This is a genomic window from Dissulfurispira sp. (assembly GCF_036745535.1).
Taxonomy (GTDB): domain Bacteria; phylum Nitrospirota; class Thermodesulfovibrionia; order Thermodesulfovibrionales; family Dissulfurispiraceae; genus Dissulfurispira.
Genome location: NZ_DAIOFX010000006.1, coordinates 1 through 53,354 on the forward strand (window position 1 = coordinate 1; position 53,354 = coordinate 53,354).

Here is a 53,354-nt window from a genome sequence, read left to right on the forward strand (position 1 = left end):
AGCCTTATTTTACAAGGATTGATTTTGTGATTTCAGATTATTTTGGACAGCAGTGGCTGTCGATATAAACGAAGACTGCAACAACTGCTTTGCTTGCATAGGCATGTGTCCTACAGGCGCGTTAAAAATAGAAACCGCAGGCGATAGCAGGGAATTGTCTTTCAATACTTCTTTATGCAGCGGATGCGGATTGTGCGAGGGGTTTTGTATGAATAGTGCAATTTTAATTAAAAGGGGTTTTAGAGGGCATAATCCTTTTGAATTTGCTTAGCTCTCCCTCGTGGATGGGGCACTCCCCCCTGTTCCCCAGCCCCATCCACATTTTTATTGGCGGCTGAATAAATTTAATATTAAATTTACAATTAGATTGGTTATTATTAACAATAAACGCAGGAGGTGGGTGAAATAAATATACTCATAATAGACGATGAGCCCCTGATTATAACGTCATTACTGGAGTATCTGTCTGAAAAGGGATATGACGTGGTTGGTACAAATTTGCCCAATGCCGCTGTTTCTCTGATAAACTTCGATAAATTTGACGTCGTGATTACGGATCTGAAAATGAAGCCCTTTAGCGGGGTTGATATAATCAGGAGACTCAGGAGCGCAGGGTTTGCCGGCAGGATCATTATGGTATCGGCTTTTTATAAGGAGAATCAAGAGGAAATGAAGGCATTGAAAATCGATGCCTGTTTTGAAAAACCGTTTTCATTGAAGGATATCTGCAATAAAATAGAAGAATGGGCAGCTCAAAATTAATCGATTCGGATTTCGAAAAACTCCTCGCAGAATCGGTAAAGATTCACGGGCACCTTTGTCCCGGACAGGTTCTTGGCGTAAAAATGTCTATTTTAGGGTTATCGAAAATTGGAATAGAGGACCCTAAAGGCAAAGACAGGAAGAGCCTGATCGTCTTTGTAGAGATGGACAGATGCGCTACAGATGCGGTTCAATCGGTAACAGGGTGCAGCCTCGGCCACAGGACAATGAAGTTCATGGATTATGGCAAGATGGCAGCTACATTTGTGAATCTAAAGACAGGAAGGGCTGTAAGGGTTATTGCAAAAGAAGAGGCAAGGGATAAGGCAAAGGAGTACTTCCCGGAGATTGAGGATAAATATAAAGCGCAGTTAGAGGCATACAAAATAATGTCTGACAACGATCTCTTTGACATGATGAATGTGAAAGTGGACATAAAGCCCGAGGATATGCCGGGAAGACCGTTAAAGAGGATTCGGTGCGATAGTTGCAGGGAATATGTTCAGGACATGAGAGAGGTTTACAGGGATGGAAGGATTTTGTGCAAACCATGTGCAGATGGAGGATATTACACCCTTGAAGACGAGTCTTATGGTAAATGATTATGTAGTCCCTCTGAACGATTTTATGCAGGATTATATCGCCAATATCTTATGTGCGATAGCGAACTCATTCGGCATGTCTCCGAATAGTGTGACAGTATGCGTGGACTCCGAAGATTTTCACGTTTATACCGAAAAAAGGAGAAATAGATATTTCAAAAAAAGATTTTGCGAGGCAGTCGATAGAAAGCACGGTTAAGGGCATGCTATCGCCGTTAAAGGGGATATTCTGGCTACAGAAGATTACGATTAGTGCAAACACCATGGAATGATTTTTTATTATGAACGTTATGCAAAAAAGTCATAGCGATATGGAGATTAAATCAAAGCTCTGGATAGAAGTTGACGGAGAGCCTGTTTTCGGCAGAGGGAGGAGATTTCTGCTTCAGGCTATAGATAAATACGGCTCTATTAATCAGGCTGCAAAGGAGATAAACATTTCGTACAGAAGGGCATAGAGCTATATAAAAGCAATGGAGGAAAGGCTCGGCATAAAACTGGTTGAGCGGCAGGCGGGAGGCAGAAACGGAGGCTGGGTTAATCTTACTAAGGATGCAAGAAAGTTTTTAAGGCGGTACGAACTCATGGAAGAAGGGATAAAAGAAATTGTAGATAAGAAATTTAAAACCATATTCGGCAAGTAAGTGAAATTTTAGGAGGATGGTATGTGTGACATTCAGGGTTCGGATACGAGGAGCAGGGTCGGTGTTAAAACAATCCCGGTAGAAGATGCTGTGGGTATGGTTCTGGCCCATGATATTACCGAGATAAAGCAGGATGATTTTAAAGGCAGGGCATTTAAAAAAGGGCATATTGTCAGGGAAGAAGACATAAGCCATCTCCAGAGACTCGGAAAAGAAAATCTGTTTGTTTTAAATATTGCAGATGACGAGATGCACGAAGACGACGCCGCATATGCACTTGCCAATGCCTTAATGGGTGAAGGCGTGAAGATGGAAGGAGAACCGAAGGAGGGCAAGATAAATATAATTGCTGATAGGGATGGGCTTTTGAAAATTAATAAACACTCCCTTACTCAATTCAATATGCTCGGTGATGTAATGTGCGCAACACTGCACGATAATACCGTAGTAAAAAAAGGACAGATTGTTGCAGGCACAAGGGCAATTCCGCTGGTAGTGAAGCGTGAAATAGCACAGAAGGCTGTTGGAATTGGAGAAGAAGCGCGGAAGAACGGAGGTGCAGAAGATCGTAAGGGTGGAATAATCGAAGTTAAAGAATTGAGAAAACCGAAGGCCGGAGTGGTCATCACAGGCAATGAGGTTTATTATGGAAGGATAAAGGATGCATTTGCGCCTATAATCAGGAAGAAGATTGAGACATTTGATGGAGAGGTTGTTGGTATATACTATGCACCTGATAATGAAGAATTCATAGAGGCAAGGCTCAGAGAGCTCATAGACGCCGGTGCAGATTTGCTTATTACAACAGGAGGCATGTCTGTCGACCCTGACGATGTCACGAGGTTTGCCATTAGAAAGCTCGGTGCTGCCGACATCACATACGGCTCGGCAGTACTACCCGGTGCAATGTTTCTGGTGGCATACATTAGTGCGACAGTGCGGCAAAGCGACAGTGCGACAGCCACTTCACCCATTCCTGTTTTAGGTATTCCTGCATGCGGCATGTATCATAAGACAACCATATTTGATTTAGTCCTTCCGAGGGTGCTTGCAGGAGAAAAAATCGGCAGACATGAGCTTGCAGAACTTGGACATGGCGGACTTTGCCTTAATTGCAAGGAATGCAGATACCCTGTATGCCCATTTGGGAAATAAGGCAATGGAGTGATGGTGTTTTGGAGTATTGTTATTTGACAGAAAGAGGCGTTTTTGCTATTCTCATCTAAATGAAAAATCAGAAGTCTCAGAAAACGGAGTATTGGAGCATCGCTCTATTGCTCCTATGTTTAATGCTACTTTCCACTTCTGCCCATGCCTTTGATGTAAGGGGTTTGCAACCCCTCCCTCCTTATGGAGTATTTTCCACATTCAGCGCAGAGAGCCTGAAACAAAATAAGGTAGGGTTTGGATTAAGCGTTGAAAAATCCTATGACCCTAATTTCTACCGCACTGTTTTTAATCTCGCATATGGCATCCATGACAAATTTGAAATGAACATAACACTTCCATATGTAGCAGAGTGGGAAAACAGAGTTGATGGTTTTGAAGATGTGAGCTTTGGTATTAAGCACAGGGTAATGGATGAAGGTAAATATGAACCTGCAATTGCTTATGTATTAACAGTATCACCTCCATCCGGCAAGGATGAGTTCACCACCGAAGGCAGGGTTGGAGGAGGCTTGTTGCTGACAAAAAAAGTTGGACCTTTTAAGGGTCATTTTAACGCCCTTTATTCAAAACCTGACAAATACGGACTGAAAGATGAGTACTCTGTTAACCTCGGCGCAGAACTGGCTGTAACACACGACTCAAAGGTGCTTGCCGAGGTCGTTGGAAGAAAAAACTATTTTAAAAATAAGATAGACATGCTGGAATGGAGACTCGGATACAGAATTGCAACCACCGAATATTTATATACTACTATCGGAGTTGGTTTCGATATAAAAAACAGAACCCCCGACTACAGGCTAATGTTTTCTGTAAGTGTAATCCTGCCTCCGGAAAAGAAAAGAATCCAGAGAATATACGAAGAGTAGTTTATGCTATAATAAAATGTCATGTTTGATTTAGGCATACAGGAACTTATAGTAATTTTCACTGTTGCCCTTCTTGTCTTTGGCCCCAAGAAATTGCCGGAACTTGGCAGAACCCTCGGAAAGGGGATTGCCGAGCTCAAAAGGGCAATGCATGGCGTTAAGGAACAGATGGATGCAGAGCTTCACGATATAAAACAGTCTATATCGTTAGAGGCAGATGTTTATAAGTCAGAACAAAAAACAGAAAATGAAAAAACAGATGCGGCAGGAACCGAGAAAAAGGCTGAAGGGGTAGGGTAAATGGAAGATGAAAAAATGCCCCTCACAGAACACCTCGGCGAACTCAGAAAAAGAATTACCATTTCTTTAGTGGCCCTCCTTGCTACTTTTATGGTGGCTTTCAACTATTCCGAAGAGATTTTTAAATTTATAATGTTTCCCCTGAGATACAATCTGGACTTCTCGGTGAAGAATATGTATGTACACTTTGTCCCACAGGACAAGCTCCAGAACACAAAGCTCGTATTCCTCGCGCCTGCCGAGGCATTCTGGATGAACCTCAAGGTCTCCTTTGTTGCGGGCCTGATGTTATCCCTGCCTGTAATGTTTCACCAGTTGTGGAAATTTATTTCTCCAGGGCTCCTTCCCAAGGAGAGAAGATATGTGATTCCATTTATCTTTTCAGCAACAGGTCTTTTTCTCTTTGGAGCTGCATTCTGCTTTTTTATAGTTCTTCCCTTTGCCATGGGATTCCTTCTCACTTACAAGGTCGGTGATTTTTTAATGCCCATGCTTTCTGTGGGGCAGTATGTGGATTTCTGCCTCAGGTTCATTCTTGCATTCGGTGCGGTATTCGAACTTCCCATAATTATTATCTTTCTTACAAAGATGGGAATTGTTACTCCCAAGACCCTTGCTAAAAACAGGAAATACGCAGTACTAATAGCCTTTATCCTTGCAGCTTTCCTGACGCCTACGCCTGATGCCTTCAACCAGACATTGATGGCATTGCCCATTATATTGCTCTATGAGATAGGCATATGGATCTCGCCGTTGTTTGTGAAAAAAGAGGCAAAAACAGAAGGCGATTGATTCGGATACAGGCAAATGGCAGAGCAGACTAAAAGGAATTTCAGGGCCATAGTTTCGGATATATCAGAGGGGTTTGTTGCTGTAAATCCCATTTATTTGAAACCCTTTGATGAAGATGCTCTTAAAACCCTCTGCAGGGCCATAGAGCGCAAACAGATCGAGATCAGGTCAGAGCCTTTCCCTTATGACGATATCTGTTTAATAAGGAAAAGGAACATAAGACTCCAGAGGCTTTATTCAGCCTTGATGATAATAAAAAACTTTGCACGCGAAAAAAGGTTTAAATTAATTTATTAGCCAACAACTATCTCACGGAGGATATGTGAAATTAGCCATCATCGGACTTTCCAATTCAGGCAAAACCACTGTCTTTAATGCCCTTACAGGACAGAACCTCGAAACTACAGTTTATCCCACAGTGAGCGGAGAGCCTAACTACGGCGTCGTAAAGGTTCCGGACTGCAGGATCGATAAACTTGCTGAAATATATAAACCCAAAAAGATTACTTATGCAACAGTTGAATACATAGATTACATAGGGCTTACGAAGGGGGACGTTGCTCAGAACAGAAAGGTTTTCGATCTCATAAAGGATGCCGATGCCATCGTCCATGTAGTAAGGGCATTTGAGGACGATGCGGTCTCGCATCCCATGAATGAGATTAATCCGCTGAGGGATATCGAGACATTGGAGCTTGAGCTGATATTTGGAGATATAGAGCTTGTCGAAAAAAGACTTGCGAGAATGGAGGAGGGCGAAAAGAAAGGGAAAAAACCCAATGAGGCAGAGAAAAAGCTGCTCCTTAAATGTAAGGATGCCCTTGAAAAAGAAGTTCCTCTCAGGAACGTAAGTTTCGACGATGAGGAGCAGAAGGCCATGAAGCACCTCCAGTTTGTCTCCACAAAGCCTGAAGTGGTTGTTCTGAATATAGGAGAAGGAGACTTAAATACCGATAAGGCATTAAATCTCCAGAAAGATGCCGAAAAATACTTTGCAGACAAAGGCATTTCGGAAACAACAAAGGTCGTAACACTTTGCGGCAAAATAGAGATGGAAATCGCACAATTAAATCCCGATGAGGCGAGGGCCTTTCTCGACGACCTTAGTATACAGGAGCCTGCCCTTAACAAATTGATACATGTGAGTTATGACCTCCTCGGTTTTATTTCCTTTCTCACCTGTGGAGAAGACGAGGTAAGGGCATGGACAATTAAAAGAGGCATAAACGCACAGCAAGCCGCAGGAAAGATACACTCCGATATAGAGAGAGGGTTTATCAGGGCAGAAGTTGTGGGCTATAATGAATTCATTTCATCGGGAAGCATGTCTGCTGCAAGGGATAAGGGGCTATTGAGGCTTGAAGGAAAGACTTACGTAGTAAAAGACGGCGATATAATCAATTTCAGGTTTAATGTGTGAGAAGAATCGTTACCCATCTGCCGTCATAAAATTTCTCTAATACATGGAGTCCTTCGTTTTCCATTGCTGCAATGACATCATTTTCCTGTCCCACAATTATTCCTGAAAGAAGGGCGGTTCCTGATTTATTCAGGCGTGATGCTATTTCATGGGCATTCTGGATCAGTATTTCCGACATCAAATTGGCGGCTATAAAATCGAATTTTCCATCCACCAGAGAGATGCTGCCTTCTTTTATCTCGATATTCTCAAGTTTGTTGAGTTCCGCATTTCTGTGTGCTGCATCGATTGCGAGCGGGTCTATATCTACGCAGACCGCATGTTTAAAACCGAGCTTCAATGCCGCAATGGAAAGTATTCCGGTGCCTGTGCCGAAATCGAGAAACCTGTTCTTTTCGGTTTTTTCTTTAGATAATTTTTCTATGAGCATCAGGCATGTCTTTGTTGTCTCGTGATGCCCGGTGCCAAAAGCCATGCCCGGGTCTATTATCAGACTTATCCTGCCATTACTATTTTCTTCCCATGGCGGAAGTATGGTGAGGTTTTCTCCGACATCGATGGGCTTGAATTTCTTTTTCCATGACTCATTCCAATCCCTCTCGCCGATGAAGACATGGTCAAAGGACATTTCATCATTAAGGCCTGAATTTCCGAGTAAATGCCTTGCTGATTGCATGGAATCGGTTATTTTATCAATGCCGATAATGTCCTGGAAATAAGCGGTAATATTGCCATTGCCTTCGATGATTCCGAGACATCCCTTGCCGGATAGATACTCGATTAATGCATCTTTTGATTCATCGGATATCTTTATGTTGAACTCATAGTATCCCACGGTGTTTTAATATAACATATGGAATTGAAAATACTGCTCATTAATCCCTGTATTTGCGATTTTGCTCACGGCCTCCGGGGTTCTCCTTAATTTACATTTCCGTATTTATTGTTTTACAATAAAACAAAAAATAGTTCCAGCCTTTTGTTAAGAACAAAACCATAGGGGATGAAGAAACGGGGGCCTGCCTTTTGCAGCGAATGTCTTCCGTATTTGATTGATAGCGATTAGTACACATTTGTGAAAACTTGCTACGAGCAATGAAAGACGAACATAAAACAAAACAACAACTTATTGACGAACTATCAGGACTTCGGCAACGAATTGACAGATTGAAGACCTCAGAGGCCCAGTTCATGCGGGCAGAAGAGGAGATGCGGAAGAGCTACGATACCCAGAGGGCACTGAATTTCCTTTTGAGTCTTTCACTGGAAGGGACATCTCTTGAAGAATTCCTGAAGCGAGCGCTTCGACTGATCCTTTCAATCCCATGGCTTGCCTTTGAATCAAAGGGCTGCATATTCCTCAGAGCCGGCGTTGGATGGAGAAAGGGGCTTGCAGGAAAGGCAATTGTTCCGGCAGATTCAGACTCACAGGCCGGGTATACGCTCCTGTCTTCCGGACCGGTCATAGTGGATGACCTCAGCACAGAGACCCGATTTAAAGGGCCGCAGCTTCTCATAGACCATGACGTGGCCAGCGGTATAAGCGTCATTATCCATGACAAGGACAGGCATTATGGGGTAATGGGCGCCCATACAAGGAAAAAGAGGAAATTCTCAGAAGATGACATAAACTTCCTCCAGTCTGTTGCAAATATAATGACAAACGTAATTGAGAGGAGAAAGGCGGAAGGATCGGCTATCTGCACAAGTGGTGGCCGGGAGGAACGACTGCAGAGCAGCGAGAAAAAATTACGGGAAATTACATCGGCACTGGGAGAAGGCGTTTATGTTGTCAACGAACATGGCCGTCTCATCTTCATGAACCCGGAGGCAGAGCGTCTGTTAGGATGGAAGGAAGCAGAACTGCTTGATAAAAATGTACACGAAATAATCCACTATTGCAGACCCAATGAAACACCGCTATCCGCCGAGCATTGCCCTGTGCTTAAAGTTATCAGGACAGGGGAAAAATATATTACCGAAGACGATATGTTCATCCGGAAGGACGGAACAATGTTCCCTGTTGCTTACATTTCTACTCCGATGATAGAGGATGGAAGGATTGTCGGTTCCATTACTGCGTTCAGAAACATTACGCTTCGTAAAAAGATGGAAGACGAGCTGATCAATGTAAAAAAAAACTGGAATCGATTGCCTTTCTTGCCGGCGGCATTGCCCATGACTCCAATAATCTCCTTACAGGCATTTTAGGAAATATTTCCCTCGCCAAGATGTCTATAAGCCCCGATGATAAGAATTTCGGACTCTTGACCAGAGCAGAAAAAGCATCCTTCAGGGCAAAGGACCTTACCTATCAATTACTGACCTTTGCAAAGTGTGGAGAGCCTGTAAAAGGGTTGTATATATTAAAAGATTGATAGAGGATACCGTGACTTTCTCGCTCAGCGGTTCCAATGTAAAATGCGACTTCTCAATTCAGGAAGACCTCTATCCCGTTGAAGTCGACGAAGGGCAATTGAGGCAGGTAATCCACAACCTTTGTATTAATGCCAGGGGGCCATGCCGGAGGGCGGTACTCTTGAAGTTCTGGCTGAAAATGTTACAGTCGGTTCTGAAGATGGCCTTCCTGTAAAAGAAGGCAGATATGTAAAAATATCTGTAAAAGACCAAGGCATTGGCATCCTGAAGGAACACCTGAAAAGGATATTCGACCCATACTTTACAACAAAAAAGATGGACAGCAGAAAGGGAACAAGACTGGGGCTTGCAATCTGTTATTCCATAATCAAAAAACATGATAGATATATTACTGCAGAATCAAGGGCTGGAATTGGAACAACTTTTTATATCTATATCCCGGCTTCCGAAAAGGAGATTCAGGCAAAAGAGCCAAAAGGGGAGGTATTTGCAGGCAGTGGAAAGATTCTTGTAATGGATGACGAAGAATTGATAAGGGAAGTTACCTGCGACATGCTGCGCAGCATGGGGTATGAGGTTGAGTCTGCTGGAGACGGCCAAGAGGCAATTGAGCTATACAAAAAAGCCAGAGAATCGGGGCAGCCCTTTGGTGCTGTAGTAATGGATCTGACCGTGCGAGGAGGTATGGGGCAGAGAAGCCATCAAGAGGTTGTTTGAGATCGACCCCAATGTTAAAGCGATTGTATCCAGCGGCTATCCGGATGATCCAATCATGTCTGACTTTAAAAAATACGGCTTTAGGAGCGTAGTTGCCAAACCGTATAAGATTCAGGAGCTGAGCGAGATATTGCGTAAGGTGCTGGCTGGAGAAATATTTTGATTGCCTTACTTTTTATGATTATGTTATTTTTTAAATAATTTAAAAGGCGATGGGGTTCGCCATAACCGCTTTCGGTTCCGAAGCTGATAACTCCTACTCTCGGTTAAAAAATTTAAGAGGGTAGGAGTTTTTTAATGCAATCAATGATAAACTATCTGATAATAGGCATTGGAGGTTTTATCGGTGCAATCGCCAGATACGCCATTGGTCTCTGGATTGACCAGAAGTGGGGGAGGAGCTTTCCCCTTGGAACTTTCGTTATCAATGTTAGCGGAAGCTTTTTTATAGGACTCCTTATGTCTTTATTTACGGAAAGATTTATGGTAAATCCTCAATGGAGGCTTTTGTTGGTAGTAGGCTTTCTCGGCGCATACACGACGTTTTCGACATTTGAATACGAAACCGGCAGATTGGTAAAAGACGGTGAGTGGATTATTGCATCGATGAATGTGTTTTTTAGCGTTTTTGCTGGTTTTATAGCATTAAAGTTAGGAGAATTAATTGCAAAAGGCATATAGGAGAAAATTATGGTAAAACAAGGGCCTGCAAAAAAACTCACAATTTACATCGATGAGACGGACAAATTCGGCGGAAAGCCTGTTTATGAAGTGCTGATGGACATCTTTTACAAAAAGAAGATTGCAGGTGTCAGTGTGTTCAGGGGTGTAGCAGGTTACGGAACCGATGGCGTGTTTCACACATCAAAGATGCTTGAACTATCCACAAGTATGCCAATGAAGATTGAGGTTGTGGATTCAGAGGAGATGATCAATAAGGTTTTGCCGGATGTTTATCATGTTGTGGAAAAGGGGCTTGTGGAGATTACTGAAACAAATGTTATTAAATGCTGTCCAAAGGCTCTCGAAAAAAAAGAGGAGGTGGAAAAGAGGATGAAACTTGAAGGCAAGGCAAAGATGCTCAGGGTTATAGTGAGCGAGGACGATAAATGGGAAGGAGAGCCTCTTTACGAAGCAATCATAAAGAGATTCATCATGATGGACATTGCAGGTGCAACTGTTTATAAGGCAATCGCAGGCTATGGCCCTCACAGGAGGTTTCATAAAAAGAAGACACTTACAAGCACCGGAGAAATGCCGATACTTATTACTGTTATCGATACCGAGGAAAATATAAATAAAGTCCTGCCGATCCTCGATGATATGGTAAAAGAAGGCATTGTTATACTTTCGGATGTAAACGTGATAAAATATGTTCACAGGGATGTTAATCCCGAAATGTTGTAAAACAAAAGGGAATTATGCTTGCAGTCAAAGAAAAGAAACAGACTATCAAGGATTATAAGCTCCTTCCCGAAGGTGCTCCATATCAACTTATTGAAGGAGAACTCATCATGACACCAGCGCCAAATCCAAGACATCAACTTATATCTGCAAATTTATTTAAGAGTGTTGTTAGGTATGTGGATGAAAAACGATTGGGCGTTTTATTTTATTCTCCCATTGATATTTATCTCTCAGAGGAGAATGCATTTCAGCCAGACATAGTATTCATTTCCAGTGAAAGGCGGCATATTATCAAAGACGACGGAATATATGGAGCACCGGAACTTGTGATCGAAATCCTTTCTCCTTCAACTGCTTACTACGATATAAAAAAGAAGTTCAGAGTTTATGAAAAAAGCGGTGTGCGGGAATACTGGATAGTTGACCCTGAAATGAATACAGTCGAAATTTATTTCAACGAAGGTGGACATTTTTCTTTAAAAGCAAAGTTGGAGAACGAGGGCGAGATAGAATCTTTTATTTTAAAAGGTTTAAGGTTGACTTTAGAGGAGATTTTTTCTATTCTGTAAATACTGGCGATGGAGTTCGCCGTTAACCGTTCCGATTTTTATCAGGAACTGATAACTCCTACTCTCAAGTTTACGAGGGTAGGAGTTTTTTTATGCCTGCTCAAAAGGAGGCGGACTATGTATGAAGTATGGGGAATGGCTGCATTATGGCTCGGCCTTGCCTTGATAGCAACGCTGCTTTCCATCTGGCTGCGCATTGCCACCGCACTTTCGGAAATCGTTGTCGGCACGGTAGCGCAACTGGTAATTGGGGCTTTGATAGGAACAACTATGGGCTCCGATACAGACTGGATTAAGTTTCTCTTCGGCACTGGCGCTATTGTTCTCACCTTTCTGGCAGGTGCGGAATTAGACCCCGCTGTTTTTAAAGTCAAATGGAAAGAAGCTTCGGCCATAGGCTTCATCTCATTCCTTGCCCCTTTTTAGGCTGCACGGCTATTGCCTATTACCTTTTGGGATGGACAGTGAAATCGAGCTGGCTTGCAGGGGTTGCGCTTTCAACCACATCTGTTGCGGTTGTATATGCTGTAATGCTTGAACTCGGATTAAACAAAACAGAGTTTGGTAAGAGCATTCTTGCCGCATGCTTTATAACAGACCTTGGGACAGTTGTATCGCTCGGTCTTATATTCGCTCCGTTTACGATAAAAACCACAATTTTTGTAGCAGTAAGCATAGCGGTATTTGCCTTGCTTCCCTATCTAACGCCTAAATTTTTTAAAAAATACGGCAACAGGCCGTCGGAACTTGAGGCAAAATATCTGCTTCTGTTTCTTTTCGGGCTCGGCTCTCTTGCCGCATGGTCCGACAGCGAGGCAGTATTGCCGGCATACATCATAGGCATGGTGCTCGCCGGAACAGTAGGTAAAGACCATGTGCTGATAAGGAGGCTCAGGACATTGACATTCGGCCTCCTTACTCCTTTCTATTTCATAAGGGGCAGGTTCTTATGTCTCGGTCCCGGCCATTATCGCAGCCCCTGTCGCCCTGCTCGTGCTTTAAGGAGGAAAAAGAAGATGCTTAAAAGAATACTTGTAGCCTTTGATGGCTCGCCACAATCGTATCAGGCCTTTGACTTTTCCCTCGAGATGTCCAAACTGTGTCCCGGCGCAGCGCCTGAGATATTTGTCCTTTCTGTTGCACAGCCTCCAGAGCCAGCAGATATAGTCGAGGTTGAGGCCATAATTGATAGTGCAACTCAGCATTACGAGGAGCTTTTTAAAGGTCTCAGGGAAAAGGCGAAAGGGAGAAACCTTGAGATAAGAACAGAGGTGACTGTTGGGCATCCGGCAGACCAGATTGTGAGATATGCAAAGGAGAATAACTGTGATATGGTAATACTGGGGCAGAGGGGTAAATCAAAGATAGAAAGCTGGCTCCTCGGCTCCGTATCAAAGCGGGTTGCCACCTATGCGCCTTGCACGGTAACGATTGTAAAATAAAGGAGGCTATTGGAAATGACGAAGGTTGCAGAATCAGAATCCTCTGCTGTCTCAAAATATTCGCGCCTGAAAAATGAGCTTTTAAGATGCATTGACGAAATGCTCATCATAGAGGCAATCCGCGGCTGTCCATGCGAGGAGTTAAGGGAAAAGATAGAGAAAAATACCTTTAATCTCGTTGTGGTAGGACAGTTCAAAAGGGGAAAGACGAGCCTGTAGGCCTTCTCGCATCTTCTTTAACCCTTGCCCTGCCTAAATTCATCGGCGACAGGATAATCATGAAGAAGATGAAGGAATACCTGCTTCAGGTTATCGATGTCCAGTCGGGAAGGGTGAGATATGATTTCGCCGAAAGACTGGATAAAAGCAAGCTGGAATTTCGATGGGAGATGCTGCAGAAGATAGAGGCAACCATTGAGGGCATCAGCACGGCAATAGAAAAGGGAATGAATCAGAGGAGCAGAGGGGAGAAAGAGGTGGAGAAAAGAAAGCAGGCGCTGCTAAAAATGTCAGAGAAGCTGAATGAGACAGGTGATAAGCTTATGTACATCAAAGAACAGGCAGGAATATAAAATAAATGATTTCGGATTGATTGTTATGTCGTGTTCTGATTTTATTATAGGCCGTGAGAAGGAGCTGCAGGCGCTTATTGCCCATATCATGGACAGAAAAAACCTTCACATCTATGGCTCTGAGGGAGCAGGCAAGAGCATACTCCTTGACTGGATTTATAGCAAGTTTAAGGAGTTGGACGATGCACTTATCCCTGTTTATTGCAGAAACAGCAGGACACTGAGAGAAATAGTTTTGCAGACCGCCGGGTTTCTCCTGGGTCATTTCAAGCACCTTAAGAGCGTTGACAAGTTCAAAAATGTCAAGAAAATTGAAAACCCTGCGGACATCAGAAAGCTGAATATAAGGGTCATAAAAAATATAGTCTTTGCTTATATGCCAAAGGGTAAATTTTGTGTAATCCTTGACCACCTTGAATATGTTACACCGCGGATAAACTCGCTGTTAACTGCCCTTTACGAAAGAGTGCCTGTAATTACTGCCAGCAGGCAGAGCTGGGATCTGGAGGATTATGCATTCAGAGGAAACCTTGCCTACTGCCTTTATCTTGCCCCGAAACTCAGGATTGAGAATCTGAAAAGGAAAGATGCATTTTATAGACCTTTTCGAAAAAACAGACAATCCGTTTCTTAAGGCGCCAATACTAAATGCCCTCGGAGAGATAGAAACACAGGATGCGCTGGACTTTATTGTGAAATCGCTCAGCTCGGAAGTGAGCATGGTAAGAATATATGCAAGAGAGATCATAGAGAAAATTGGGGTCTCACATGAGAAAAAATAGCTGGCTCACCAGAAGCATCATTGGAATAGGTCTTACGAGCCTCTTCAGCGACATGGGGCATGAGATGACCACAGCGATCTTACCCATGTTCCTTGCCACCATCGGAGGCACTGCGACAACCCTCGGGCTTATCGAGGGCATTGCCGATGCCTCGTCGAGCTTTATCAAGCTCTGGATGGGATGGTACAGCGATAAAATAGGGAGAAGAAAGCCGATTGTGGCAGCAGGATATGTAATCACGGCTCTCAAAGGACTCTTCGCTTTTACCACCAACTGGTATCAGGTCCTGTTTATCCGTGTACTGGCATGGATGGGAAGAGGCGCAAGGAGCCCTGTAAGGGATGCACTTATGGTGGATCTGCTGGAACCCGCCAATTACGGAAGGGCTTTTGGTTTTCACACTGCCATGAATACCCTCGGCGCGGTCATCGGTCCTGCCATTGCCTTTGCCCTCATCAGGATTTTAAGTTACAGGCAGATATTCCTCATCTCCTTTATCCCCGGCTTCCTGTCTGTGGCATGCTTCGTATTTTTGGTCGGGGAGAAGAGAAAGAAGTCTGACGGGAAAAGGGAAAGACTTAACAGGATTTCTGAATTTCTTAATGTTCATATACTGACTGCCGATACATTCGGTAAGGCGAGGGCAGAACTTAAAGGTATCAATTGTGAAATCCACATCCTTGAAGGCGAGAACCATGATATACAGAAAGAGGAATATGTTAGAATGCTTGGCGCAGAAAGAGTTGTCGCCCTCGGAAATGGCAACAACGATAGAAAAATGCTGAAGGCTGCAAAGATCAGGATTGCGGTCTGCCTTAATGAAGGATGTTCGGTGGATGCCATGAGATCAGCAGATATTTTTGTGAATTCTCCGCTGGACGCCCTTGACCTTTCCTTAACCCGAAAAGATTAAAGGCCACGCTGAGATTCTGATGAAAGACAAAAAATTTTTCGGTTTTGGGGAGAATGTCTTTTTCAGCGGGCTGGTGAGCTTTTTCATGGATTTCAGTTCCGAAATGATATATCCCCTCGTCCCGCTTTTCCTTGCAAATGTCCTCGGCGTAAACAAATCGATTATCGGGCTTATAGAAGGCATTGCAGAATCCACAGCAAGCTTGCTAAGGGTTTTTTCAGACTGGTTTTCTGACAGGATCGGCAATCGCAAATGGCTCATGGCAACGGGATACGGGATTTCCACTTTAAGCAGGCCATTTGCCGCAATAGCTACTGTCTGGCATCATATACTTGCCTCTCGGTTTATAGACAGGTTTGGCAAGGGTATCAGGGTTGCACCAAGAGATGCACTTATTACCGAATCAGCAGACAGGGCATATCTTGGTCGTGCCTTTGGTTTGCAAAAAGCAATGGACACATTCGGCGCTGTTGTTAGACCGGCCACTGCTTTTCTTCTCCTCGGGCTATTCTCAAACGATTACAGAAAGGTCTTCTGGCTCTCCATGATACCAGGAATTATTGCAGTGCTTCTGATTATATTTTTCATCACTGAAAAGAAAAAAGTCTTCTCCGTAAAACCAGCAGAAAGGCCAAGGCTTACGATAAGGCATTTTGACTGGAGATTTAAGTTCTTTGTCATTATTACAGCCCTGTTTGCCGCAGGCAATTCAAGCGATGTGTTCCTGATACTGAGGGCACAACAGATAGGAATTCCAACGGTTATGATCCCTATTGTTTATCTTTTATTCAACCTAATCTATTCCCTGTCAGCCATTCCCGCAGGCATTGTTGCAGACAGATTCGGCAAAAAGAGGGTTATACTCTCGGGATTTGTTTTGTTTGCAATACTCTATTACGGCTTTGCCGTTGCATCGGATACAAAGACTATCTGGATATTATTCGCTTTTTACGGATTCTTCATGGGACTGACAGAGGGGATACAAAAGGCATTTCTTGCTACCATAATACCGCAGGATTTTAAGGCAACCGCCTTTGGGATTTACAATACGGTTGCAGGAATCGCAATGTTTCCCGCAAGCCTTATAGGCGGATGGCTCTGGGATAATATTTCTCCGTCTGCAACATTCTATTTCGGCGCCATAACAGCAGGCATGTCGGCAATATTATTTATTGTCTTTATTGTCTCGATAAAGATGGCAACCCATTAATATTCTGGAAAAGTTCATGAAAATTATGATATGCTAATACTTCATAACCTAATGTAAGCACTAAATCCGAAATTCGAATTTCGAAATTAGGATTTGGAATTTTTTATGAGGAGCAAAATTATGAAAGTGTCTGGGAAAATGACAGGTGCTGAGATAATAATCGAATCCCTAAAGAGGGAAGGGGTCAAATATATCTTCGGATACCCTGGCGGGGTTATCCTGAGTATCTTCGATCTCCTTTATGACGACAAGGATTTACAACTGATTCTTACAAGGCATGAGCAGGGAGCTGTCCATGCAGCAGATGGCTATGCAAGGGCAACAGGAAAACCAGGCGTTGTCCTTGTGACATCAGGCCCGGGCGCTACAAACACTGTTACAGGCATAGCAACGGCATACATGGATTCTATTCCGCTTGTTGTATTGACAGGGCAGGTTCCAACCATGCTCATTGGAAACGATGCCTTTCAGGAGGCGGACATTGTAGGCATAACAAGGCCGTGCACAAAATACAACATACTTGCAAAGGATGTGAATGAACTGGCAGAGCAGATCAGAGAGGCATTCCATATAGCCGCAACAGGAAGGCCAGGCCCGGTATTGATTGATCTGCCTAAAGACGTGACATCCAGCAAGACAGACTTTGTATGGCCTGATCATGTAGAGATCAGGAGCTATAATCCCACCTATGAGGGCAACAGACGGATGATAGAAAGGGCAGCCCATGAAATCGTAAGGGCAAAGAGGCCTGTCATAATTGCAGGAGGCGGCTGCATAATCTCCGGTGCATCAAAAGAACTGAAGGAGCTTGCAGAACATGCGAGCATTCCTGTCACCATGACCCTTATGGGACTCGGCTCATTCCCGGGAACCAATGAGTTATCCCTCGGTATGCTCGGAATGCACGGCACTTACTATGCAAATAAGAGCGTTCAGGAATCCGATTTATTAATTGCCGTTGGAATGAGGTTTGACGACAGGGTTACCGGAAAGATAGAAGGCTTTGCTCCCCATGCAAAAATAGTTCACATAGATATAGACCCTACTTCCATAAGGAAGAATGTGAGGGTTGACGTTCCCATAGTTGGAGACGTGAAGAAGGTGCTCACGGTGATGAACAAGATCCTGAAAGAAGATATAAAGGAGCAGTGGAAAGAGGTAAGAAAGGCGTGGCTGAAGCAGATAGCAGAATGGAAAAAGGAGAGGCCATTAACTTACACATATAACCCTGATGTGATTAAACCCCAATTTGTCGTGGAAAAGATATATGACATTACAAAGGGAGACGCCATCATAACCACGGAGGTGGGACAGAACCAGATGTGGGCAGCCCAGTTTTACAAGCTCGACAAACCAAGAAGGTTCTTGACCTCCGGAGGACTCGGGACAATGGGATATGGTTTCCCCGCAGCTATAGGCGCACAGCTTGCGCATCCCGATAAACTCGTTATAGACATAGCAGGTGACGGAAGCATACAGATGAATATACAGGAGCTTGCCACAGCAGTTATTTACAAGCTGCCTGTCAAAGTTGCCATCTTAAATAACAGGTATCTGGGCATGGTAAGACAGTGGCAGGAGCTTTTCTACCAGGAGAGATATTCCCATGTCTACCTTGAAACAGAGACCACTCCTGATTTTGTTGAGCTTGCCCATGCTTACGGAGCCGTTGGTTTAAGGGCGACAAAACCCAGCGAAGTGGAACCTGTATTGAAGGAGGCAATCAAGATAAAGAAGCCTGTGTTCATGGACTTTGTCTGCGATTGGAAGGAGAAGGTATATCCAATGGTTCCGGCAGGTGCAACGCTGGATTCCATGCTCTTTGAAGAAAAAGAGAAAAAGGCTGAAAAGAAACTTAAGGCAGTAAAGTAAGCGGAGGTCATGAAATGAGACACACCATTTCTGTGCTTGTGGAAAATAAATTCGGGGTCCTTTCGAGGGTTTCGGGCCTTTTCAGCGGCAGGGGATATAATATCGAGAGCCTTTCCGTGGGCGAGACAATAGACCCCAACATCTCGATTATGACCATTGTCACCACAGGAGACGACTGGGTCATAGAGCAGATCACTAAACAGCTCAACAAATTGATCGATGTGATAAAAGTTATAGACCTCACCGAGCTTGACCATGTGGAAAGGGAAATGGTCCTTGTAAAGGTTGCCCCGAAACAGGAGAACAAGGCAGAGGTACTGAGGACCGCCGAGATATTCAGGGGAAGGGTAGTGGATTCAAGTCCCAATACCTACACTGTAGAAATAACGGGTGATGAGAAAAAAATTGAGGCATTCATCGAATTGATGAAGCCTATGGGCATAAAGGAATTTGTAAGGACAGGGAAGGTGGCCATTGCAAGGGAAATCACAAAAAAGAAATAAAACCAATAAAGATATAGGAGTAAGGAGAAAAATGAGCAACAACAAAGTATATCTCATCGATGTTACCAATAGAGACGGCGTTCAGACATCGAGGATTCTGCTGCCAAAGCTCTCAAAGACAATGCTGAATATATACCTCGATGAGATGGGCATCTATCAGAGCGAGGTGGGTTTTCCGACCCTTAAGCACGAGTCTAATTATATTAATGCTAATCTTGAGCTTGCCAAGGCAGGGGCAATGAAGAGGATACGCCTCGAAGGTTGGTGCAGGGCTGTCCCTGAAGATGTGAAGCTGTCCTTTAAGAACTGTCCAGGATTGAAGCATCTCAACATTTCCATGTCCACATCGGAAATAATGCTGCGTGCAAAGTTCATGGGCAAAAAATCATGGAAGGACATTTTGAAGACAGTTAAAGAATCCGTAAAGCTTGCCAAAGAACTCGGTGCAGAAACAGTGGGCGTTAATGCAGAGGATGCGTCAAGGACAGAGCTTGACAGGCTTATTGAGTTTGCACTTGCAGGCAAGGAAGCCGGCGCTGACAGGTTCAGATATTGCGATACCCTCGGAGCAGACGACCCGATAACGATTTATGAGAGGATAAAGGCACTATCATTTGCAACAAAATTCCCTGTCGAGATGCACTGCCACAACGACCTCGGCATGGCAGAGGCGGTTTCTGTGGCAGGTGCTCAGGGAGCCATAGAGGCAGGCGTTGATGCCTATATAAACACTACAATAAACGGCTATGGAGAGAGGGCTGGAAACTGCGACCTCGTTTCAACTATTCTTGCCCTTAAATTCTCACACGGCGTTAAGGACAAGGTTCCCCTCGACGAACATGTGGATCTGACAAAATCATGGAAGATAGCAAAGTATGCATCGTATGCCTTTAATCTGCCAATACCGATTAATCAGCCCGGTGTTGGTGCAAATGCCTTTGCACACGAATCCGGAATACATGCAGACGGTGCATTGAAGGACAGGAGAAACTACGAACTCTACGACCCGGAGGATGTAGGAAGGGGAGAGCACGAGCTTGTGGAAACAGGCCGCGTAATAACAACAGGCGAATACGGCGGCATAAAGGGCTTCAGGCATGTCTACAGCAAGCTTGGCATAGAATTCCACGACGACAACGAGGCAAGAAAGATACTCGATCTTGCCCAGTATGCAAACCTGCATACACAAAAGCCCCTTACCGACGATGAGTTGAGACTTATTGCGCATTATCCTGAGATGGTAAGGATGATACTTACAACTAACCCGTAACCGGGTTGAAAAGACAGAGAAAGATGATATAATTATCCATATATGGATCCGAACTTACCTAACCCTTTAAATCGTCATAGCGAGGAGTATCCCTCGCAATGACGATATTCCGTAAATATCCCGCTTAATTTATGTGGCTTGAGATATTACTAATATCTATATTTATCCTCATAAACGGCTTTTTTGCCGCCTCTGAAATAGCCGTTGTCACGATCAGAAGGACGCGTGTAAAACAGCTTGTGGAGGAGGGGAAAAAAAATGCCGAGATTTTGGATAAGCTCAGGGAATCCCCTGACAGGTTCCTCGCAACAATCCAAATAGGAGTTACGCTGGCAGGCGCTCTTGCATCTGCTATCGGCGGTGCTGCTGCAGTGGAAGTAATAAAGCCCGTATTAAAGACCGTCCCAATAACCTTCATATCTGCATCAAGCGAGGCAATAGCCATAGGTGTTGTGGTTGCATGCATCACTTACTTTTCCCTCATATTCGGAGAGCTTATTCCAAAGTCCATAGCGTTATCAAATCCCGAAGGTGTGGGGCTCTTTACTGCCCCTGCAATAAACCGAATTTCTAAGCTGGCAACTGTATTTGTAAGCATTCTTACGTCAAGCACAAATATATTATTGAAGCCATTCGGCAAAAAGGCATTTACAGAGAGGGGTTATATCACCGAGGAAGAAGTGAAGATGCTCATAGAAGAGGGCGGTGAGAGGGGTGTTTTTGAACCCGAAGAAAAAGAGCTTATACACAGCGTCTTTGAGTTTACTGATACCTTTGCAAAGGAGGTAATGAGGCCTGCCCCCCAGATGGTGGCCATAGGCATCAATATGCCGGTTGATGAGGTTAAGTCTATAATATCCGAGGAGAAGTTCTCCCGTTACCCTGTTATAGGGAAAGACATAAATGACATCAGGGGCATTCTGTATGCAAAGGATTTTTATAATATACTCTCAAAAACAGGCAGCGTGGATATCCATAAGATCATAAAGCCGCCCATATTCATCCCCGAGACAATGAAGATAAGCATCCTCCTGAGGGAAATGCAGAAAAAAAGGATACATATGGCAATAGTTATAGACGAATACGGCGCTGTCTCGGGCCTTGTAACCCTGGAAGACCTCCTTGAGGAAATTGTCGGCGAGATCAGGGATGAATACGATATAGAGAGCCCTGTCATTCAACTCAGCGACGGCACTGTAATAATAGATGCCTCCATAAGTGTGAGCGATCTCATGGAGGATTATAATATAGAAATACCGGAATCGCCGGAATATGAGACACTGGGAGGCTTTATTATTACATATCTCCAGAGGATACCGCAGACCGGCGATATTATAGAAATGGAAGATAAAAAATTAAGGGTTATTGAGATGGTTGGTCAGCGAATAGCAAAGGTAAAGATGGAAAAACTTGACAAGGAATAGATTTTTTTTATACTATTTAATAGAAATAACTGGAGGAATTATGGAAAAATGGAAATGCAGCATATGCGGCTATGTTTACGACCCTGAATACGGAGACCCTGATTCGGGTGTTGCAGCAGGAACGCCGTTCGGAAATCTTCCTGATAACTGGGTGTGTCCTGTTTGCGGTGCAAGTAAAGACGTGTTTGAAAAGATAGATTAATAGAATTTCAGGAGAAATTATGAATGCAATTGAAGTATCAATAAAAATGGAGACGGATGCTATAAAGTTTTATAGAGAGGCAGCCGAAAAGTGCAACCATGAAGTAGGCAAAAAGATGTTTTTATCTATTGTAGAGGATGAAAAGAGGCACCTCGATATGCTTTCTGATTTATTCAAGGGCCTTGACATCACCATTCACACTGTAAGTCCCATGAAAAATGTAAAGACTATTTTTGAAGAACTCAAGCACGAAATGATGGAGCGGGTTGAGGCTACAAAGGATGAACTCGATGCATTCAAGATTGCTGCTGACATGGAAAAACACGGGATTGAATTTTATAAAAAGGCTGCTTCTGAAGCTGCTACGGAAAAAGAGAGAAAGCTTTTTGAAAGGCTTGTTCACGAAGAAGAGCAGCATCATGCCATCTTTGCAAATACATATTTCTTTATGTCAGATACAGGAAGCTGGTTTATGTGGGAAGAGCACAGCATTGTGGACGGCGGAACGCCCTGGGCGTAACCGCCCTATTTCAGTCCCAGCACATCCTGCATATCGTAGAGTCCAGAAGTTCGGCCTGAAAGCCATAGTGCCGCCTTCAATGCGCCCCTTGCAAAGGTATCCCTGCTGGATGCCTTGTGCGTAATTTCTATTCTCTCTCCCAGTCCTCCGAATAATACTGTATGCTCCCCAACAATGTCTCCGGCCCTTACTGTCTGAATGCCTATTTCCTTTTTCGTTCTCTCGCCGATTAATCCCTTTCTTGCATAGACAGCCACATTGTCGAGGTCTCTGTTGACTGCATCTGCAATCACCTGTGCCATCTTCATGGCTGTACCGCTCGGAGCATCCTTCTTAAGCCTATGGTGAGCCTCTACTATTTCAATGTCATAGTCATCACCGAGCACCCTTGCAATATCCTGCAAAACTTTGAGAAGAAGATTAACGCCAACGCTCATATTCGGGGCAAGAACTATGGGGGTATCTTTTGAAAATTCTTTTATCGGTTCCAACTCTTCTTTTGAGAATCCTGTTGTGCCGATTACCATTGCCTTTTTTCTTTCAGCGGCTAACTTTGCATGCTGCAGCGTTGAATTTATGGATGTGAAGTCAATGATGACATCACAGGTGTCGATAACATCTTCGAGCTTGTCTGTCAATTTTACGTTTGTTTCACCGATTCCTACAATCGGGCCAATGTCTTTGCCTATTGCGTCATGTCCTTTTCTCTCGGTTGCTCCCACAAGCTTTAAATCATGATAATCCTTTGAAAGGGCAGCAATCCTGCTCCCCATCCTTCCTGTCGCGCCTGTCACAATAATCCTTGTCATGTAAATCCTCCTTTTGGGGCATAAGGGGGACGTTGTCCCCCTTATGAAATCCCCCTTTTTATAATTAACTTACTCGTTATTGGTCTTTTGCACTGTTTTTCTCTTTCTCTTCTTTTTCCGCTGCTTCTTCTCCCGGAACTTTATACTCCTCAGATGCCCATTTCCCTAAATCGATCAGCTTGCATCTTTCTGAACAGAAGGGCCTCCACGGATTTTCCTCCCATGTTGTCTTCTTTTTACAAACAGGACACGTTATCTGCATTACTCCAACACTCCATTACTCCATTTTATCTTATCTTTTATCCCCTCTGTGGCATGTATTTTACCATCTTTGTCAACTATAACGCCGTCAAATCCCAACCTCTTTAGAACATCCATTCCCTTTTGATGGCCGAGGATAAATATGCCTGTGGCAAAGGCATCTGTAAATGCAGCATCCCTTGTTATTATTGTTACGCTCTGGCAGCCATAAGCAGGATAGCCTGTCTTTGGATTGAGAAGATGATGATACCTTTTCCCATCCTTTATAAAAAATCTCTGGTAATCACCTGATGTGGATATTGCCATATCCGAAAGACCGATGGCAGCAATGATTTCATCCTTGTCGCTTTTCTGTCTCGGGTTTTGTATTCCAACATTCCACAGCCCGTTATCCGATCCTGTCGGCGGTCTTTTCCCGAACACCTTTATATCTCCTGCGATAGCCACAATGCCTGATTTTATCCTGTTCTTTCTAAGCACCTCTACTGCCTTGTCCGCTGCATAGCCTTTTATAATGCCGCCTAAGTCTATCTGCATTCCTTTTGTTTTGAGAAAGACCTTGGATTTTTCCTTATCCACAATTACATTCTTGTATCCCACGAGTTTAAGTTTTTCTTTAATTAATTTTTCATTAGGCAGCACCTTATTTTGGAAGTCCCACAGACGTACTACAGGGCCGACTGTAATATCAAATGCGCCTTCCGTATTTTCCGATACATAAAGCGCCTTATCTATTATCTCCAATGTCTCTGGAGATACCTTTACAGGTTTGTCGCCAGCGTTTCTATTAATCATGGATACTTCGCTGTCTTCAGAATAAAAATTTAAAAGCCTTGCAAGCCTGTCCAGTTCGTTAAATGCCCTGTCAATTGCTGTTTTTGCCTTTTCTTCGGAGTCTGAAGATACCGTAATCGAGACAATAGTGTACATAGAAGTGCGGGTCTCTTTGTAGAGCTTTTCCTGAGCAGGGGTGCAGGAAGATAAGATAAACAAAAGGCAATAGGCGATAGGCAATAGGCGATGTGAAATAACTGAATAACCATTTATCCCTGTTCCAAAAATATTATTTTTTTTGTCTTTTGTCTTTTGCCTATTGCCCATTGCCTAAATTATCTTCTTTGCCAGATACCTTCCAGTATACGATTCTTTGTTTTTTGCCACATCTTCCGGTGTTCCGGCTGCCACTATTCTTCCGCCTTCTTCCCCGCCTTCAGGCCCGAGGTCGATAATGTAATCGGCAGACTTAATTATATCGAGGTCATGCTCGATTACTATAACACTGTTGCCCATGTCAACGAGTCTATTTATAACATTGAGAAGCCTCTGAATGTCAACAAAGTGCAGCCCTGTTGTGGGCTCATCGAGGATGTACAGGGTATTGCCCGTGGCCTTCTTGCCCAATTCCTTGGAGAGCCTTAATCTCTGCGCCTCTCCCCCTGAAAGGGTTGTTGCAGGCTGGCCTAATTTGAGATATCCCATTCCCATGTCTTCTAAAATATCGAGGCGCTGCTTGAGAGGAGGGATGGCCGAAAAGAACTCAAGCGCCTCTGATATTGTCATTTCAAGGATGTCTGATATGTTTTTTTCTTTGTAATAAATGTCGAGAGTTTCTTTGTTATATCTTTTGCCTTTACACACATCGCATGTCACATATACATCGGGCAGGAAATGCATCTCTATTTTTTTCAATCCATCTCCCTGACATGCCTCGCATCTTCCGCCGGTCACATTAAAGCTGAACCTCGAAGGTTTGTATCCCCTTATCCTCGAATCAGGCAGTTGGGAAAAAAGGTCCCTTATAATTGTAAGTATTCCTGTGTATGTAGCCGGGTTTGACCGTGGAGTCCTTCCCAATGGAGACTGGTCAATGCATATCACTTTATCGATCTTTTCCATGCCCTCAATTTTTTTATATTTACCTGGAATCAGGCTGCTGTTGTAGATATGCCTTGACATTGCCTTATATAGAATCTCAAAAATCAATGTGCTTTTGCCCGATCCCGAAACGCCTGTCACGCACACAAATACTCCGATGGGGATTGAGACATTGATATTTTTCAGATTGAATTCAGATGCTCCCGTTATCTTCAAGAACTCTCTTGGTCTGCGCCGCTTTTCAGGTATAGGTATTGCGAGCTGTCCGCCAAGATATTTCCCTGTGATTGACGACCCGTCTTTTATTATATCGACAGGCGAGCCTGTCGATATAATCCATCCGCCGTTTTTGCCAGCGCCTGGTCCCATATCTATAACATGGTCTGCATTTCTTATGATCTCTTCGTCATGCTCAACAATGATTACCGTATTTCCGGCGTCCCTAATGGAAGAAAGGCTTTTAAGGAGTTTTGCACAGTCCCTCGGATGCAGGCCGATGCTCGGCTCATCGAGCACATAAAGGACTCCCGTGAGAGATGAGCCTATCTGTGTTGCCAGCCTTATTCTCTGGGCCTCTCCGCCTGAGAGTGTGAGGGAAGGCCTGTCAAGAGTTAAATAACCCAAACCAACCCTGTCGAGGAATGAGAGCCTGTCCTTCACCTCTTTAAGAACCCTTCTTGAGATTACCGTTTCCCTTTCAGAGAGTTTTAGACCATGCACAAAGGCTTTTGCATCTTTAACTGACATGCCGGCAAATTCGCCAATGCTCGTATTATTAAGCTTTATGCTTAATGCTTCTTTTCTCAGTCTCATGCCGTTACATCCCTTGCATGCTGCTAAATGAGTGAATTCCTCCTCATCCACAACTCCAAACTCGGGACTCTCAACTTCAAACTCGTCGCTTATACCTTCAAATCCAGTACCGTTGCACCGCGGACATGCACCGTATTTGCTGTTAAAGGAAAAAAGCATTGGCTCGATTTCCGGATAACTTATTCCGCACTTAGGACAGGCGAGGGTTCTGCTGAATGGAATGTCCCTGTTTTCATCTATGAGATTGATTATGACCGTATCTGCATATCTCAGGGATGTGTCTATGGCCTGCCTTATCTGCCTTTCTATGGAGTGCTTTATTATAAATCTGTCTATTACTATCTCTATGGTATGCCTCTGCTGCTTTTTAAGGGAAATGTCCTGCGTCAGATCCACCATCTTGCCGTCGATCCTTGCCCTGACAAAACCGTCCATCCTCATCTGCTGCAGCTCTCTTTTGTATTCGCCTTTCCTTTCCCTTACAATTGGAGCAAGCACCTGAACCCTTGTTCCTGATGGTAATGAGAGTATTGCCCTTATGATATTGTGCAGGTCCTGCGTTGTGATAACCGAACCGCATTGATAACAGTACGGGATGCCTATCCTCGTATAAAGCACCCTCATGTAATCATATATTTCTGTGATGGTTCCGACAGTAGAACGGGGGCTTCTGGTAACAGTCTTCTGGTCAATGGCAATGGCAGGAGAGAGTCCTTCGATATAATCAACTTCAGGCTTCTGCATCTGCTCAAGGAACTGCCGTGCATATGCAGAAAGACTCTCAACATATCTCCTCTGTCCCTCTGCATAGATGGTATCCATGGCGAGGGACGACTTTCCAGAGCCGGAGGGGCCTGTAATGACAGTTATCTTGTCCCTCGGGATTGTTACATCTATGTTTTTGAGATTGTGTTCTCTTGCGCCTTTTATGATTATATATTCCTGCATTGTTCTATGTTTTTATTAAGGTTAACTTTTATTATAACTTAAATTAAGCCATTCTAATCTTCGAGTTATATGTCAGGTGCGGCGATAAGACTTTAAACTTCGCACTTGTAAAGACATTTATCTTGTATCCGTCATCTACTACATTGGATGCTTGTTGGATGATGCGATTATAATCTTTAGTATGCACTGGATCTGTCACTTTTTAAAGTCTTTGAGCCGTGCCTGACATATAAAATCGCTTAACTTAGGTATAACTTAACTATGCAGGAAACTTTTATTTCTCTGTTTCCAGTGATTTCAACTCAGCAGTAACCTTTCCTATAGGCACTTCGGTTTCGACTTTGAGCGGTATTTTCATATCATCGTCAGAGAGCCAGACAGATATATCTCCTTTGTTCTCAAACAGGCCCTCTGATTTAAGTCTGGGCTTTACCACTACTGCATCCAGCTCTTTTTCATCGGACATTACTATTTTGTCTTTTCTCAGTACCTCGACTTCAGCCTTGTAAAATTTATTGCTGTCGAAGATATTGATATAGACGGTTTCACCTATATTGAGTTTCTGCGTCCGCAAATAATAAAAGCCGGACATTACATCCCACAAATTCTCAGCATTAATAGTATGCTCGTCCTTTGTTCCTTTAATGTGGTTTATATGAGTGATCTTTTTGTTTGTTGCATCAAAGAATGTTTCCTTGTTACCCCTTTTCCTTCCCTCGCGCTGCTTTATCTTGAAAAAAGACGGAGTGCCGTTTATTACCTGACTCTCTGCATAATCCTCCACTTTATAAAATGCAGAGATTAATGGTGCTGAATGAACCTGCGAGGTTATTTTCACATTGCCGTTGTCATTTACAGCCTCAAGGACTGCCTTTCCAACATAGATGCCGAGCCAGTAAATGTCGAAATAGAGTTTTTCCCTTGCGGATTTTAGTATCTGAACAGTATCCTGAGTTTTAGGTGGCTCTATTGGCTTTTCGCTTACAGGCAGGCTCGCCAAAGGCCTGTCGGCTGTTTGTTGGAATTCGTCCTTATCATCCTGAGCCTGTCTGTCGACAGGAAGGACTTCTGAAGGCTGTTCCGTCCTGTTTATATCTTCTTCTGTTTCTGGAGGAGTTTCTTGTTTTTGAGGTGTGTTGTCAGGCTGAACAGGAGGCGGTTCTTTAATTAATTTACTCAAGTTAGGTTTTTCAGGGGACTCTGATACGATTTTTGCATAGAATGGTTTTGTTGAAAACAGTTCTTTAAAACTAAATAGATATATTCCTGAAATGCCAGCAATAACTACAAGATGCAGTATTAAGGAGAAAACAACTGCAATTATTAATGAGAGCGTACTCTTTTTGATTACTCCCATAAACGTATTATACCTGAAAACAAGAAGCCTCCAGAATATATTTCTGGAGGCTTGTCGGTAACTGTAGAAGCAAAAATGTTTAGAACAGTCCCTTCACCTTTCCTGTTTTGGTATCCACATCGATCCTTCGGAAAGCAGGATCGGAACTCGTTCCGGGCATGAGGCTTATTGTTCCTGCCACTGGGCAGAGGAACTTTGCTCCCGAGTAAATCAGAACATCCCTTATGGGCAGGGTCCAGCCTTTAGGAACTCCCTTGACAGCAGGGTCGTGGGAAAGGCTCAGATGCGTTTTTACCATCACTGTTGCGTAGTCTGCATACTTGGGATCATCTTCGAGCATCTTTGCCTTTGCTTCAGCCTCGGGTGTCCATGAGACGCCGTCTGCGCCGTACACTTCTTTTGCGATGATAGCTACGCGGTCGCGCAGTTTCATCTCCAGCGGATAGAGGAACTTGAAGTCATTCTTGTCGTTACAGGCGTCAATGACGGCATCTGCCAGTTCCAGCGCTCCCTCGCCGCCCTTGAGCCAGTGCTGCGATTCAGCGCAGCGGGCTCCTACCGCTTCCGCGGCTTTTTTGATAACCGCCACTTCCGCATCCGTATCGGTGTAGAAACGGTTGACGCAGACCACAGGGTTGATGCCGGACTTGCGGATGATATTTATCATATGAACCATATTGGCGCAGCCTTTTTCGACAAGGGCAATATTCTCTTTGGTGTACTCTTCGGGCAGGGCTTTTCCCGGCACGACTTTTGGCCCGCCGCCGTGCATTTTCAAGGCGCGCACGGTGGTGGTCAGCACCGACACATGGGGTTTCAGTCCGCTGAGGCGGCACTTGACGTTCCAGAACTTTTCGAAACCGATGTCCGCTGCAAAGCCGGACTCCGTAACATGATAATCAAAGAGCTTCAGTCCGATCCTGTCGGCAATAATGGATGATTGCCCTATAGCTATATTCGCAAACGGCCCGGCATGCACAAAGCATGGATTGTATTCGGCCGTGCACATAAGGGTTGGGTTAATGGTATTACGCATGAAGGCAGCCATTGCGTTGCCGACTTCAAGATCTCCTGTTGTGACTGGTTTATGGTTTTTGTCAAAGGCAACTGTGATGTTGTTCAGGCGCTTTTTCAGGTCAGCAAGGTCATTGGCTACTGAAAGGATTGCCATGCACTCAGATCCGACTGCGATACCGAACTTTGACTGCATCATGTAGCCGTCCTGTTTGCCGCCGATGCCAATGATGATATTGCGGAGGCTCTGGGCGCAGAAGTCCATTACCCATCCCATCTCCACGCGGGTGGGGTCTATATCAAGACGCCTCATCCTGGTGAGCCGTTGCAACTGCTCGTCATTATAATTGCGCTCATGCTGCATGCGGGCGGTGAGGGCGACCATAGCAAGGTTGTGGGCGTTCATGATGTCGTTGATGTCGCCGGTGAGCCCAAGTGAAAGTTCGGTCATAGGGATCAGCAGGGAGTTACCGCCGCCTGCTGCGGTGCCTTTCACGTTCATTGTGGGACCGCTTGAAGGCTGGCGCAGAGCGCCTCCCACGTTAACGCCCCTCTTGCCGAGGCCTTCCATCAGGCCGCAAGAGGTGGTGGTTTTGCCTTCGCCCAGAGGTGTCGGCGTGATTGCCGTAACCTCTATGTATTTGCCGTCAGGCTTGTCCTTAAGACGCTCGATAACCTTTAGAAAGTCAATTTTGGAGAGGCGGCCCATAGGCAGTATCTCATCTTTCTGCAGTCCTAATCTTTCGCGCCACTCCTCAGGTGTAGGCATGTTCTTTTCAGCTTCTTCTGAAATCTGCCAGTCAGCTAACTTCGTTGCATCATACGGCATAAAATACTCCTCCTTTTTATTAATAATTAACAAGAACTTTTATGAACTTCTCATTCATGCGTCTTACATTGAGCCCTGCAATTATAGCAATATTTTTGATTATCTTCAATATTATAAAAGGCTCCTTTCTTTCCATCTCCTCGAAGTATTCCTTTGGAATCAAAAATAGTTCAGAGGGTTCTACAGTTCTGGCATTGGATGCATGGTTTGTCTTTTCAAGGAGTGCAATCTCACCCATAAAATGGCCTGTGTTTAATATCACAAGGGGCTGCCTCCAGCCATCCGGCGTTGACTTGGATATCTCCACCTTTCCGCTTTTTATCATGTATATGCCCTTGCATGGTTCGTCTTCCTTAAACACGTGGTCATCCTTTTGGAATCGCACCAATGATACAAATGGAATGACTTTTTCTATTTCAGAGTCCGCAAGGCCTTTAAAAAGGGCCTGTATTTTCAGTTCGTTTTTCATGTCCGACATTATTTTCCCTCCTTTACCGGTTCGATTTTTACTGCCGTTACTTTATATTCGGGTGTCTTCGAATAATCGAGTGCCTTCTCGTTGGTGAGGACATTTACAGCAGCCTCTGCATAATGCATTGGAATAAAGACCTCTCCCTGATTGACCCGTTCTGTAACCCTTGCCTTTAAGGTAATGCTTCCCCTTCTCGATGAAACCATGACCGAGTCATTATCCTTTATTTTAAGTCTTGATGCATCATCGGTATTCATCTCTATATATGCATCTCCTGCATGTTTCTCGATGGTTTTAACCCTCCTTGTCATTGAGCCGAAATGGTACTGGAAGAGGTTTCTCCCTGTAGTGAGGATAAATGGATATTCTTTATCAGCCTTTTCAACAGGAGGCTCGAAGGAAACAGGCGTAAATGAGACCCGTCCTCTCGGAAACCCGCCTTTATATAAAAACTCCGTGCCCGGATGATTTTTTGTGGGACAGGGCCACTGGATGCCCTGTTTTCTAATCCTCGAATATGTTATTCCTTCAAGGGCGGGCCAGAGGCTTCCAAGCTCCTCAAATACCTCTTCCATAGAATTGAAGTTCATCGCATACCCCATGCGTCTTGAAAGCTCAGAGATTATCCATGAATCCTCTCTCGCTTCACCAGGTGGTCTCAATGCCTTTCTCACCCTCTGAACCCTTCTTTCGGTATTTATGAATGTCCCGTCCTTTTCTGCAAAACATACAGCAGGCAGAACAACATGGGCAAGCTTACCCGTCTCTGTAAGGAATATGTCCTGAACCATAAGAAAATCGAGCTTCTTGAAGCCCTCCATGGTATGTCCCACATTGGGATCGCCTAAAACAGGATTTTCACCCATGACATAAACTGCCTTGATTTTGCCTTCAACAGCCTTTTCCGTAATCTCGGGTGCTGTAAGACCTATCTTTGGAGAAAGGGACACTGCCCATGCAGATTCGAACTTTTTCTGTATATCAGGCACATCAACCCTCTGATAGCCCGGATACACATTGGGAAGACAGCCTGCATCGCATGCTCCCTGCACGTTATTCTGTCCCCTTAAAGGATTGATGCCTGTAAATTCCCTGCCTATATTGCCTGTTAAAAGGGCGAGATTTACTATGGCATTTACATTTGCCGTACCGTGCGAGTGCTGTGTAATCCCCATGGTATAATATATGGACGCCTTTCTTGAACTGCCGTATGTTATGGCTGCCTTGATAATATCCTCTTTTGGAACGCCTGTAAGTTTTTCTCCGACCTCTGGAGTAAAATCTTCGAGGGATTTTTTCCATTCATCAAAACCCCTTGTGTACTCATTTATAAACCCTTCGTTGTGGAGTCCTTCTTTAATGATCACATGGGCCATGCTGTTCAAAAGGGCAATGTCTGTACCCGGCTTCTGTCTGAGCCATACATATGCAAATTTGCACATAGCCACTTTTCTCGGATCAGCTACTATGATCTTTGCACCGTTCCTGTATGCCTTTATCATCATATTGGCTATAACAGGGTGAGATTCCTTTGTGTTTGAGCCGGTTACAAAGATGACTTCGTTCCCCTCTATTTCTCTTATAGAGTTTGTCATTGCCCCCGAGCCGAATATGGTGGCCAGACTGGCCACAGTCGGGGCGTGTCAGAGGCGGGCGCAGTGGTCTACATTATTTGTTCCTATTACTGCCCTCATGAATTTCTGGAAGATATAGTTTTCCTCTGTTGTGCATCTGGCAGATGATAGTCCTGCTATGGAATCAGGTCCGTAAGCCTCTTTTATTTCTCTCAGTTTTTTAACCGCATAATCGAGGGCCTCATCCCATGATGCAGGCTGGAGTTCTCCATTCCGCCTGATAAGTGGTGTTTTTAACCTGTCAGGGCTTGATACGAACTCATATGCAAACCTTCCTTTAACACAGAGCAGTCCTTTATTTACGACACTGTCTTCCTTTGAAGTTACACGGACTATCTCATTATCTTTTATATGAAGGGTAATATTACAGCCAACGCCGCAGTATGGGCAGGTAGTGTCCACCTCTCTTATCTTCCAGTATCTACCCTTGCCAATCCATTCCTTTCCCACAAGCGCGCCTGTTGGGCATACCATCACGCACTGGCCGCAGAACTCGCAGTTGAGATCTTTTTCAAAGGGAGGACAAACCTTTGTTGTAAATCCTTTGTATGCAAAATCTATAGCTCCCACGCCCTGAACCTCATCGCATATCTTTACGCATCTTCCGCAAAGGATGCATTTCTCCATATCGCGCTCAATAAAAGGATTGCCGTCCTTCTTTGTATAAATTCTCCTTTCTCCGCTGAATATGGGTTTCCTTATGTCGTATTTGTAAGCCAGTTCCTGCAATTCGCACTCTCCTGTCTTCTGGCATACCATGCAGTCGTAAGGGTGATCGCTGAGGATCAGGTCTATTATATCCCTCCTTATATTTTCTATATAAGGTGAGTTTGTAATAACCTCCATGCCTTCTTCCGCCAGAGTTGTACACGATGTCAGAGGCAGTCCATTTACTTCAACGAGGCAAACCCTGCATGCCCCTGAATTAGTGATTTTCGGATGATAACAGAGGGCAGGGATCTCTATGCCTATCTGCTTTGCAGCCTGAAGAATAGTCGTGCCTTCAGGAATCTCTACGGGAATAGCATTTATTCTGAGCTTTATGAGTTTTCTGACTTCTGTCTCCAATTTGTTACTCCTTCTTAATCGCCTTAAACTTGCATACCTTAAAACATGCGCCGCACTTTATGCATAAATCAGGGTCTATTTTATGCGGTTTCTTAACCTCTCCTGTTATTGCTCCCACAGGACACTTCTTTTTGCAGAGGGTGCATCCCTTGCATAACTCTTCCATTATAGTAAAAGTTATGAGTGCTGTGCAGACCCCGGCAGGACATTTTTTATCCCTTATGTGCGCTATGTATTCATCCCTGAAATGGCTCAGGCCTGTTATAAAAGGATTTGGAGCTGTCCTTCCGAGACCGCAGAGGGACGACGATGTCATCAATGAACTCAATCTCTCCAGAGTTTCTAAATCCGAATCCTCTCCTTTTCCTTCTGTTATCTTTGTCAATAATTCAAGCATCCTCTTTGTGCCGATCCTGCACGGCGTGCACTTTCCGCAGGATTCCCGCTGGAGGAATTCTATGAAAAACTTTGTGACGGATACGATGCAGTCATCCTCGTCAAAAACAACCATTCCGCCAGAGCCAACAATGCTTCCAACCTTTGACAGGCTTTCGTAATCAAGACCCATGTCTATCATTGATACTGGAATAAGGCCTCCGGAAGGCCCTCCTACCTGCACTGCCTTGAGCGCCTTATCTCCTTCTACGCCTCCGCCGATGCCATAAACTATGTCCCTCAGGGACATTCCCATAGGGATCTCCACAAGACCTGTATTCTTCACCTTTCCCGAAAGGGTGAATACCTTTGTCCCCTTGCTCTCTTTTGTCCCGATGGATGAATACCATTTTGCACCCTTGCCGATTATTATCGGTATATTTGAGAGTGTCTCGGCATTGTTGATTACAGTGGGCTTTCCCCATAAACCTTTCTGTGCAGGGAAGGGAGGCCTGAACCTCGGCATTGCCCTTTTGCCCTCTATGGATTCCATTAATGCGGTCTCTTCTCCGCAGATGAATGCCTCTGTCCCGAAGCTGAAATCTATGTCGAAGCTAAAACCGGAATTGAAGATATTCTTACCGATAAACCCCTTCTCCCTTGCCTGAGAAATGGCAGTATGCAGCCTTTCGACAGATATATGGTATCGTTCCCTGATATATATATAGCCCTTTTCTGCTCCTATAGCGTACCCACCGATTAAAAGCCCTTCGATTATTGCATGGGGATTGCCTTCTGCCAATGGCCTGTTAACCTCACCAACATTGCAGATTATATATTTAGGATTTTCGTGCTGGTTTTTGCATATCTCCCATTTTCTGCCTGTGAGGAAGCCGCTTCCGCCCCTGCCCCTGAGTCCTGACATAATTACCTTTTTTATCACATCATCCCGGGACATCTGTGTAATGGCCTTTTTTGCAGCCTTATAGCCGTTCATATTCAGATAATCCTCTATGTTTTCAGGGTCTATTTCTCCGCAGGGACCGAGGACAATCTTGTACTGCTTATTGTGGAAGGACTCATAATCCTCTTTTGTGAGCCACTCGGATACAGGCTCTCCATTGACAATATGCTCACTTACAATCCTTTCGACCATTATGGGCTTGACCGACTGGTAGGTTGTTTTTTCCCCGTTAATAACCACATCCACAAGCACATCCTTTGAGCAGAAGCCTCTGCAGCCGACCTTCTTGTAACCGCATCTCTTGCTTATCTGCGCCTCTATGCCGTTTTCATGGATGAACTGTTTAAAGGCACGTAAAACATCTGCTCCTCCGGATGCCCTTCCGGAAGTGCCCATGCATACCTTTATTTCTATGGATGAGTTTTTCATAGACTAATATTCAAAACCTGTATATTCACCCTCTTTTTCATAACCCTTTAACAGCTTGGAAACCCTCTCCATGTCCATGTCTCCATAAACCTGATCATTTAAAATTACTACAGGGGCAATACTGCATGCACCGATGCATGTAGCCTTCTGGACAGTAAAAGATAGATTCTGCGTAGTATCTTCATCATCCTTGAGCGACAGGATGCCTTTAACTTCCCCAAGGATTTTATCGCTGCCCTTTATATGACATGCTGCGCCGCAGCAAACAGTGATCGTGTTTTTGCCAGTGGGCTTCAGGCGGAATTTTGGATAAAAGGTTATAACCCCGTAGAACTTGCTGGCAGGAATGTCCAGTTTGTTCGAAAACCAGTTGACGGCGTCTTCAGGCACATACCCATATGCATCCTGAATCTTCTGTAAAAGGTATATCAGATTGCCTTCATTCTTTTTGTAATCGCTCAGAATCTTTTTTAAGACCTTATCCATAGATAATTAATATAACAATAATGTCTGAATTATTCCAATAAAACAATGCGTATATTAAAATTTTTAATTTTATTATACAAGATGCTATAGTTAATAGGATAGAATTAATTATTGAATTTAAGAGGTTATGATAATGCGTAAAGGCATAAAAATTCTTGCTGTTTTAGTTTTCATTTCAGCAGCAGCAATACTTTTACTTAAAATTTCAAAGGGTGTTGATGTAAAAACAGCAACCGTGCAGCGCCAGCCCTTTTTGATTACTGTTACTGCCATATCCACAGGGACTATCAAGGCAGAGACAGAGGCGAGGATAAGCTCTCAGCGGACAGGAAGGATAACAAAGCTCTTGTTTGATGAAGGCACTTTTGTTGACAATAAAAAAGTTATTGCCGAGCTTGATTCTGAAGAGGAATACCTGAACCTTAGGCTCGCAGAAGCCACTCTGCAAAAGGCAAAGGCCATATTGTCAGAGGCCGATAAGAGGTTAAAGAGGGCAAAGGAATTAATCAAGGCAGAGTATATATCGGAAGCAGAGCTCGATTTAGCAGAAAAGGAGCATGCAGTTGCAGATGCCTCGGTTAAAGAGGCCGAGAATTCCCTCGCAATAGCAAAATTAAATTACAGTTACTCATTCATAAGGTCTCCTATAGATGGTGTTGTCACTGCAAGGTTTGTGGAACTGGGAGATACTATCGTAAAGGGCAACATCATGGGGACGGTTGTGTCCATAGATTCCCTCTATGTGGAGGGGTTTATAGACGAGGCTGATATATCAAGGGTATCCATTGGCAAAGAGGTTAACATAACAATGGATGCCTATCAGGACAGGGTTTTTAAAGGCGTGGTCTACAGGGTCTCTCCTGTTGTTACAGGAGGCAAACAGGAGACGAGGACATTTGAGGTAAGGGCGAGGCTGAAAGAGATGCCGCCTGCCATAAAACCCGGCATGTCTGCTGAGGTGGAAGTAATTGTCGACAAGGCGGACAATGCCCTCATTATCCCGTCACAGGCTGTAATCGAAAGGAATGGGAACTCATTTGTATATGTTGTAAAGAATTCAAAGGCAAGACTCGTTCAAATTAAGACATGGCGCTCCAACTGGACGTATACAGAGGTCTTGTCAGGGATAAGCGAGGGCGATGAGGTGATAATAAACCCTGATACGCCAAAGCTTAGGGATGGGGCAAGGGTTAAAAGGAAGTAATGGTCATACTGGATGATATTAAAAAAAGCTATATCCTGCATGGCAGAGTAGTGGAAGTTTTAAAGGGCATAACCCTTGAGATAAAAGAAGGTGAATTCCTCTCCATAATGGGGCCTTCTGGTTCGGGAAAATCAACGCTTTTAAATCTCATAGGATGCCTTGACAGGCCAACATCAGGTAAATACCTCCTTGACGGCATAGACATAAACACCCTGTCTGACAATGAACTGGCAGAGATAAGAAATAGAAAGATAGGGTTTGTCTTTCAGGCTTTTAACCTCATACCACGACTCTCTGCGATTAAGAATGTGGTGCTGCCGTTACTTTACAGCGGAATGCCTTCAGAAGAAAGGAATAGAATGTCATTTGATCTCTTGCAGAAGGTCGGCTTATCCCATCGTGCAAACCACCTGCCGAGCGAGCTTTCTGGTGGAGAGCAGCAGAGGGTCTCCATAGCGCGAGCCCTGATAAATAATCCTTCACTGATACTTGCCGACGAACCCACAGGAAACCTCGATTCAAAAACAGGGCAGGAGATAATGGATATATTCAAATCTATACATAAAGAGGGAGCTACCATAATAATGGTAACACACGAGAAATCCATCTCGGAGCACGCAGAGAGGATAATCACAATAAAAGACGGGGTATGCTTCAGTGGATGTTATTGAGACAATAAGTGTTGCGAAGGATTCGTTGTTTGTAAACAAGATACGATCCGCCCTCACAATGATAGGGATAATAATCGGAGTCGGGGCAGTTATCCTGCTCGTATCCATCGGAGAAGGGGCAAGAAGGGAGATATACAAGGAGTTGGGAGAGCTCGGCTCAAATATACTCATCGTTGTGCCTGGAAAGACATCGAAAGAGGGCGGCATGCACATGGGGACATCCGTTGTCAGAAAGATCACCTATGATGAGGCAAGGTTTATTGAGAAAAGGGCAAAAAACATAATTCATGCTGTTCCTGTAGTCCTGGGCACATCGTGGATAAAATACAAGGGGAAAAGCAGGGATACGTATATTGTAGGAGTTACAGATCCCTATTTCGACATAAGAAACCTGAAAATCGAAATCGGAAGGGGAATCAATGCCTCGGATGTGGATTCGAGACAAAAGGTATGCGTCCTTGGAAGGACAGTGAAAAAGGAGGTAATAGGTGACGCAAATCCCCTCGGAGCAGTGGTTTCCATAGGCGATACAAAATACCGGGTCATAGGGATCATGGCGCCAAAGGGCATGGCCCTTGGGTTTGATATAGATGATGTGGTATTTATCCCGACAACATCGGCTCTGGAATTGTTTGATACAGACAGATTATTCAATATTACGGTGAAAGTGAGAAATGCAGAGCTCATAGATGAGGCGAAAAAAGAGATCAGGGGGATATTGATAAGGAGGCATGCCAATAAAGAGGATTTTACTATTCTCAGCCAGGATGAAATGATAGCTGTCATGGGAAAGATCCTTAACATAATGACGGCAGTCCTTGCAGGAATAGCCACCATATCGCTTATTGTGGGTGGAATAGGGATCATGAATATAATGCTGGTCTCTGTCAAAGAGAGGACAAGGGAGATAGGCATAAGAAAAGCCGTTGGCGCAAAGAACAGGGACATCTTATTGCAGTTCCTTGCCGAGTCGGTAATCCTCAGCGTCATAGGAGGAGTTGGAGGAATTATCCTCGGGATAGCATTATCTGTGGGACTCCATTACTTTTTTGATTTTCTGCCCACACATATAACATGGTGGTCTGTTGTTATTGCATTTTTATTTTCCGGCATGATAGGCGTTTTCTTTGGTGTTTATCCTGCAAAAAAGGCAGCCCTTTACGACCCGATTGTGGCATTGAGGTATGAATAAAGATGAGTCAGGAGTCAAGAGTCAGGAGTCAGAAAATAGAGGACAGAAGACAGAATATTAATGAACTTTTGTGCAACAAGGCTGAAGAACTCATTAAGTCAGGCACTGACGGAATATCAACAGCCTGTCAATTGGCGGATATTGTTGATAATGTTCTCATTTCAGTATATAACTCTGAACTCGGAACTCTGAACTCGGAACTCGATTTGGCCCTCGTTGCTGTCGGAGGTTATGGACGCAGGGAGGTCGCACCTTATTCGGATATCGATATTATGCTCCTCGCAAAAAAAAAGGATACTCTCAGCACGGAAACGGCACAGTCTGTCCTGTATCGCCTCTGGGATATGGGGCTGAATATAAGCCACTGTTTCAGGACGCTGAACGAATGCATAGAAGACGCAATGAACGACTTGCAGACGCGCACATCATTGATCGAATCGAGATTCCTTGCAGGGAACCAGTCCCTCTTTGATGAATTCAGACGGGATGTTTACCAGAAACTATTATTTAAAAGGAAAAGGGAATTTGTAGGAGATATACTCAGGGAAATAGAAAGAAGACATAGGGAATACGGCGATTCCGTGTATCTCCTTGAGCCAAATGTGAAAGAGGGAAGGGGAGGTCTCAGGGATATTCATTCCATGTCATGGCTTTTAAAGACAGGATTGTCGATGACCCATGGGCGGATAAACGAAATTGAGGGGCTGAGGGAAATATTATCCGAGAGCGATTATAACCACTTCATAAAGGCCTATGATTTTATTTTAAAGACAAGGCTTTGCCTGCATTATATCTCGAGGAGGAGAAACGATATTTTATCCTTCGAATTTCAGGACGAAACAGCAAAGAATGTGGGACTTAAGGATACAAAGCGTTTCCTCTCATCAGAAATACTCATGCGGCTTTATTATAAAAAGGCGAAAAACATAATGGATGTCCTCTTAAAAGTTGTCGATATCTGCAGCCGTCAATATGTAGATTTCCCTATCCCTGTGGGTATCAAGAAAATAACGGATGATTTTTATATCTCGAAAAATGAGATTATTGTAAAAGACAAAGGTCTATTTAGAAATACGGACAGGATCCTTGAGGCATTCCATATTTATTCCATAACCGGAAGGAAGTTCAGTCCTCAGGTTAGAGATGCCATCAGGAGCAGATTCCTTTTCATCAATAAAAAGACACGGTCATCCAGAAGGGCAATAATGCTTTTTCTGGAAATACTGAAAGGCAACAGGGTATATGAGACATTAAGGGAAATGCATGATACCGGCATCCTCGACAGGTTCATCCCCGAATTCGGCAGATTGAGGCATCTCGTTATACAGGAACCCTACCACAGATACACGGTGGACGAGCATACCCTCATCGCCATAAGAAATCTCGAAATGTTGAAGAATACACGTCATAAGAAATTGCAGTACCTTGTCGATATTCTAAAAAATGTGAAACAGGAGACGCTGTTTCTATCCATACTCCTTCACGACATCGGCAAGGGCACTCCTGAGAAACATCATGAAGATTATGGATACAGGATACTTAAAGGCGTCATGGAGAGATTTAATATAGAACATAACGACAGGCAGAAAATAGAATTCCTTGTGAAAAACCACATCGTGTTATCAAAGCTTGCCCTGATGCGTGACATCGACGCCCCGGAAACCGTCACGCAACTCGCAGAGATTGTGGAAAACAAAGACAATCTCGATGCATTATACCTTATGACCTATGCAGACATGACAGCCGTCAGTCCCGATTTCTGGACAGAATGGAAGGCATACCTCTTTCACGATATATACAACAGGACAAGGGCACATCTCATGGGGATTACAGGACAATACCTCGATATACCGGACGGGAAGATTAAAGAGTTTGTTAAGAATATGCCTGATAGATATTTGATTTCCAATACCCTTGATGCAATAAATACCGACTACCAGATGGCAATAATGCCGTCTGATAAAAGACCGCTGGTCTCCATTTCAGAAAGGCAAGACGGTACAGCGGAATTCACAATAGTAACTGACGATATGCCTGGCCTTTTTTCGAAAATAGTTGGCGTACTTGGATTCAGGGGAATGAATATACTCCGTGCAAGGCTTTATACGGGAAAGGATGGCCTCGTGATAGATAAGATACTGGTATCCAACTGGAGGGATATGTGGTGGCAGGGAATGGAAGAACAGATAAAGGAGGACATGAAAAGGGCAATGCTTCAGGGACTTGGTGAAACTCCACTTATTCACCCATTCGCCTATTTACCCATTCACCGATTCACGCCTTTTATCGAAATTGACAATGAAACATCCGGGGAATATACAATACTCGAGTTGTTTTCCCATGACAGGCTTGGATTGTTGTATGATATATCAACACGGCTTTACGCACATGGTATTGATATCGTGTCCGCGGTCATTAATACAGAGGACAGGGTAGCAAGGGATGTGTTTTATCTGCAGCATGGGGGAGGCAAACTTAACGCAGGGTCTGTAATGAATGTCCTGAATTCGATTCAGGCCGTTATTTTATAGCAATACCTATGAAAAAAAGAATTATCTCTATCGCAATATTAGCCATTCTCTTAGGCATCTCTTTCTATGCACTAAGGGGTCCCAATATTTCCAATGCCCTAAAAAAAGTGATATTGCCTGAGCTTGAACTGATGACAGGCAGGAAGTTCATAACCCAGAAGATATACATAAATATCTTCCCCCTCTTTGTAGAGATGAAGAATGTGAAGGCCTTTGATGACAACGGCAATCGTATCTTTAGTGCTGAAAGAGTCAAAGGCTATGTCGGGATCTCCGGACTGTTGAGAAAGGAAATAGTTATGAGGAGGCTCGTCATAAAAGGGCCTGTTATACAGTCAGATAGAGGGCAGGTTGAGGAGATAACACAAAATGTAAAAAATTATCTTGCAGAAGAATCAAAAATGCCCTTCAAGGTAATCATAAAATCCGTTGATATCGGCAACGGCGTTTTATCACTTCAGGACAAAGATTATAAACTGCTGGCTGAGGGGATGAATGCCGAGATAACAATATCCCATACCCCGCGGTTCAGAATATCTTCTCGTGGCATTAGCATAATGAAAGAAGGGTTTCCTGAATTCACATCCATGCTGGAGATGTTTTTCTTTCTCAAAGAAGGGAAGGTGGATCTGAAAAGCTTAAAGATACTATCCCACGGCTCTGAAATAAAGACATCAGGAACATTTGGAACAGAAAAATTAAGCGGTGAGTTCAGCACAGAGATAAATCTATTAACCGAATCCATAAAAAGAATCTTCGGTCTTAAAAACAAGGGAGACGGAAAGGTAGTTGCTCATGGTTCGTTAAGGATCGATGACCTGAATGCAGGCCAAAAGATATGGACAAACAAGGTTTTTATGGACTTGAAAATCAAAGGCGATCTATTCATCGAGACGCTCATGGAATTGCTTTCAGTAAAAGAGACATTAAAGGGATACCTGAATTTTGACGGAAAACTAAGTGGATATTTAAATAATCTTCAGGGGAATGCAAAGGCGCGGCTCGAAAACGGAAATCTCTTTGATGTAGAGATTGACAGCTTAAACTGCAATGTATCTTATAAAGACGGTACCATGAAATTTACCGATGGGAGTGCCCGTCTTTATAAAGGGACTGCTCATGTCGAAGCCACAATACAACTCCCTGTTGTTAATTATTATACGCTTAAGGTTGGTGTAAAGGATGTGAGCAGCAAAGGCCTGTTCAAATTGATACGATGGGATCCGCATATCCCGGAGGGCAGGGTTTCAGGTGAGATCGAGTCTGCAGGCAGCGAGTTTAACCCTCACGGCAATTTCTATTATAGCAATTTATATTATATTGGCGTGCCAAAGGACAGAGGCATCCTTGACAGGGTGAAAAAGATCGAAAGCGAATTCAGCATGAAGGGAGATGAAATATATTTCCCTAAAATATTCATCTCCACCGATAAGTCGAGCATCTTAACATCAGGAACCGTTGATCTTAAAAAGAATACCCTGAGTTTTGTAGGGAACGGAGCAACCGATGATGTAAAGGAGTTTTCATCTCCATATTTTACTGCATTATCAGGCCCCGGAAAATTTAACTGCTCTGTATCCGGTACATTCAAAGACCCTGTAATAGACCTGAAATTTGCATCGAACAACACAATATTCTCAATAGGTGAATTGGGCATCCCCGATGTATTGAAAAAAAGAGTAATAAATTTCGACAGGGCAGATGCTGAGATGATATACAGAAAAAACCTTTTGACTGTTAAGAACATCACAGTCAGCACTGCAAAAGAAGAGTACAGGGCTTCAGGAAGTGTTTATTTCAAAAAAGCACTGGAACTGTTCGAATTAAGAGAGCCTGATTATGACTTAAATATATCGGCAAGAAATATTGATATTAAGGCCCTCTCTGACACATTTCAAGATGCCCCTACATTTGCAGGAAACATGGATGCGGATTTCAGACTCTATGGAAAACCTTATGATATCAGGGCGTCAGGAGACGTCCATGCAAAGAGATTATCTCTGCAGACCCTGCAAAACAAATATTCTGTGGACAGCGCAGACGGAAAGGTCTCGTATGCAAAGAGGGAGTTCTCATTTGGTTCCTTACGTATAAAAAGAGGCACATCGACTCTTAATGCTAACGGAATACTTACTTTAGACAAGAGATTTTCTTTTGCTGCTCGCGGCCAAAATGTAAAAGCTGTCGATATCATACCCAATGATTCAAATGGTTCAAACAGTTTAAGCCGTTTAAAAAGCTCCAAAATTCTCGAAACCATTTTGCTCACAGATACAGATATCAAAGGAGAAGGGACATTCGAAAATCCAAAAATAGAATTAAAGAGCAGCATAAACGGAGGGAGCTATAAAGGACATTCCATTGGAAAGGGGATGCTTAAAGGCATATTGATCGATAAACATGCAGAAATCGCCGCAGAGTTTCTAAATGGCAGGATGAGCATAAAAGGAAATGCAGATCTTACCGAAAAACTACCGTGGTCTGCCACGGTCGAACTGCAAACTGCACGGTATGACTTTATCGCCGCCGGTTTTTTGAAAGACATTCCTGAGGATTTATTGCTTAACCTCACAGGCAACATAAAGGCATATGGAGACAAAGATCACATAAATGCCATTGCAACAATAAACAGGGTGCATCTCTATCTCTACGGGATTGGTTTTACTAACAGCACTGACATTATAGCCAGACTCGATGACAGAAAACTCTCCATCGGGGCATTGTCCATGAAAGGCGATACCACAGAGCTTAAACTAAGCGGAAGCATGACGATAGGTAAAAGCTATGATCTGCTTTTAGAAGGATCTTCGTCTCTGGCGCCTTTAAAGGCAATATCAAAAACCATAGATGTCATAAAGGGGAATGCATCCTTTGTTTTTTCTGTTTCCGGCGATTGGGAAAAACCCAAAATAAACGGAGGCATGGATGTAAGCAACGGAACCCTCGGCTTTAAGGATATAAGCTACCGTCTTACTTCCATCGCTGCATATATATATATAGACGAAGACCACATTACCATTGAGAGGGCCAACGGAAAACTTTCGGGCGGAGACGTGAGCATATCGGGAACCGCATACCTGGATAGGTTTTCCATAAAGAGATTTTTCATAGAGTCACGATTGCATAACATAACAGCCTCTGTATCCAAGGACTTCTGGGTCAGTTTTGACGGTAATTTATATTACAGGGGCACTCTAAAAACACAGACCCTCATGGGCGACATTGCCATAAAGAAGGCGAAGTACAGCGAAAGGATAGAGTGGAAGAGCTGGCTTCTCAAGGCACGGCCCAAGGAAAGGCTGCGGGTTGAGGTCACTAAGCTGGATAAAACCAACCTGAATATCAGGGTATCGGGTACAAACCTTTTCATTGATAATAATGTTGCAAGGGCTTTAATGAAAATGGATATCCTTCTGAGGGGAAGTATAGGCCAACCCATACTCTTGGGCAAGGTGGAGGCAAAAGAAGGAATCGTTTATTTCAGAAATAATGAGTTCAAGGTATTAAAGGCAAGTGTAGATTTTGCAAATCCCAATCAGGTAAACCCATACTTTGATATTGCGGCAGAAACAAGGGTAAGGAACTACAACATCAGACTCAATCTGGGCGGTTATATAGAGCAGTTTAATCTCTCACTGTCATCCAGTCCAGCACTGGATGAAACAGATATCTTTAGCCTGCTTACCGTCGGACAGATGGGAAAACACCTTAAGGGACTCGAAGGCGGCATTGGTGCAGGTGAGGCTACCGCATTCATTACAGGGAAACTGCAGGATGTATTCGAAGAGAGGCTAAAAACTATTACCGGATTTGACAGGGTTCAGGTAGACCCGTATGTCTCAAAATCTACAGGCACCGTTACGCCACGCGTAACAATAGCAAAAAGGCTTTTAGGAGACAAGCTTTATGTGACCTACAGCACTGCTGTGGGTACAGGTGAAGAACAGGTATTGAAATTGGAATATACATTGGGGAAAAATACATCCCTTATTGGACTAAGGGACGAAAGAGGCGGAATAGGTGGAGATATTAAATTCAGGTTTGAGTTCAAATAGAAAAACAGGCGATAGGCGATGGGCTATAGGTAATTTTCTTCTCGTACTTCTATTGCCTATTGCCTGTTGCCTATTGCCTGTCGTGGCTTATGCTCAACCCTTTATCAATAACCCTTTACCAATAACCAGCATTAAGGTTTCAGGCCTTTACTCAATTTCTGAGGATGAGCTTTTATATTTGCTGGATATTAATAAAGGAGAAGTCCTGAATAAAACCAATGTGAGGGAGGGCATCAAAAGGGCTTTTTTAAAGGGGATATTCGAAGACATTATTGTTGAAAGTCTCGATGATGCCAACACAAAAATAACGATAACAGTGAAAGAAAAAAATATAATAGATTCCATAAAGGTTACCGGGAATGATTATTTTTCCGACAGGTTTATCAAAAAACAGTTCGGCATAGAAGATGGAGAGAGATTAAATACCCTGAATTTAAAAAGGGCAACTGAATCTTTGAAAAATGGATTGAAAAAAAAAGGATTTGTTAATTCAGATGTCACTTTAAACATCGTCCATAAAAAGAACAACAGGATTGCTATTGTAATTAATATCTTAGAGGGACAACCTGAAATCATAAAAAAGATCATAATCTCCGAGCCGGAGGATATTGTCAAATCATATTTAAGGCTTTCAGAAGGAGATATTTTTGATCGTACGGAAATAGAGCGTCTGGCAAAGAAGGTAACACAATACTATAAAGAGCAGGGATATGTCGGAACATCACTTGTCCATTCATATAGCAACGGAATACTAAATATAAGGCTTGACACAGGTAAAAAGCTCGCTATTTCATTTAACGGCAATACTGCAATACAATCGAAGATATTAATGAAAGAGATGCCGTTCTTCGAGGTAAACGCCTTCAGCGACAACCTGGTAGAAGAGACAACAGCGAGGATAATAACACTGTACCATCAATACGGTTATCCTTTTGCTCAGGTCGCACCTGTAATATCCACCTCTAATAATGTCGTCTCTCTTGAATTTTTTATATTCGAGGGGCATCGATATATAGTGGATTCAATAGCATTTGAGGGCATCTCAGGCGACCTTACCATTCCTCATGAGAGCCTGAAAGATGTCTTAACATTGCGGTCAGGCGGCTACTATAACCCTGATGCATTGAGGGCTGACATGGAGACAATAACAGAGTTTTATCATGCACTCGGCTATCTATATGCGGAGATTCAGGAGCCTGACATAAAAATTACCGACAGCAGGGTAGAAATAAAATTTTATATAAAAGAAGGGCCTCAGGTGAGAATATCCAGCATCTCTATAAAAAACAGCAAGCATATAAAAGAAGAAGATATTCTAAAAGAGATGCCGTTAAGACAGGGGAGCCCATACAATGAGGTGGATATATCGGATGCAAGAAGAAAAATACTGGAGACTTACAACAAGCGCGGATTTTTAGATACTGTAGTTACTGTAGAAAGGGAAATATCCGGCACTGCTGCACATATCACTTTCTCTATACAGGAGGGAGAAGTTACCTTATTCGGGAAGGCCATTATTATAGGCAATGAGCAGACAAAATATCGTGTTATCAATAGAGAATTCCTGCATAAAGAGAACAGCCCTCTCAACTACAATCTCGTACTTCAGGAACGGCACAGGCTTTACAGATTAGGTCTGTTCACGGATGTGGAGGCAAAACTCTCAGACAAAGTGGGGGATACGCGGGATGTACTTTACAGGCTGAAGGAGGCCGATGCCGGAGCCGTGGAGTTTGGTCTTGGTTATGGCGAGTACGAGAGGCTCAGGGGGTTCTTCGATATAAGCTATAAAAATTTGTGGGGGATGAACAGGCAGGCATCATTCAGGACAGAACTAAGCACACTGGAAAGGCGGTTTATACTGTCGTATTACGAGCCATGGTTTATGGAAAAGGATCTGGCATTCAAGGCATTGCTCCTGCATGAAGACAGGAAGGAGAAAGGCATAGATACAGGAGATATGCGCTATAGAATAAGGAGGGACACTGCAAGTGCAGGTATAGAAAAAAAGCTCAGCGAAACAGTAAAGGCCGAGCTCTATTATGACTTCTCTGTTGTAAAAACCCGTGACATAAAGCCTGATATAGTGCTGAGCAAAGAAGATACAGGAACACTCATAACAAGCGGGATCCGTCCCGGACTGATATATGACACCAGAGACAATCCCTTTGAGCCGAGAAAAGGGCTTCTTGCCGGATTGTCTTTTAAAGTGGCATCCGCAGCCCTTTTCTCAGAGACAGACTTTGTCAAGATGTTGTTATATGTAAACAAATATCAGAGCCTTAGCAAAAGGATAGTCCTTGCAGTATCGATAAGAGGAGGGGCCGCAAAGGGCTTTGGGAGCACAAGGGAACTTCCCATTGTCGAGAGATTTTTCCTTGGAGGCAGGACAACTGTCAGGGGCTACGAACAGGATACCCTTGGGCCTAAAGGAACAGACGGGACTCCTACAGGAGGGAATGCCTTTGCAATGGGTAATGTCGAATTCAGAACTGACGTTGGAAGGGGGTTCGGCGTTGTTGCCTTTCTCGACGCAGGAAATGTATGGAAGAAGATGGAGGATACAGATATAACAAACCTAAAATATACTACAGGGCTTGGATTAAGGTATAACACACCTGTTGGTCCATTCAGATTGGACTATGGCTATAAATTAGATAGAGAAATAGGTGAAAGCAAGAGTGAGATACATTTCAGCATCGGACATGCGTTTTAAAGACAGGTTAAGGTTGAGGTTAAGGAAAAGATTTAATGTCCTTTTTGCATTATCTTTTCTATTCTTTACCTTTACCTCTACCTTTACCTGTTTCTCTGAGGTAATCGACAGGGCAGTTGCGTATGTTGACGATACAGCCATAACACTTTCGGAGTTCCAGGAAAATTATATAAAAATGAAAAAAACCGTAACAGATATAACAGAAGAAGATGTCATAAACTCCATGATAAACCGTTTGCTGCTTATTAAAGAAGCAAAGAGGATGAGACTTGAGGCCCCCACGGATGACGAGCTTTTAAAGGACTACATTGACATAAAAATTGGCTCATTGATCCTTATAAAAGAAGATGCAATTAACCAATTTTATATGGAGCACATAAACGAATTCAAGGGCAAGGATTATTTATCCGTGAGGGACGAGATAGAAAAGTATTTGTTTGAGATGGAAACAAACAGACAATTGAAAAGACATGTTGAAGAGTTGAGAGCCAATGCAGAGGTAAAGATACAACTTAAAGATAGATAATCACAGCACGCTCGTCGCATTCAGGGAATTTCGGGCATTTCAGGCAGTCGCCCCATATCTTACGAGGAAGTTTAGCCTTATCGATTTCTGAAAAGCCGATGTTTTTGAAAAAATCAGGCTGGTATGTAAGGGCAAAGACCCTTTTAATTCCCAGTTCCTTTGCATCCTTTAAGCATCTCTTGACGAGGTTCTTGCCTATGCCGGCTCTCCGGTATTCCTCTTTTACAGCCATGGATCTGATCTCTGCAAGGTCCTCCCATAAAATGTGCAGGGCACAGACGCCCTTGATTATCCCCTGATCTTCATAAACGAAGAAATCCCTTATTCCTTCGTAGAGGTCGTTGAGCGCCCTTGGAAGCATTTCCTCTTTTTTGGCAAACTCGTTTACAAATTTATGAATGTGTTTTATATCAGTTATCTTTGCCTTTCTTATCTTCAAATAATCTGTATCCTTTCTTTATCAGATCCTTGTTCACGTCTGCAGATTCTTTCCTGCGGGCCGGGGTTATTTCATCGACGGCATGGATTACAGAATCGATGTTTAAGACATGGGTAAGTCCCACAAGTGCGCCTATCATAACCATATTCGCAGATTTTGTGTTTTTCAAAGATGCGGAGACCTCTGTTGCAGGCACGCCGATAGTTTTAATATCACTCCTTTTGTCTCTGACATTAATTAGAGAGGAATCATAGATTAAAACACCACATGGCAGAAGCCTTTCCGAGAAACGGTTGTATGATGCCTCATTCATTGTTATCAGGATATTGGGGTTTCTTATGACCGGAGAGCCTATCATCTCTTCGGAAATAATGACCGTACAGTTTGCAGTGCCCCCCCTTATCTCTGCACCATACGATGGGAACCATGTAACCTCTTTCCCTTCAAGCATTCCGGAATAAGCTATTAATTTCCCTAAAAACAGTATGCCTTGGCCTCCGGAGCCTGCAATGATTATTCTGTTTTCCATTTGTCTTTTAAAACCCCGAGTCTGTAAACATTTATCATTTTATTTCTCATCCATTCAACAGCCTTCTCCGAGGACATCCACCAGTCGGTGGGGCATGGCGATAATATCTCCACCATGCTGAATCCCTTGCATTCCATCTGATACCTGAAGGCCTTTTCTATCAGATTTTTCGTATCGATGAGATTCTTAACCGAATCAACCGCAGCCCTTGCAATAAAGGAGACACCGTCGATTGTTGCAAGCATTTCCGACACATGCAGGGGATAACCTGCTGTTTTTATATCTCTGCCCTTTTGGGTCGTGGTGGTTTTTTGTTCAGGCAAGGTTGTTGGAGCCATCTGTCCGCCTGTCATTCCATAGGTGGCATTATTCACAAAAAAGACTGTGATGTTTTCTCCCCTGTTTGCTGCATGGATAATCTCTGCGGTCCCGATTGCAGCGAGGTCTCCGTCTCCCTGATATGAAAAGATAACCCTGTCCTGCAGTGTGCGTTTCATACCGGTTGCAGCAGCAGGCGGTCTTCCATGGGCAACCTCTATCATGTCAATATCAAAGTAATCATAGGCAAAAACCGCACAACCTACAGGGGCAATACCGATGGTTTTTTCTTTAATGCCCAGATTGTCTATGACCTCTGCTATTAATCTGTGAATTAAACTGTGTCCGCAGCCCGGACAATAACGGAATGGTGTTGTTTTGAGGCTTTTCGGCCTTTCAAATACCTTTTTCATAGCTACGATTATAACATATGATAACTTATAATTGCTCCTTCCAACAATCCGTAGTCGCTTACAACAACCTCCTTAATGTTTAATGCCTCCATGAGAGCCAGTAAAATAAGAGTTCCTGATATTATTATGTCAGCCCTTTCTGGTTCCAATCCCTTTATCTTACTCCTCTCGTTGTGAGGCAGCGTGATTAATCTTTTATAGATTGTTTTAAGGGTAGGTAGGGAGATTTTATGGAGATGTATTTTGTCTCCATCATATTCATCCATGCTCATATCGATAGCCGCTATTGTTGTAGCAGTGCCTCCAGTGACAACTAAGGATAGTGATGAGTGACAAATGATGAGTGATGAGTTTAATGCCATAAAAAATTGTTGAGAGATAAGGTTTTTCATATGAATGAGTTCTTCAGGAGCAGGGGGGTCATGTTTTATAAAGGTTTCGAAGAGTTTTACAGCACCTATAGGGATACTGCCCATATTTAGTTTTGAGTTCTGCACATTAGCCTTTTTATAAAGTATCCATTCAGTACTGCCTCCACCAATATCAACTAATAAGAAATGGGGAAACGGAGCGATGGAGTGATGGAGTGATGGGAGAATCCCTTTTAAGGTTAATTCTGCCTCTCTTTCTCCGGATATGACCTCGATATCTATTCCTGCACCTTTTTTAATATCCGCTAAAAACTCTTCGCTGTTTTCTGCCTCTCTTAAGGCACTTGTGCCCAAAGCGATTATTTTTTGTACGCCGTATTTTTTGCAGACTTCTTTAAGCTTTATAATGGACGTTATTGATTTTTCTATGCTGTCTGGACTAAGTCTGTCGGTTTTTTGCAGGTCTTTGCCGAGTCGTGTGACAAATCTATTTGTGGCAATACGAACTATCTTTCCTTCCCTTACACATCCAACTAAAAGTCTGATCGTATTTGTTCCTACATCTATAACTGCAATAGGAGCAGGGCAGATATCCTCATATCTCTTGGAAAAAGGCGATGGCTTCACTGACAGCATTTTCTATGGAAACCTTTCTTATCTCCTTTGTACGGCGGTCTTTAATCTCCATTTGATTGTCTTTTAGGTTTTTTTCTCCCAGGACAATATGAACGGGTATGCCAATAAGATCCGCATCCTTAAATTTAATGCCTGGTCTTTCATCCCTATCATCAATAAGAACATCCATACCGTTTTTGGTAAGCCCCTCATAAAGGATTTCCATAACCTCAAGTGTCTTATCGTCATTGATATTTATAGGAATTATTTCGATATCAAACGGCGCAATACTTTTAGGCCAGATTATTCCATCCTTATCATGGTTCTGCTCTATGGCAGCAGCAGCGATCCTTGAAAGACCGATGCCATAACTGCCCATTATCATAGGTTTTTCCTGTCCATCCCTGTCAAGGAATACAGCATTTAATGGCACTGAATATTTTGTTCCCAATTTAAAAATATTACCTATTTCAATTACTTTCTCTGTTTTAATTAAAGCATTACATTTATGACAGTGGTCGCCTTCTTTTGCAGTGTGCAGATCATGCCATTCAGCCTCAAAATGAATATCCGGTTTCACTCCTTTTATATGATAGTCAGCTTTATTGGCACCTGTTATATAAGTTCCTTCCTTAAGGATAGAATCTGCTAATATGCGTAACTTATGACCCATCGGACCTATAAAGCCTGCCTCTACTCCGAGGATAGACGTTACCTCTTCCTTAAGGGCAGTCCTGAATTGTCCGATTACCCTTAAAAGTTTCTTTTCATGCAGTTCCTGGTCTCCACGTATAAGGACAAGGACAGGTCCTTCAGCAGCTATAAATAAAAGACTCTTAATAAAATAGGTCGGCTCAATACTTAAAAACTCAGAAACCTCTTTTACTGTCTTTTTTTGCGGTGTGTGAACTTCTTCATATTTCCATCCCAAATCCTTAATTGCGGGCGAAACAGAACGTGCAACTTCAACATTGGCAGCGTAACCACACATATCACAAAGGATAATCTCATCCTCTCCAGCAGGGCTGGAGGCCATGAACTCATGGGCAGTTGCACCCCCCATCATTCCCGGGTCTGACTCAACCTGATAAAATTTAAGACCGCATCTCTTAAATATCTTATGATAGGCATCAGCGTGAAACTTATAGTTTTTTTCAAGACCGTCTTCATCTGTATCAAAACTATAGCTATCCTTCATAATGAACTCCCTTGTCCTTAAGACACCACTTTTAGGTCTGGCCTCATCCCTTAGCTTTGTCTGTATCTGGTACCATATCTGTGGCAGTTGTCTGTACGAACGGATTTCCTTGGATGCAAGCCATGTCACTATCTCCTCATGGGTCATTCCAAGACACATATCCCTGTCTGTCCTGTCCTTTAAACGAAACATCTCATCTTTTATTTCGTACCATCGGCCTGTCTTTTGCCAGACCTCGGCAGGGTGGAGTATTGGCATCGATATTTCCTGAGCGCCTATTGCTTCCATTTCTTCTTTAAGAATTTTGTTTATTCTATTTAAAACACGCCAGCCGAGGGGGAGGAATATATAAAGCCCGGCAGCAAGCTGTCGGACATAACCGGCCCTGAGCATAAGTTTATGACTGATAGCCTCTGCTTCGGATGGAACTTCGCGCATTGTAGGGATAAACATCTTAGAAAATCTCATAAAACAGCCTCCAAGTAGAGATGATATTCAATATATCAGCAAAAACAGTAGAAAGGCAATCTAATCTTATTGATTAATATTAATGTCTTCAGGGTTGACAAATTTTTAGCTGTTTCTATGGCAGACCCTATATTTTCTATAGCTTCATCAGTAAGTTCTTGCCTTTGCATTTTATGCTGCCATAGATAAATAAGCCCATAAGCCACCTTCTTGCCATCATTTATAGCCTTCCTGAGAAGATAAAGAAGTACTATTACAAGAACTATCAGCAATACTTTAAGAATGAGACTATCCGATAGGAATTTAACATTCGCTAGCAATGCAGCTGGGTCATAATGAGAATGTGCTATTATTACAAACATACAATATTTTATAAAAGAATATGTATTTTTTAAAAGTATTTTATTTATCTATCTAAATAATCTGTTAGCTTTCA

General features: G+C 43.3%; 54 protein-coding genes, 1 pseudogene and 2 riboswitches. Of the genes and pseudogenes, 39 read left to right on the forward strand and 16 right to left on the reverse strand.

The window, feature by feature from the left end:
- Nucleotides 1–52: 52 nt before the first annotated feature.
- From V7L97_RS12835 to ychF, 12 genes are all read left to right on the forward strand, one after another.
- Nucleotides 53–271 (forward strand): 4Fe-4S dicluster domain-containing protein, encoded by a 219-nt coding sequence (locus V7L97_RS12835; RefSeq protein ID WP_442891729.1) that lies wholly within the window; start codon nt 53–55, stop codon nt 269–271.
- Between the two features lie 125 nt (nt 272–396).
- Entirely contained in the window at nt 397–762 is a 366-nt protein-coding gene (locus tag V7L97_RS02480) for a response regulator (protein WP_333653152.1), read from the forward strand.
- Nucleotides 744–1,364, forward strand: coding sequence for an FmdE family protein (locus V7L97_RS02485; protein WP_333653154.1), 621 nt, complete (start codon nt 744–746; stop codon nt 1,362–1,364). The genes V7L97_RS02480 and V7L97_RS02485 overlap by 19 nt, the downstream gene beginning before the upstream one ends.
- Nucleotides 1,339–1,563 carry a hypothetical protein gene (locus tag V7L97_RS02490; protein WP_333653156.1) on the forward strand — a complete coding sequence of 75 codons (225 nt, stop codon included), beginning with the start codon at nt 1,339–1,341 and terminating at the stop codon, nt 1,561–1,563. The genes V7L97_RS02485 and V7L97_RS02490 overlap by 26 nt, the downstream gene beginning before the upstream one ends.
- 82 nt (nt 1,564–1,645) lie before the next feature.
- The gene (locus V7L97_RS02495) at nt 1,646–1,822 is read left to right on the forward strand and encodes a winged helix-turn-helix domain-containing protein (protein ID WP_333653157.1); all 177 of its coding nucleotides are present in this window, start codon (nt 1,646–1,648) and stop codon (nt 1,820–1,822) included.
- 15 nt (nt 1,823–1,837) lie between these two features.
- A complete protein-coding gene (locus tag V7L97_RS02500; RefSeq protein ID WP_333653159.1) occupies nt 1,838–2,008 on the forward strand; it encodes a winged helix-turn-helix domain-containing protein in 171 nt (56 codons plus the stop codon).
- Between the two features lie 21 nt (nt 2,009–2,029).
- Complete coding sequence (locus V7L97_RS02505) at nt 2,030–3,163, forward strand: molybdopterin-binding protein (RefSeq protein ID WP_333653161.1); 1,134 nt, start codon at nt 2,030–2,032, stop codon at nt 3,161–3,163.
- Between the two features lie 119 nt (nt 3,164–3,282).
- Nucleotides 3,283–4,044 (forward strand): hypothetical protein, encoded by a 762-nt coding sequence (locus V7L97_RS02510; protein ID WP_333653162.1) that lies wholly within the window; start codon nt 3,283–3,285, stop codon nt 4,042–4,044.
- A gap of 21 nt (nt 4,045–4,065) precedes the next feature.
- Complete coding sequence (locus tag V7L97_RS02515; protein WP_333653164.1) at nt 4,066–4,344, forward strand: Sec-independent protein translocase subunit TatA/TatB; 279 nt, start codon at nt 4,066–4,068, stop codon at nt 4,342–4,344.
- Nucleotides 4,345–5,136: a twin-arginine translocase subunit TatC gene (gene tatC, locus V7L97_RS02520; protein ID WP_333653165.1), complete on the forward strand. Its 792-nt coding sequence runs from the start codon at nt 4,345–4,347 to the stop codon at nt 5,134–5,136.
- 15 nt (nt 5,137–5,151) lie between these two features.
- Complete coding sequence (locus tag V7L97_RS02525) at nt 5,152–5,433, forward strand: hypothetical protein (RefSeq protein WP_333653167.1); 282 nt, start codon at nt 5,152–5,154, stop codon at nt 5,431–5,433.
- Between the two features lie 25 nt (nt 5,434–5,458).
- A complete protein-coding gene (ychF, locus tag V7L97_RS02530) occupies nt 5,459–6,556 on the forward strand; it encodes a redox-regulated ATPase YchF (protein WP_333653169.1) in 1,098 nt (365 codons plus the stop codon).
- Here ychF and prmA read toward each other — a convergent pair.
- On the reverse strand, nt 6,546–7,391 hold the full coding sequence (gene prmA / locus V7L97_RS02535; RefSeq protein WP_333653171.1) for a 50S ribosomal protein L11 methyltransferase: 846 nt from the start codon (nt 7,389–7,391) through the stop codon (nt 6,546–6,548). The two genes, ychF and prmA, sit on opposite strands and share 11 nt — an antisense overlap.
- Nucleotides 7,392–7,651: 260 nt before the next feature.
- Here prmA and V7L97_RS02540 point away from each other — a divergent pair, with 260 nt between their 5' ends.
- The 20 genes and pseudogenes from V7L97_RS02540 to V7L97_RS02635 all read left to right on the forward strand — a co-directional run bounded on the left by V7L97_RS02540 (nt 7,652) and on the right by V7L97_RS02635 (nt 22,338).
- Nucleotides 7,652–8,767 carry a PAS domain S-box protein gene (locus V7L97_RS02540; RefSeq protein ID WP_333653173.1) on the forward strand — a complete coding sequence of 372 codons (1,116 nt, stop codon included), beginning with the start codon at nt 7,652–7,654 and terminating at the stop codon, nt 8,765–8,767.
- A 309-nt stretch (nt 8,768–9,076) separates the two neighbouring features.
- Complete coding sequence (locus tag V7L97_RS02545) at nt 9,077–9,652, forward strand: ATP-binding protein (protein WP_333653175.1); 576 nt, start codon at nt 9,077–9,079, stop codon at nt 9,650–9,652.
- The gene (locus tag V7L97_RS02550) at nt 9,645–9,815 is read left to right on the forward strand and encodes a hypothetical protein (RefSeq protein WP_333653177.1); all 171 of its coding nucleotides are present in this window, start codon (nt 9,645–9,647) and stop codon (nt 9,813–9,815) included. Before V7L97_RS02545 ends, V7L97_RS02550 begins: the two co-directional genes overlap by 8 nt.
- Before the next feature lie 36 nt (nt 9,816–9,851).
- A riboswitch (Fluoride riboswitch) is annotated at nt 9,852–9,918 on the forward strand.
- A gap of 40 nt (nt 9,919–9,958) precedes the next feature.
- Nucleotides 9,959–10,333 carry a fluoride efflux transporter CrcB gene (gene crcB / locus V7L97_RS02555; protein ID WP_333653179.1) on the forward strand — a complete coding sequence of 125 codons (375 nt, stop codon included), beginning with the start codon at nt 9,959–9,961 and terminating at the stop codon, nt 10,331–10,333.
- Nucleotides 10,334–10,342: 9 nt separating this feature from the next.
- Nucleotides 10,343–11,059, forward strand: coding sequence for a DUF190 domain-containing protein (locus V7L97_RS02560; protein ID WP_333653181.1), 717 nt, complete (start codon nt 10,343–10,345; stop codon nt 11,057–11,059).
- Nucleotides 11,060–11,073: 14 nt separating this feature from the next.
- Nucleotides 11,074–11,628, forward strand: a complete 555-nt coding sequence (locus tag V7L97_RS02565) for a Uma2 family endonuclease (protein ID WP_333653183.1) — start codon at nt 11,074–11,076, stop codon at nt 11,626–11,628.
- Nucleotides 11,625–11,696: riboswitch (Fluoride riboswitch) on the forward strand. It overlaps the preceding gene by 4 nt.
- A gap of 49 nt (nt 11,697–11,745) precedes the next feature.
- Nucleotides 11,746–12,627: pseudogene (locus V7L97_RS02570) on the forward strand (cation:proton antiporter); the annotation flags it as partial.
- 17 nt (nt 12,628–12,644) lie between these two features.
- On the forward strand, nt 12,645–13,070 hold the full coding sequence (locus V7L97_RS02575) for a universal stress protein (RefSeq protein WP_333653237.1): 426 nt from the start codon (nt 12,645–12,647) through the stop codon (nt 13,068–13,070).
- 15 nt (nt 13,071–13,085) lie between these two features.
- A complete protein-coding gene (locus V7L97_RS02580; RefSeq protein ID WP_333653184.1) occupies nt 13,086–13,289 on the forward strand; it encodes a hypothetical protein in 204 nt (67 codons plus the stop codon).
- A 59-nt stretch (nt 13,290–13,348) separates the two neighbouring features.
- Nucleotides 13,349–13,642: a hypothetical protein gene (locus V7L97_RS02585; RefSeq protein ID WP_333653185.1), complete on the forward strand. Its 294-nt coding sequence runs from the start codon at nt 13,349–13,351 to the stop codon at nt 13,640–13,642.
- Entirely contained in the window at nt 13,593–14,276 is a 684-nt protein-coding gene (locus V7L97_RS02590; RefSeq protein WP_333653186.1) for a hypothetical protein, read from the forward strand. The genes V7L97_RS02585 and V7L97_RS02590 overlap by 50 nt, the downstream gene beginning before the upstream one ends.
- The gene (locus V7L97_RS02595) at nt 14,230–14,424 is read left to right on the forward strand and encodes a hypothetical protein (RefSeq protein WP_333653187.1); all 195 of its coding nucleotides are present in this window, start codon (nt 14,230–14,232) and stop codon (nt 14,422–14,424) included. The genes V7L97_RS02590 and V7L97_RS02595 overlap by 47 nt, the downstream gene beginning before the upstream one ends.
- Nucleotides 14,411–15,337, forward strand: coding sequence for an MFS transporter (locus V7L97_RS02600; protein ID WP_333653189.1), 927 nt, complete (start codon nt 14,411–14,413; stop codon nt 15,335–15,337). The genes V7L97_RS02595 and V7L97_RS02600 overlap by 14 nt, the downstream gene beginning before the upstream one ends.
- 19 nt (nt 15,338–15,356) lie before the next feature.
- Nucleotides 15,357–16,547, forward strand: coding sequence for an MFS transporter (locus tag V7L97_RS02605; protein WP_333653191.1), 1,191 nt, complete (start codon nt 15,357–15,359; stop codon nt 16,545–16,547).
- 120 nt (nt 16,548–16,667) lie between these two features.
- Nucleotides 16,668–18,419 carry a biosynthetic-type acetolactate synthase large subunit gene (gene ilvB / locus V7L97_RS02610; RefSeq protein ID WP_333653193.1) on the forward strand — a complete coding sequence of 584 codons (1,752 nt, stop codon included), beginning with the start codon at nt 16,668–16,670 and terminating at the stop codon, nt 18,417–18,419.
- A 14-nt stretch (nt 18,420–18,433) separates the two neighbouring features.
- Nucleotides 18,434–18,922, forward strand: a complete 489-nt coding sequence (ilvN, locus tag V7L97_RS02615) for an acetolactate synthase small subunit (RefSeq protein WP_333653195.1) — start codon at nt 18,434–18,436, stop codon at nt 18,920–18,922.
- A 31-nt stretch (nt 18,923–18,953) separates the two neighbouring features.
- Nucleotides 18,954–20,192: a homocitrate synthase/isopropylmalate synthase family protein gene (locus V7L97_RS02620; protein WP_333653196.1), complete on the forward strand. Its 1,239-nt coding sequence runs from the start codon at nt 18,954–18,956 to the stop codon at nt 20,190–20,192.
- 131 nt (nt 20,193–20,323) lie between these two features.
- Nucleotides 20,324–21,616: a hemolysin family protein gene (locus V7L97_RS02625; protein WP_333653198.1), complete on the forward strand. Its 1,293-nt coding sequence runs from the start codon at nt 20,324–20,326 to the stop codon at nt 21,614–21,616.
- Between the two features lie 40 nt (nt 21,617–21,656).
- On the forward strand, nt 21,657–21,818 hold the full coding sequence (rd, locus tag V7L97_RS02630; RefSeq protein WP_333653200.1) for a rubredoxin: 162 nt from the start codon (nt 21,657–21,659) through the stop codon (nt 21,816–21,818).
- A 19-nt stretch (nt 21,819–21,837) separates the two neighbouring features.
- On the forward strand, nt 21,838–22,338 hold the full coding sequence (locus V7L97_RS02635) for a ferritin family protein (RefSeq protein WP_333653201.1): 501 nt from the start codon (nt 21,838–21,840) through the stop codon (nt 22,336–22,338).
- Between the two features lie 5 nt (nt 22,339–22,343).
- On the opposite strand, the gene dapB is transcribed toward V7L97_RS02635, so the two are convergent.
- The 10 genes from dapB to V7L97_RS02685 form a co-directional block, all read right to left on the reverse strand.
- Nucleotides 22,344–23,147, reverse strand: coding sequence for a 4-hydroxy-tetrahydrodipicolinate reductase (dapB, locus tag V7L97_RS02640; protein WP_333653202.1), 804 nt, complete (start codon nt 23,145–23,147; stop codon nt 22,344–22,346).
- A 76-nt stretch (nt 23,148–23,223) separates the two neighbouring features.
- Nucleotides 23,224–23,409, reverse strand: a complete 186-nt coding sequence (locus tag V7L97_RS02645) for a DNA gyrase inhibitor YacG (RefSeq protein ID WP_333653204.1) — start codon at nt 23,407–23,409, stop codon at nt 23,224–23,226.
- Entirely contained in the window at nt 23,409–24,338 is a 930-nt protein-coding gene (locus V7L97_RS02650) for an FAD:protein FMN transferase (protein ID WP_333653206.1), read from the reverse strand. The genes V7L97_RS02645 and V7L97_RS02650 overlap by 1 nt, the downstream gene beginning before the upstream one ends.
- A 174-nt stretch (nt 24,339–24,512) precedes the next feature.
- On the reverse strand, nt 24,513–27,044 hold the full coding sequence (gene uvrA, locus V7L97_RS02655; protein ID WP_333653208.1) for an excinuclease ABC subunit UvrA: 2,532 nt from the start codon (nt 27,042–27,044) through the stop codon (nt 24,513–24,515).
- A 274-nt stretch (nt 27,045–27,318) separates the two neighbouring features.
- Nucleotides 27,319–28,401, reverse strand: coding sequence for a DUF3108 domain-containing protein (locus V7L97_RS02660; RefSeq protein WP_333653210.1), 1,083 nt, complete (start codon nt 28,399–28,401; stop codon nt 27,319–27,321).
- Nucleotides 28,402–28,480: 79 nt separating this feature from the next.
- Entirely contained in the window at nt 28,481–30,244 is a 1,764-nt protein-coding gene (locus V7L97_RS02665; RefSeq protein ID WP_442891731.1) for a formate--tetrahydrofolate ligase, read from the reverse strand.
- Nucleotides 30,245–30,263: 19 nt separating this feature from the next.
- Nucleotides 30,264–30,722, reverse strand: a complete 459-nt coding sequence (locus V7L97_RS02670) for a cyclic nucleotide-binding domain-containing protein (protein ID WP_333653214.1) — start codon at nt 30,720–30,722, stop codon at nt 30,264–30,266.
- Complete coding sequence (gene fdhF, locus V7L97_RS02675) at nt 30,722–33,418, reverse strand: formate dehydrogenase subunit alpha (protein WP_442891730.1); 2,697 nt, start codon at nt 33,416–33,418, stop codon at nt 30,722–30,724. Before fdhF ends, V7L97_RS02670 begins: the two co-directional genes overlap by 1 nt.
- A gap of 4 nt (nt 33,419–33,422) precedes the next feature.
- Nucleotides 33,423–35,186 carry an NADH-ubiquinone oxidoreductase-F iron-sulfur binding region domain-containing protein gene (locus V7L97_RS02680; RefSeq protein WP_333653216.1) on the reverse strand — a complete coding sequence of 588 codons (1,764 nt, stop codon included), beginning with the start codon at nt 35,184–35,186 and terminating at the stop codon, nt 33,423–33,425.
- A gap of 3 nt (nt 35,187–35,189) precedes the next feature.
- On the reverse strand, nt 35,190–35,672 hold the full coding sequence (locus V7L97_RS02685; protein ID WP_333653217.1) for an NADH-quinone oxidoreductase subunit NuoE family protein: 483 nt from the start codon (nt 35,670–35,672) through the stop codon (nt 35,190–35,192).
- Between the two features lie 133 nt (nt 35,673–35,805).
- Between V7L97_RS02685 and V7L97_RS02690 the strand changes: the two genes are divergently transcribed.
- The 7 genes from V7L97_RS02690 to V7L97_RS02720 are packed head-to-tail and all read left to right on the forward strand — an operon-like array spanning nt 35,806 to nt 48,567.
- Nucleotides 35,806–36,876 carry an efflux RND transporter periplasmic adaptor subunit gene (locus V7L97_RS02690; RefSeq protein ID WP_333653218.1) on the forward strand — a complete coding sequence of 357 codons (1,071 nt, stop codon included), beginning with the start codon at nt 35,806–35,808 and terminating at the stop codon, nt 36,874–36,876.
- Nucleotides 36,876–37,547 carry an ABC transporter ATP-binding protein gene (locus tag V7L97_RS02695; RefSeq protein WP_333653219.1) on the forward strand — a complete coding sequence of 224 codons (672 nt, stop codon included), beginning with the start codon at nt 36,876–36,878 and terminating at the stop codon, nt 37,545–37,547. The genes V7L97_RS02690 and V7L97_RS02695 overlap by 1 nt, the downstream gene beginning before the upstream one ends.
- On the forward strand, nt 37,534–38,739 hold the full coding sequence (locus V7L97_RS02700) for an ABC transporter permease (protein ID WP_333653221.1): 1,206 nt from the start codon (nt 37,534–37,536) through the stop codon (nt 38,737–38,739). The genes V7L97_RS02695 and V7L97_RS02700 overlap by 14 nt, the downstream gene beginning before the upstream one ends.
- A 2-nt stretch (nt 38,740–38,741) precedes the next feature.
- Nucleotides 38,742–41,270, forward strand: a complete 2,529-nt coding sequence (gene glnD, locus V7L97_RS02705; protein ID WP_333653222.1) for a [protein-PII] uridylyltransferase — start codon at nt 38,742–38,744, stop codon at nt 41,268–41,270.
- Between the two features lie 8 nt (nt 41,271–41,278).
- Nucleotides 41,279–45,325 (forward strand): translocation/assembly module TamB domain-containing protein, encoded by a 4,047-nt coding sequence (locus V7L97_RS02710; RefSeq protein WP_333653223.1) that lies wholly within the window; start codon nt 41,279–41,281, stop codon nt 45,323–45,325.
- Complete coding sequence (gene bamA, locus V7L97_RS02715; protein WP_333653225.1) at nt 45,291–48,041, forward strand: outer membrane protein assembly factor BamA; 2,751 nt, start codon at nt 45,291–45,293, stop codon at nt 48,039–48,041. The genes V7L97_RS02710 and bamA overlap by 35 nt, the downstream gene beginning before the upstream one ends.
- Nucleotides 47,995–48,567: a SurA N-terminal domain-containing protein gene (locus V7L97_RS02720; protein ID WP_333653226.1), complete on the forward strand. Its 573-nt coding sequence runs from the start codon at nt 47,995–47,997 to the stop codon at nt 48,565–48,567. Before bamA ends, V7L97_RS02720 begins: the two co-directional genes overlap by 47 nt.
- Here the strand turns inward: V7L97_RS02720 and V7L97_RS02725 are convergent.
- From V7L97_RS02725 to V7L97_RS02745, 5 genes are read right to left on the reverse strand one after another with little or no spacing between them, the layout of a single operon-like run.
- Nucleotides 48,554–49,006: an N-acetyltransferase gene (locus tag V7L97_RS02725; RefSeq protein ID WP_333653227.1), complete on the reverse strand. Its 453-nt coding sequence runs from the start codon at nt 49,004–49,006 to the stop codon at nt 48,554–48,556. The genes V7L97_RS02720 and V7L97_RS02725 overlap by 14 nt on opposite strands.
- Nucleotides 48,978–49,535 (reverse strand): 2-oxoacid:acceptor oxidoreductase family protein, encoded by a 558-nt coding sequence (locus tag V7L97_RS02730; protein WP_333653229.1) that lies wholly within the window; start codon nt 49,533–49,535, stop codon nt 48,978–48,980. Before V7L97_RS02730 ends, V7L97_RS02725 begins: the two co-directional genes overlap by 29 nt.
- Nucleotides 49,520–50,266, reverse strand: a complete 747-nt coding sequence (locus V7L97_RS02735) for a thiamine pyrophosphate-dependent enzyme (RefSeq protein ID WP_333653231.1) — start codon at nt 50,264–50,266, stop codon at nt 49,520–49,522. Before V7L97_RS02735 ends, V7L97_RS02730 begins: the two co-directional genes overlap by 16 nt.
- A gap of 8 nt (nt 50,267–50,274) precedes the next feature.
- Nucleotides 50,275–51,273, reverse strand: coding sequence for a Ppx/GppA phosphatase family protein (locus V7L97_RS02740; protein ID WP_333653233.1), 999 nt, complete (start codon nt 51,271–51,273; stop codon nt 50,275–50,277).
- A complete protein-coding gene (locus V7L97_RS02745; protein WP_333653235.1) occupies nt 51,233–52,918 on the reverse strand; it encodes a proline--tRNA ligase in 1,686 nt (561 codons plus the stop codon). The genes V7L97_RS02740 and V7L97_RS02745 overlap by 41 nt, the downstream gene beginning before the upstream one ends.
- Nucleotides 52,919–53,354: the final 436 nt, after the last annotated feature.

Excerpts from the sequence above, each read along its gene's own strand:
- V7L97_RS02645 (WP_333653204.1), bottom strand. The coding sequence starts at position 23,409 with ATGCAGATAACGTGTCCTGTTTGTAAAAAGAAGACAACATGGGAGGAA.
- V7L97_RS02730 (WP_333653229.1), bottom strand. The coding sequence starts at position 49,535 with ATGGAAAACAGAATAATCATTGCAGGCTCCGGAGGCCAAGGCATACTG.
- V7L97_RS02680 (WP_333653216.1), bottom strand. The coding sequence starts at position 35,186 with ATGAAAAACTCATCCATAGAAATAAAGGTATGCATGGGCACTTCCGGA.
- uvrA (WP_333653208.1), bottom strand. The coding sequence starts at position 27,044 with ATGCAGGAATATATAATCATAAAAGGCGCAAGAGAACACAATCTCAAA.
- V7L97_RS02710 (WP_333653223.1), top strand. The coding sequence starts at position 41,279 with ATGAAAAAAAGAATTATCTCTATCGCAATATTAGCCATTCTCTTAGGC.
- tatC (WP_333653165.1), top strand. The coding sequence starts at position 4,345 with ATGGAAGATGAAAAAATGCCCCTCACAGAACACCTCGGCGAACTCAGA.
- V7L97_RS02585 (WP_333653185.1), top strand. The coding sequence starts at position 13,349 with ATGAAGAAGATGAAGGAATACCTGCTTCAGGTTATCGATGTCCAGTCG.
- V7L97_RS02685 (WP_333653217.1), bottom strand. The coding sequence starts at position 35,672 with ATGGATAAGGTCTTAAAAAAGATTCTGAGCGATTACAAAAAGAATGAA.
- V7L97_RS02625 (WP_333653198.1), top strand. The coding sequence starts at position 20,324 with ATGTGGCTTGAGATATTACTAATATCTATATTTATCCTCATAAACGGC.
- V7L97_RS02735 (WP_333653231.1), bottom strand. The coding sequence starts at position 50,266 with ATGAAAAAGGTATTTGAAAGGCCGAAAAGCCTCAAAACAACACCATTC.
- V7L97_RS02600 (WP_333653189.1), top strand. The coding sequence starts at position 14,411 with ATGAGAAAAAATAGCTGGCTCACCAGAAGCATCATTGGAATAGGTCTT.
- V7L97_RS02665 (WP_442891731.1), bottom strand. The coding sequence starts at position 30,244 with ATGCCGTATGATGCAACGAAGTTAGCTGACTGGCAGATTTCAGAAGAA.
- V7L97_RS02670 (WP_333653214.1), bottom strand. The coding sequence starts at position 30,722 with ATGTCGGACATGAAAAACGAACTGAAAATACAGGCCCTTTTTAAAGGC.
- V7L97_RS02485 (WP_333653154.1), top strand. The coding sequence starts at position 744 with ATGGGCAGCTCAAAATTAATCGATTCGGATTTCGAAAAACTCCTCGCA.
- V7L97_RS02595 (WP_333653187.1), top strand. The coding sequence starts at position 14,230 with ATGCATTTTATAGACCTTTTCGAAAAAACAGACAATCCGTTTCTTAAG.
- ilvB (WP_333653193.1), top strand. The coding sequence starts at position 16,668 with ATGAAAGTGTCTGGGAAAATGACAGGTGCTGAGATAATAATCGAATCC.
- V7L97_RS02540 (WP_333653173.1), top strand. The coding sequence starts at position 7,652 with ATGAAAGACGAACATAAAACAAAACAACAACTTATTGACGAACTATCA.
- V7L97_RS02560 (WP_333653181.1), top strand. The coding sequence starts at position 10,343 with ATGGTAAAACAAGGGCCTGCAAAAAAACTCACAATTTACATCGATGAG.
- crcB (WP_333653179.1), top strand. The coding sequence starts at position 9,959 with ATGATAAACTATCTGATAATAGGCATTGGAGGTTTTATCGGTGCAATC.
- V7L97_RS02690 (WP_333653218.1), top strand. The coding sequence starts at position 35,806 with ATGCGTAAAGGCATAAAAATTCTTGCTGTTTTAGTTTTCATTTCAGCA.
- V7L97_RS02515 (WP_333653164.1), top strand. The coding sequence starts at position 4,066 with ATGTTTGATTTAGGCATACAGGAACTTATAGTAATTTTCACTGTTGCC.
- glnD (WP_333653222.1), top strand. The coding sequence starts at position 38,742 with ATGAGTCAGGAGTCAAGAGTCAGGAGTCAGAAAATAGAGGACAGAAGA.
- V7L97_RS02525 (WP_333653167.1), top strand. The coding sequence starts at position 5,152 with ATGGCAGAGCAGACTAAAAGGAATTTCAGGGCCATAGTTTCGGATATA.
- dapB (WP_333653202.1), bottom strand. The coding sequence starts at position 23,147 with ATGACAAGGATTATTGTGACAGGCGCGACAGGAAGGATGGGGAGCAGG.
- V7L97_RS02605 (WP_333653191.1), top strand. The coding sequence starts at position 15,357 with ATGAAAGACAAAAAATTTTTCGGTTTTGGGGAGAATGTCTTTTTCAGC.
- V7L97_RS02620 (WP_333653196.1), top strand. The coding sequence starts at position 18,954 with ATGAGCAACAACAAAGTATATCTCATCGATGTTACCAATAGAGACGGC.
- V7L97_RS02745 (WP_333653235.1), bottom strand. The coding sequence starts at position 52,918 with ATGAGATTTTCTAAGATGTTTATCCCTACAATGCGCGAAGTTCCATCC.
- V7L97_RS02565 (WP_333653183.1), top strand. The coding sequence starts at position 11,074 with ATGCTTGCAGTCAAAGAAAAGAAACAGACTATCAAGGATTATAAGCTC.
- ilvN (WP_333653195.1), top strand. The coding sequence starts at position 18,434 with ATGAGACACACCATTTCTGTGCTTGTGGAAAATAAATTCGGGGTCCTT.
- V7L97_RS02660 (WP_333653210.1), bottom strand. The coding sequence starts at position 28,401 with ATGGGAGTAATCAAAAAGAGTACGCTCTCATTAATAATTGCAGTTGTT.
- V7L97_RS02695 (WP_333653219.1), top strand. The coding sequence starts at position 36,876 with ATGGTCATACTGGATGATATTAAAAAAAGCTATATCCTGCATGGCAGA.
- V7L97_RS02575 (WP_333653237.1), top strand. The coding sequence starts at position 12,645 with ATGCTTAAAAGAATACTTGTAGCCTTTGATGGCTCGCCACAATCGTAT.
- V7L97_RS02500 (WP_333653159.1), top strand. The coding sequence starts at position 1,838 with ATGGAGGAAAGGCTCGGCATAAAACTGGTTGAGCGGCAGGCGGGAGGC.
- V7L97_RS02650 (WP_333653206.1), bottom strand. The coding sequence starts at position 24,338 with ATGTACACTATTGTCTCGATTACGGTATCTTCAGACTCCGAAGAAAAG.
- rd (WP_333653200.1), top strand. The coding sequence starts at position 21,657 with ATGGAAAAATGGAAATGCAGCATATGCGGCTATGTTTACGACCCTGAA.
- V7L97_RS02495 (WP_333653157.1), top strand. The coding sequence starts at position 1,646 with ATGAACGTTATGCAAAAAAGTCATAGCGATATGGAGATTAAATCAAAG.
- V7L97_RS02580 (WP_333653184.1), top strand. The coding sequence starts at position 13,086 with ATGACGAAGGTTGCAGAATCAGAATCCTCTGCTGTCTCAAAATATTCG.
- V7L97_RS02635 (WP_333653201.1), top strand. The coding sequence starts at position 21,838 with ATGAATGCAATTGAAGTATCAATAAAAATGGAGACGGATGCTATAAAG.
- V7L97_RS02545 (WP_333653175.1), top strand. The coding sequence starts at position 9,077 with ATGCCGGAGGGCGGTACTCTTGAAGTTCTGGCTGAAAATGTTACAGTC.
- V7L97_RS02740 (WP_333653233.1), bottom strand. The coding sequence starts at position 51,273 with ATGCTGTCAGTGAAGCCATCGCCTTTTTCCAAGAGATATGAGGATATC.
- V7L97_RS02590 (WP_333653186.1), top strand. The coding sequence starts at position 13,593 with ATGAGACAGGTGATAAGCTTATGTACATCAAAGAACAGGCAGGAATAT.
- V7L97_RS02505 (WP_333653161.1), top strand. The coding sequence starts at position 2,030 with ATGTGTGACATTCAGGGTTCGGATACGAGGAGCAGGGTCGGTGTTAAA.